The sequence below is a fragment of the Burkholderia sp. Bp9031 genome (genome assembly GCF_003857965.1).
GTDB lineage: Bacteria > Pseudomonadota > Gammaproteobacteria > Burkholderiales > Burkholderiaceae > Burkholderia > Burkholderia ambifaria_A.
The window spans coordinates 285271-329969 of sequence record NZ_QTPW01000004.1 but is presented as its reverse complement, the minus strand read 5'-3'; the positions used below and the strand labels follow the sequence as shown (position 1 = coordinate 329969).

Sequence of the window (44699 nt, the reverse complement as noted above, 5' to 3'; positions counted from 1 at the left end):
ATCACGATGCTGCTGATCCTGATGCTGACGTCGAAGGGAATGGCCGGCGTGCCGCGCGCATCGCTCGTCGTGATCGCCGCCACGCTGCACCAGTTCGACATCCCGGAAGCGGGGCTACTGCTGATTCTCGGCGTCGACACGTTCCTCGACATGGGGCGCTCGGCAACCAACGCGGTCGGCAACTCGATCGCGAGCGCGGTGGTCGCGAAGTGGGAAGGCGAGCTGATGTCGGAGTCCGAAGCGAAGGCGCATGCCGCGCATCTCGACGCGGAACTGGAACGGCAGAACCGCGAGCCGGCGTATGGCGCCGGTCGGGCGACGTCCGTTTAAGCGGCACACGCCTCGTCGATGGATGCCGCCAGCACCATCGCGGCGGCGTTGCCCGGCGTCGAGCCGAGCAGTTGCGGCGCATAGACGCTGTCGCCGGGCGCGATCGGCCGCCCCGACAGCGCGCAGACGCCGCGCTTGCGCGTCGTGAACAGCCGCCACTTCTGGTAGCCGTAGTGGCCCGTGCACGCGTCGCACCACGAAATCATCACGGTGTCGGCCGTGGGCCGCTCGAGCACGCTGATCGTCGGCTGGCTCGTCGCGTCCCACGACGGCAAGCGATCGCGCGTGATGCTGCGCCGTCGCGGTGCGGCCCATGAGACGGACGGCATGTCGAAGCTGCCGATCGCGGCGACGGTCCTGAGCCAGGCTACTGCACTGTTCCTCATTTCTGCTTTCCTCGAAATGTTACGCAATGTTGCGATGCGCGGTATCACGACAGGCGGATGCGCGGCTGCACGCAGCCGTTGATCCGTTCGGCGATCCACAGCAGCGTCGCCTTGGAGAACCCATGCAGCGCCTGCTGGTGCCGCCGGTACAGCATCAGGTGGCTGAACTGCGCGAACCGCCCCTGGATGAAGCCGCCGCGGAAGAATCCGAATTGCCCGAGCGTGCCGAACGCGTCGTAGTCGCTGATCGATACGAGTGCGCCGAAATCGTGGAACGCGAACGGCGGCAACGGCTTGCCGTCGAGCCATGCCGGCAGGTGCTTCGCGAGATACTCGGCCTGCTGGGTCGCCACCTGCGCGGTGGGCGGCAGTGGCCGTTCATGGCCGTCGGGCTGAAGGCTCGCGCAATCGCCGATCGCGAACACGTGCTCGTCGGCCGTGGCCTGCAGCGCGGGCCCGACCAGGATCTGGTTCGCGCGGTTCGTGGCGAGCCCGCCCAGCGCCTGCATGAAATCGGGTGCCTTCACGCCGGCCGCCCACACCATCAGATCCGCTTCGGCGAACGAACTGTCGCCATAGTGGAAACCGTTCGCATCGGCCGCCGTTACGCGCGTCGACGTCAGCACATGAAAGCCGATCTGCTCGAGCCGCCGCTGTGCCGACGCGGAAATCCTCGGCGGAAACGCGGCGAGAATGCGCGGGCCGCTTTCGAGCAGCGTCAGCTGCAGCCGCTCGCGCACCGTCGCGTCGCCATACGCCTGCGCCACTTCCAGCAGCCGGCTCAGTTCCGCCGCCAGTTCCACGCCGGTCGCCCCCGCACCGACGATCGCAACGCGGAACGGCTCGTCGCGCGCGATGCTGCGGAACACGCGCATCCGCAGCGCTTCGTTGAAGGTTTCGGCCTGCTGCTGGCTGTCGATGAAGTAGCAGTGCTCGCGCACGCCCGGCACGCCGAAATCGTTCGCCTGGCTGCCGAGCGCGAGGATCAGCACGTCGTATTCGAGTTCGCGCGCGTCGATCACGAGCTCGCCGTCCTGCGAGCGGATTTCGCTGAGCTGCACGCGGCGCCGTGCACGATCGAGCCCCTTCAGTTCGCCGGGCTGGTACGTGTAGCCGTGATCGCGCGCGTGGGCGAGGAAGATCACCTGCTGTTGCTGCACGTCGCGCGTGCCGGCCGCGATCGTGTGCAGCATCGGCTTCCACACATGGGTCGGGCTGCGGTCGACGACGGTAACCTGCGCGCGCCCGGCGCGGCCGAGTTGCTCGCCGAAGCGGGTCGCGAGCTGCAATCCGGCGATCCCGCCGCCGACGATCACGATGCGAGTAGGGGTTGTCATGAATAAATCATCACGTGATGAATAATGTATGATCCTAGCGCTTCCCGGCTTCGCGTGTCAACGGAGCGGGGCAGGCGGCCCGGTTGCGGCGACGCAAAACCGGGGCCCGAACGCGGGTATTCGATTCATTCAACGGGAGCAGGAAAACGTGGCTGAAGTCACTGAGTGCGCGCCATCGAAGCGGCGTACGCGCGGGCGGCCGCTGGCGGAGGCGTCCGTCGGTCCGGACGTGATATTGCGGGCCGCGCGCCGCACGTTCGCGAAGCGCGGCTACGATGCGACGAGCGTGCGCGAGGTCGCGCGCGAGCTGGGCATCGACGCGGCGCTGATTGCCCATCATTTCGGCACGAAGGAAACGTTGTGGCTGGCCGTCGTCGAGCAGATCGCCGATCTGGCCGAGCCGATGTTCGACGCGTTGCGCGCGCTGCGCACGGCGTCATTGCCGCATCGCGAGCGCGTGCGGCGTGCGATCGAGCTGTGCGTCGATCACGAGTTCGACGAGCCCGACATGGGCATGTTCTTCTCGACGGCGGCGACCGAGGAGGGCATGCGGCTTGACCGGCTGCAGGAGCGGCTCGTGCGCCCGTACCACGAAGTGATGTTCCCGCTGCTGGCGGAAGCGGTGGAGGCCGGCGAGATTCGCGCGGCGGACCCCGACGTGCTGTTCTTCATGGTCGCGAGCGCGATTGGCACGACCGTGTCGTACAGCCACATGATGCGGGAGTTCACGCCGCTGCCCATGCGGCAGCACGAATTCAAGCAGGCCGTGCTCACGGTCGCGCTCAACCTCCTCGGCGACTGAGTGCCGCGCGCGCCATGCGCGCGGTTACGCCGACGGCACCCGTCCGGTTCGCGTACCGTGTGTCGAAGGGTTCACCGTCGCGCTGGCGCGCGAGCCGCGCATCGCCGTCGCGACCTGAGTCGCATCGTCCGCGCCGAAGGCGCGGCGCGGCATCCGGCCGGTTCCTCGCCGCAAAACATTGTTCTCCATCGTCGTAAACGTCTCGAATGCGTGATATTTGCGCCGCCCGATCCGGTTTAGAGTGGCCGCGAATCGATGACGATGTGTCGTATGGCCGCAGTCGCGGGCCATACCGACGCACTAGAGGAGCTGGAGACAAATGGCTGAAGGCAGGATTACGCAAGTCGAATCGTTCGGTTTCGAGCGCATTCCCGACATATCGCGCTATGCGCGTCCGATCGATCTGTTCCGCTTGCTGTTCGGCGGCTGCAATACGTTTTCCACGTCGGTGCTCGGCAGCTTTCCGGTGCTGGTCGGGCTGTCGTTCAAGGCGGGCATGTGCGCGATCGTGCTCGGCGTGCTCGCCGGCACCTGCATCCTCGCGCCGATGAGCCTGTTCGGCCCGCGCAACGGTACGAGCGACCCCGTGTCGTCCGGCGCGCATTTCGGTATTCACGGCCGGATCGTCGGTTCGTTTCTCGCGCTGCTCACGTCGATCGCGTTCTTCTCTCTCGCGGTGTGGAGCTCCGGTGACGCACTCGTCGGCGGTGCGCACAACATGGTCGGCGTGCCGGTGAACGGCTTCACGCTCGGCGCCGCGTACATGGTGTTCGCGGTGCTCGTGCTGATCGTCTGCATCTACGGCTTTCGCTTCATGCTGTGGGTCAACAAGATCGCCGTGTGGGCCGCGAGCCTGCTGTTCGTTGCCGGCCTGTTCGCGTTCGCGGGGATGTTCGACATGAACTACGCGGGCACGCTGAGCCAGGGCAGTGCGGGCTTCTGGGCCGCGTTCGTCGGCGCGGTGCTGGTCGCGTTGAGCAACCCCGTGTCGTTCGCGTCGACGCTCGGCGACTGGGCGCGCTACATTCCGCAGCAGACGCCGAAGCGGCGCGTGATGGGCGCCGTGTTCGCCGCGCAGATCGCAACCTTCGTGCCGTTCTTCTTCGGTCTCGCGACCGCGACGATCATCGCGTCGAAGGCGCCCGCGTTCATCGCGTCGAACGACTACGTCGGCGGGCTCCTCGCCGTTTCGCCGCGCTGGTTCCTGCTGCCGATGTGCCTGATCGCAATCATCGGCGGGATGTCGACCGGCACGACCGCGCTGTACGGCACGGGCCTCGACGTGTCGAGCATGTTTCCGCGCCTCCTGAATCGCGTGCGTGCGACGCTGCTGATCGGCACGATCGCGATCGCATTCATCTTCGTCGGCCGTTTCTGGTTCAACCTCGTCGAAAGCGTCGCGACGTTCTCGACGCTGATCGACACGTTCAGCTGCCCGTGGATGGCGATCATGGTGATCGGCTACGTGACGCGCCGCGGCTTCTATCTCGCGGACGACCTGCAGGTGTTCAACCGCGGGCTGCGCGGCGGCCACTACTGGTTCACGCACGGCTGGAACCTGCGCGCCATGGGGGCGTGGCTGCCGGCTGCGTTCGTCGGGCTGGCGTTCGTGAACCTGCCGGGTCAGTTCGTCGGGCCGCTCGGCAATCTCGCCGGCGGGCTCGATCTCAGCGTGCCGGTGTCGCTCGCGGTCGGTGGGCTGCTGTATTTCGTGCTGCTGGCGGTGTATCCGGAAGCGGAAGGCGTGTACGGCCCGCACGGGCGCTTCCTCGTGCGCGGCGGCAAGCAGGCGGTGCGCGGTGTCGGTGCCCCGGCGATCCAGCCTAAGGGCTACTGAGTGCCGCATCGTGCGTCGCTTCGCTTCGGAAGCCGCAGTGCCGTCGCGCGGGAGAACCGTCGGCGGCATGGTCGTTTACGGAGGCGTGGTTTTTTGTGCGTGTAGCGAGTCGGCCGCGACTGCCACGTTGTCCGGCTGCCAACGAAAGCGACCGCCGGGCAGGCGGGCGCGTGTCGATTGCGGTGCGGATCAGTGGAATGTGCTGCCCGCGAGCATTCCGCCGTCGACGATGAATTCCGAACCCGTGCAATACGCGGATTCGTCGGATGCGAGGAACAGCACGAGGCTCGCAACTTCGTCGGGTTTGCCGATACGTGCGATCGGCAGCCCGCTATAGATCGACGAAGGATCGAAATCAGCATACTCCGGCGGCCGTGCCATCACGGTGTCGATGCCGCCCGGATGGACCGAATTCACGCGAATCCCGTAGCGGCCGAACTCGAGCGCGGCGGCCTTGGTCATCCCGCGCACCGCGAACTTGCTCGACACATACGCGCTGCCGCCGGCCACGCCTTCCATCCCGGCCGTCGACGACACGTTGACGATCGAGCCGCCGCCCGCATCCTTCAGCGCGGCCAGCGCCGATTTCATGCCGAGCCAGCAGCCGACCTGATTCACGTCGATCACCTTGCGATAGTCGTCGAGCGAACACGTCTCGATCGGCACGAGCTTCAGGATCGCCGCGTTGTTCACGAGGATGTCCAGCCGGCCGAAATGCGCGAGCGTCGCATGGACGGCGGTGTGCCAGTCGTCTTCATTCGTCACGTCGAGATGCTGGTAGCGCGCGGCGTCGCCGAGTTCGGCCGCGACGCGCCGGCCGGCGTCGTCGAGCACGTCGGCGATCACCACGCGTGCGCCTTCGGCGACGAACCGGCGCGCCTCCGCTTCGCCCTGGCCGCGGGCGCCGCCCGTGATCAACGCCACTTTGCCTTCGAGTCGTTTCATCGTGTTTGCTCCTGTGAGTGAAGAGGGACGCGTTCGGGCCCGCTCATGCGGTGCCCGACGCATCGATGATGCGAACCGGATCGGTGCCGTCCCATGCGCGTGCTTCGGCGATGCCGTGCGCGATCATGGCGCGCATGCCGGCGCCTTCGATCACTTCGACGCGCACGCCGGGGTCGTCGGCATCGTCGAGGTAGGCGACGCGCGTGGCCGGGTTGCGCGCTTCGAACACGACGCGCAGGCCGCGTTCGGTGAGCCGCATCACGGCGGCATCGAGGTCGTCGACTACCCAGGCGACGTGATGCAGGCCTGCGAGCGGTTGCCCGTGCGCGTCGCGGTACGGCGACGGCGCGTCGTTCGTCACGTGGATCAGTTCGATCTGCAGATCGCCGCGATACGCGAGCGCGACATCCATCGTGACCGTCACTGCTTCACCAAGGTAGCGGCCGTCGAGGCGCACGTTGCGGAACACGGTCCACGGACCCGCATCGTGGCGGGCGCGCCAGCGCGCGATGCTGCGGTCGAGGTCGACGACGACATAGCCGAGCTGGTCGATGGGGCCGAGGACGCGGTCGTTCATGGGGGCTCCGTGGCGGGGCGCGCGAGTGTGCGCGGCGCCGTTCGGTGTGGCATGCGGCGCGCGATGAATGACGGCCATGATGGCAACAAAGTCGGCGCTGCGTGCCATCCAAACAGACGAGCTGCGGGGGCGCGATTGCGCCGGATGCCGCACGCCGTCGCGATGGGCGAGCGCGAGGTGAAGACCGGACAGCGGGAGGGGAAGGGTGGAGCGATCCGCGTGTTATCCCGCGTTCGGCGCCTGCCAGCTCGCCATCGCGATCGACACGATGGGGTTCTGCCACGTCTGCCCGATGACGTTCGCGCTCTTCAGCGATCCTCGCGCGGGCATCCTGCCGGCCGATGCCAGCGAGCACGCGCGCAATTTCTACCTCGGCTTCGGCTACGGATCCATCCGCTCTGCATGTTCTTCGCGGCGTTGCTGATGGGCGAGCTGTCGGACCGCTACGACCACCTCCGGATCGTGCTGCAGTGCGTGCTCGGCCTCGCGGCAGGCTCTGTGCCGATGGCCCCCGGCGTGCGGCATGTGAGCGTTGCGCTGCAGCTGACCGGCCGTGGACTCACCGGCCTGATGGTTGGCTGCCTGGACATCGCGCAGGTGGCCATCACCGCCTTGAGCACGCCGGAGAACGCCGCTGAACAGCCCGAGCCGCGCGCTCGTATGGCCGTGCTGGGCCCGTTGTTCGTTATGCGGCGGCGGCTGATCGGCCGCGCAGGCTTCCTGCTCAGCTTCGTGATGATGGTTGTGCTACGGGCACAGGCAGGCCGAAGCGCACGCGGCCGAGCTGTCGTAGCCGGTTGCGCGCAGGTTGGCCCGATCCTGTCGGACGTTGTCCTGCGGGCCGCTGTCGCGCGCAGCCGCGCGGCCCGACACTGGCGCCTCGCGGTCATGGCAGGCCCGCTACCGGCGGCAACCGCCTCCGTACCGCATGCGGCGGCAACGGCGTTGCCGGGCCGTCGTTCCGTTCGATGTGCCAACCTGGAGTAGAGAGCGACCCATGCAACATCCGACCATCCGTACCCTGGCCGGCGCGAGCGCGCCGACGTCGATCGACGCCGCCCGCACCGCGCTGCTGGTGATCGATTTCCAGAACGAATATTTCAGTGGCCGCCTGCCGATTCCGGAAGGGCCGCGGGCGCTGAGCAATGCGCAACGCGTGATCGCGTTCGCCGATCGCGCGGGCATCTCCGTGTTCCACATTCAGCACGTCGGCGCGGCCGACGGCCCGCTGTTCGCCGACGGCAGCGACGGCTTCCGCTTTCATGCGGACCTGCAGCCGGCGCCGCATCACGCGGTCGTGAAGAAGACGTCGGTGAGCGTGTTTCCGACGACGGACCTCGACGCGCGCCTGAAGGCCGCCGGCATCGACACGCTGATCGTCACCGGACTGATGACGCATGCATGCGTCGCCGGCGCGGCGCGCGATGCGGTGCCGCTCGGCTATGCGGTGATCGTCGTCGACGACGCGTGCGCGACGCGCGACCTCGACGTCGCGGACGGCGGCACGGTGCCGCACCGCGATCTCCACCGCGCGACGCTGGCCGCGCTGACGGACACGTTCGGCGACGTGCTGACGACCGAGCAGGTGCTCGCGCTCGGCGTCGCCTGACGCACGTGCGCCGGCATCCAACGCACGCCCGAAACGCACGCCCGAGTGCTCGAGGTGCTCAATCGGCCCAGCCTGGTGCGGCGTACAGGACTTCGCCGCGGAAGCAGCCGATTGGGTCGGGCGAGTCGGCCGCGATGCCGGCTGCTTCCAGCCCTTTTGTGTTGAGACAGCCGCTGTATACATCGAAGCCGACCACGAGCAGCGGCAGGTCAGGCTCGATCCGGTTGTGCCGCACGCGCGGCGGCGCGCAGGCGGACGACGGCCCTCGGTCGGGGCAGGCGGGCCGGGGGCGCGGGCGCTGCGCGGGCGCTGCGCGGTCGTGTGGTGTCGACTGCGCATCGGCGCGCGGCCCGCCCGATCAGAACATCGTGTGCGCGTTCGCGGCCTTTTCGGGTACCGGCTGGATCACGTCCCAGTGCTCGACGATCTGGCTGTCCTTCACGCGGAAGATGTCGACCACAGCTTCGCCGCGATCGCCCGGACGTTCGGTCGCATGCACGTGCAGATAGACGAGGTCGCCGTCGGTCGCGCTGCGGACGATCTGCGCGCGCGATTCCGGATTCTTCTTGAATGCGTCGACGAAGTACGACACGAACGGCTTCTTGCCGTCGGGCACGTGCGGGTTGTGCTGCTTGTAGTCCTCCGCGACGATGGCTGCAGCCTCGAGTGCTTCGTGCTTGTTGAAGAAGCGGTCGTAGAACGTCAGCACGAGCTGGCGGTTGGCTTCCTCGGCGGCCAGGTCGCGCGCGGCCGTGCCGGCGGCCAGCGCGGCTGTCGATGCGGCAAGCAGGACGAACGCGGCAATGGCGCGGACGGGGGAGCGGAGCGATGACATATGGCGGGTTCCTTGTCAGGAGATTCGTGGACGGCCGCGGTACGTGGCGCGCGAGTGCGGATGAAGCCGATCGTCGTATAGGCTGGCGGCGGTGCATCCACATGCTTCGCAGAACTGGCAAACCCGTGCGGCCGTCGGGCCGCTCGAATGGTACAGTTGCCGCGAACCCGTCACAAGAAGTCGCCGCGGTGTGAGCAGGTCACACCGCGGTGACCGTGCATTGCCCGTGAAAGAGAATCCCGTCATGCCGTTTCCGTCCACCGACGAATCCGTTGAACTCGATCAGCCTTGCCCGATCCGCGATGTGCTCGACCGCATCGGCGACCAGTGGAGCCTGCTCGTGCTCGAGGCGCTGTCCGGCGGCACGATGCGCTTCAACGAGCTCGCCCGTGCGATCGGCGACGTGTCGAAGCAGATGCTGTCGCGCACGCTCAAGCGACTCGAGCAGGACGGGTTCGTGAGCCGCACGCTGTACGCCGAAGTGCCGCCGCGCGTCGAATATGCACTGACGGATCTCGGGCGTTCGTTCCTGACACCGATGCACGCGATGATCCGTTGGGCCGACGAGCATCATCGTGCGATTTGCGCTGCACGTCGGCGCGCGCGGGAGCTGGAGGGGGGCGGGCGTTGAGCGTGGTGCGTCGTGCGGTCGCGTGACGACCGGCGGCTGTATGCGTTTGCCGCGGCGACATCGAGTGATTTCGTAATCCGAACGTTTCGAGGGCGTTGCTTGCGCGCGCGTCGTTGCGAAGGGCGCAACGTATGCGCGGTGATCGGGGGCGGCGGCACGCGATTCACCGTGACCGGGACAGGCGTGATCGGCTGCCGTCCGGGTCCGGTATCGGGCGATGCCGATTGGCCGCCTCGCACGCCGCCTCGTCGTCCTGCTGCCGAACGGCACCGGGGCGTCCTCCGTACGACCTTGCGCCGACCCGGGGGCCGGCGCGGGCAACCGCCTATCGCCAGGTGCCGTCGACGTAGACCCACACCGGCCCCTGGCGCCGCCAGTAGCCGGGCACCCACCGACGCCCCTGGCGCCGCGCGATCCAGCGGCCGGACACCCATATATAGTGGCCGCGCTGCCAGCGCCAGTAACCGTCGGTCCAGACATAACCATGGGGGCGCGGCGGCGGCGGCCGGCGGTCGTGCCGCGGTGCCGGCGGCGCGAAGCCCGGGCGATCGGGATAAGGCGGCCTGCCGGGCCCGTGGTTCGGTCCGGGCGGCCGGTACCCGGGTGGTACGGGCTGGGCCGCGGCGGTACGCAGCCAGCCGCCGGTGCCGACGAGGGCGGCGGTTAGTCCGATGGCGCGCAACAACGAGCGTCGATTCATGGCGGATCCTCTTATAAGTAATCGGGGCTGCCTTACATTAGCCTGCCACTCCCATGGCCGGGTTACGGGGCCCGTTAAGGCTGTTACCGCATGTCACGAGGGTTCTGCCGATTGCCGGCTGGCTGGCCGGCCGAGTCTCGCGTCGTAGCAGGCGCCGACAGCGAATGGTCCGGCTACGACAGCGCGCCGCCATATGTTTACCGTTCCACCGCCGTGTTTTAGGCTGCTGGACCAGTATTTGAGATAAAATTGGGTAAAAATTACCGTTTTATGGTGGTTCCACCGATTCCGCTTGTTGTTTCTATGCAACCGTCAAGACGATGACATGAAAGAATGGTGGGATGAAGGCTTCCAAAAAGCGGCCGTCAAGAAGCCAAAAAAAGGCGTTAAAACAAATACTTATAACTCGTCCCCACTTTCATTATTTCTAGTTCTGGAAAAGCTTATTTCTTTATTTGCAGATCGCGCCCCTAGGGTACACCCCTAAACTCACGGTTCCCAAACGGGCAACTATCCGGGCGCGGCCAGAAGGATCGATGGCGCTCCCGGACGGTTGCAGACCGTTTATGAACAAGGTCGCGAGACCTGCCTCTTTTTAGAAGGGAGCTCCACGAATATGAACAAGACTCTGATCGTTGCAGCAGCTGCAGCATCGTTCGCTACCGTCGCTCACGCGCAAAGCAGCGTCACGCTGTACGGCGTGCTGGACGCAGGCATCACGTACCAAAGCAACGTCCAGAACGCAGCAGGCCAAGGCAAGTCGCTGTGGTCGATGGGTTCGGGCATTGACCAGAGCCGCTTCGGCCTGCGTGGTTCGGAAGACCTCGGTGGCGGCCTGAAGGCGATCTTCACGTTGGAGAGCGGCTTCAACATCGGTAACGGCAAGTTCGCGAACAACAACGGCATGTTCAACCGCCAGGCTTTCGTTGGCCTGTCGAGCCAGTACGGCACGGTTACGCTGGGTAAGCAGTACGACTCCGTCCAGGACTACCTGGCACCGCTGACCGCAACGGGCTCGTGGGGCGGTACGTACTTCGCTCACCCGTTCAACAACGACAACCTGAGCACGAACGGCGGCTACTCGGCTAACAACACGATCAAGTTCGCAAGCGCGAACTACGCTGGCCTGCAATTCGGCGGCACGTACTCGTTCTCGAACAGCACGAACTTCGGCAACAACCGTGCTTACAGCGGCGGTGTGTCGTACCAGTACCAAGGCCTGAAGCTGGGTGCAGCTTACTCGCAAGCGAACAACCCGAACAACAACGGCACGGGCGCAGTTGACTCGTCGTCGGCTCTGTTCAACGGCCAAGGCCGCCTGCGCACGTACGGCGCGGCTGCTGCATACGCATTCGGCCCGGCGCAAGTTGGCGCAGCATGGACGCAATCGCGTGTCGACAACCAAGCTAACGGCGCGGCAACGTTCCACGCTGACAACTACGAAGTCAACGCGAAGTACAACCTGACGCCGGCTCTGGGCCTGGGCGCAGCGTACACGTACACGAACGCGAAGGTTGCTGGCGAAAGCACGCACTGGAACCAGTTCGGCCTGCAAGCTGACTACTCGCTGTCGAAGCGCACCGACGTCTACGCACAAGCTGTGTACCAGCGCGCTGCGAAGAACGGCGTTGGCGCATCGATCTACAACGGCGACGTCAACACGCTGCCGAGCTCGTCGATCAACCAAACCGCAGCAACGGTTGGTCTGCGTCACCGCTTCTAAGCGTGACGGCTGGGTAACCAGCTTCGCAGTATCGAAAAAGGCGCCTTCGGGCGCCTTTTTTTGCGCGCGCGGAATGCAGCAACCAAAGCGGTGGCGACGGTGCATATCGTCCGGCCGCAAAAAACGAGGCTCAGGGCCTCGCTTTTCGTGTTCGTATGGCCGAGGTACGCTGCCGGCTCGCAGTGGCGTCAGCGCGTGTATTCGCCGTTGGCTTCCGGCTGGAACACGATCGCCGCGACCTTCATCAGCTTTTCGGCGCCGCTCGGCTGCAGCACCTTCACCAGTTGACCGCGTTGCGTACCCAGCAGGGCCATCCCGACCGGCGAGAACACGTTCAGGCGTCCGAGCTCGAGATTGGCGGCATCCGGATAAACAATCGTCCACGTGGCCTGTTCCTGGGACGCTTCGTCGAGCAGCGTGATCTGCGAGTTCATCGTAACGACGTTCGCCTTGATGGCGTCGGGCTGCACGATGTCCGCGCGCTCGAGCAGCGTGTCGAGCATTGCCTGGAATCGCGGGTTGTGTTCGGCGTGCTTCTCGAGGCGAGCAACGTCGAGTTCGGTCAGCTGGTAAAGGCGTTGTTTCATGGCAGTTCTCCAAATGATCGGCATGGGGCAGGCGTGGCGTGCCTATGGGATCGCCCGGAGCCTGTCTGACGTGGCTCCGGGGGAGGCCGCGCTGTCAGATCAGGCGCCGGGCAGGGGCGAGCGGCGTCTGAGCCGTGTGTCGAACGCAGGGGCGCGCCGGATGGCCGGCGCGTGCGCGCACGCCGGCGGGGCCGGACGGCGAAACCAGGAAAGGCGTGGGCGCGTACATGATGAATAGGGAATCGACAGGCGAATAAAACCTTACAATTCTACAACACAACCTTCCGGATCGGTGATTCGGCTGTCGGCCTTTCGTCAGGTATTGTTGTCAAAATGATTTAAGTGATAGGGATATCATGCGGCGAAAGCGGTCAATTTTTTCCAAAAATGCAACGCTGTATGTTCAAACCGAGGGTTTCCCCTTGGTGTCGCGCGCACTACACTTGATCCATCGCTTCAGACAGTCCAGCCGGGAGCGACGTCAAAAGAGAACATATTTCGGAGGTCCATCATGAAGTCGATCATCTACGCAGCGATCGCTGCATCCGTTCTTGCCGCCCCGATCGCATCGTTCGCGCAGTCCGAGCAGGGCTTGACCCGCGACCAGGTCCGGGCCGACCTCGTGCAACTGGAACAGAACGGCTACAGGCCGCTCGCGAGCGATTCGCAATATCCGCAGAACATCCAGGCCGCGGAACAACGGATGCAGCCGAGCCAGCCGATGCTCGCCCAAGCCGATACGAGCGGCTACGGTGCGGTGGCGATGGGCGCAGGCCAGTCGGGTCGCCGCATGACGCGTGAAGCCCCGAATCCCGTGAACTCCGTCTACTTCGGCAACTGAACATTCCCGGGTCTGCCCGAGCCCAGCATGTGACCGACGGGACGCGCGCCACTAGCGCGCGTCTGCGTCAGCAGAGCAGAACCTCCGTCGCCGCATTCCGGCGGCTTTTCCGCCCAGACGCTCGCGCGTTTGGGCCTTTTTTGCTGGGATGGGTCAGGCGGATGTGACCGTCGGCGTGCCGTGGATATAGTGTTCGAGCTGACTGATCGTGAATTGCTGGTCGGCAATCACGCTCTTCACGAGGTCGCCGATCGAGATCAGGCCGATCAGCTTGCCGCCGTCGAGGACGGGCAGGTGGCGCATCCGGTGCTCGGTCATCAGTGCCATGCACTCGTCGGTGGATTGAGACGGTTCGACGTAGCGCACCTTGGCCGTCATGATTTCCTCGACGCGGGTGGCTTTCGACGAACGATCCTGCAGCACCACCTTGCGCGCGTAGTCGCGCTCGGTAACGATGCCGGCGATGTCGTCGCCGTCCATGACCAGCAGTGCGCCGATGCCTTTTTCGGCCATCAGCTTGATGGCGTCGTAGACGAAATCGGCTTTCGTGACGGTGTAGATCGTGCGGCCGGATTCCGGCTTGGCTTTGAGAATTTGCGCGACAGTCGTGCTCATTTGCTTTCTCCGTGTGCAGGACGATGCAGGGAAGGCAGGGCGTGATGCGCGGCACCCGACGGGCCCAGTATAGCCGGGCCGGCTGCGGCAGTCGCGTGACGTTTCCAGATTAGCGGTAAACTCCGGTCACGCACTATCCACACAACTCCTACATTCCTGATCGTTTCGACTGAATTCATGATGTCTTCGCGTCCCCAATCGCCCACGCCGGGCAATGGCCAGGTCGACGAGTGCGTGACGCTCGTCGCCACCGCGTCGCTGCCCACGCGCTACGGTACGTTCACGTCTTACGCCTTTCGCGTATCGGGCAGCGATGCCGAACATCTCGCGCTCGTGATGGGTGACGTCACCGGCGAGCAGTCCGTGCTGACGCGGCTGCATTCCGAATGCCTGACCGGCGACGTGTTCGGCTCCTACCGATGCGATTGCGGCGAGCAGCTCGATCTCGCGCTGCGCTACATCGCGGCGGAAGACCGCGGCGTGCTGCTGTATCTGCGCGGCCACGAAGGGCGCGGCATCGGCCTGAGCAACAAGATCCGCGCCTACGCGCTGCAGGAGCAGGGGCGCGATACCGTCGAGGCCAATCTCGACCTCGGCCTGCCCGACGACGCCCGCGAATACGACTCGGCCGCCGCGATCCTGCGGATCCTCGGCGTGACGTCGGTACGCCTGATGAGCAACAACCCGAAGAAGTTCGACACGCTCGTGAAGCACGGCATTCCCGTCTGCGAACGCGTGGCGCTCGCGGTGCCCGTGCGCGAGGAAAACGAGCGTTATATCCGGACCAAGCAGGTGAAGTTCGGGCATTACTTCGAAGAGAACGAATAGTCGAAATTTCGGCTTCGTCCACGGCGGTCTGAGTTGATCCGATGAAGTCTTTAAGTCATTGAATATTCGCGACAATTAGAGACTTCTCCTTGCCTCCGCCGTTGCATCAACGCTTGTCTTCGTTTGGCTAAACTTGCTGGGTCGGCGTAGGTTTCTGGGGCGTTGTGCTGGAAACCTACGCCGCGTATGCTTCTCTCAGGAAAAACCTACGCCGAGGGAAGAATGCGCTTTGACGCACGCGTCGCGGCCGCGCTGCCAAGCGGCGAGCACATGACCTTTGAGGGGTTTCCGGGACTTCGTCTCCAGGCTTCGATGAGTCGCAAGTCCTGGACATATCGCTACAAGTCGCCGGTTGATGGCCGTATGCGGCAAGTGAAGCTCGGCGAGTGGCCCGCGATGGCATTTGCTGCTGCGATCTCCGCTTGGGAAAGGAGCCGCGTTGAGCGTGATTCTGGCGCTGAGCTTTCTTCACTCCGTCGAAACAGAGAAGCGACGACTCCCAGTCCATCACCAACTGCCTACACCGTCAGGGAGCTGTGCCGTGACTACCTGGAAGGGCATGTAGAAGTAAATCGGAAGACGAAGGGCGCGGTCGAGGTCGCCCGAATATTCAAGGCAATGTTGGGGCCTATCGCGGACGCTAGCGCGGCGACTGTCACGCGCGCCCAGGCATTCGATTTCCTCGATTCATATAAGTCGACACCGGTTCTCGCAGCGCGCCTTCGAATGGAGCTTGGTGGTGCTTGGAACTATGCCCTCGATGCCGGGCGCCTTCCCGAAAACACTGCGAATTGGTGGAAGGATGTTCTAAGAGGGCGATTGAAGAGCAAAGGGCGCAAGGTCGAGGGGAAATACACCGGGACGCAGAAACGAGTACTTTCGGTAGATGAACTCGGCACGTTGATCCGGTGGTTGCCGAATTTTAGTTTGACTGTTGCTGATGCGTTGACGCTCTACCTTTGGACCGGCACGAGGGGCGGCGAGATCGTCTCAATGGAATGCACCGAAGTGGCAGAGGAAGCCGACGGCCTCTGGTGGACTATCCCGAAACACAAGACCAAGGGGTTGCGAAACGAGAGGGCAACGGATTTGCGTGTGCCGCTCATAGGTCGTGCTGAGGTTGTTGTGCGACGGCGCCTCGATCAGGCCAAGGGAACCGTTATGTTTCCCTCGTCGAGCGGAATGTCGATGAACCAGACCGTGGTCCAGCACGGCGTCTATTATCATCAACCATATTGCAAGATCGCACCGAAACACGACCGGCCGCGTTTGCCGGTCACGCACTGGTCGGCCCACGATCTTCGACGCACAACCCGGACGTTGCTTGCAATGATGGGATGTCCCAATGATATTGCCGAAGCAGTCCTCGGCCATGTGCAACCAGGAATCATCGGCGTCTACAACAGACACACCTATGATAGGGAGAGGCGCGAGTGGCTCACGCAGCTATCCCTTCGGTTGGAATCAATCGCCGCGACGTATCCCGCGAAGAAGTAGGCGGGCGATGCCGATCGTAGTGGCCGGTGTTTGAGGGTGGTTGGACGCTGACTTCAGAGAGTAATCTCGACGGTCGGCTAGGAACTGTATCCAGAGATATCGGGACAGGTAACGCGCGAAACGGTATTTGCCCCCTGATATGCCGTGCATACAGGGCTTCCATCGTCCTTGAATCGAAAAGAATTAATGCAAAAGACCAGGGCTGCTAGAAGGTTTGGCTCAACGTCTTTTGGTAGCGGACCACAACGGAACTTCGGGGAAACTAATTGTCAATGAAAGGACGGCCAAGCAGAATTTTGTTCCTGTGAGTGCATTTGCCGCGCGCGATATTACCAATTAAATTCGGATGTGCGTGGTCAATCGTAAGTGTGACAGGTTTGCCGTACATCATCGACACCACTGTGGTCCGTGTTGACAACATCTCCGCGCAGACAAGGAATCGAGGACATCAGGCTAAAGGTGACGTCGCGATGAAGATCTGTATCTCGTTGAAAGAGGTGGCACAGGCGCTCTCGCTATCCCCGGCGACGGTGCAGAAGCTCGTACGTGAGAAGACCTTTCCCGAACCGCGGCTGCTTTCGGGCCGCAGGGTAGGATGGTTGGTACATGAAGTTCAGACATGGGCGGAGACTCGCCCGGTTGCGGACCTGCCGCCCCCAGAAAATACAGGGGCTAGAAAGCGGCAAGTCCGCCGAGATGCCTAGACTAATCAAAAACTCTGAACGGCGATATATCTGCGGCAGTGAGTACAACGCCGGCGACATCGTAGAACTCAATCGCGAGAACTGAAGGGGAACATATTAAGGGCTATGTTACCCTTCATTTCGGGACATTCTGGCCTATCGCCGAAACACACGTCGCTCACACAAAAATTGTGTTGGTCGTCGGCCATACCCCGGGGCATACATCGCAACGATCTTGTCGTTGAAGTTCGTGAAGCGTCGTTCGTGTTTGGGAATCAGCAGCGGTTCGAAGCTGCCGTCGCGGTCGCGAGGCACTTCGATACGGATCGGGTCGTCCTCGATCAGGACTGTCGTGGCACCTGTGCCATTGCGCGGGTCACGGCGCTCAGCTTGGCAGCGCCTGGCGGGTAGCTGAGAGGGGGGCTCATCTCGCCGCCCAGCGCCCGCTCGATCAGCGCATTCTTGAAGGCCAGCGTCGCGGCATTGATCGCGTCGGCTGTCATCGGACCGTTGCCGAATTGCTCAAGCAACTCGGCGGATATGGCCGGAATGTCTACCGGCCTGGCTTTCGGTTTGCGAGGCATACATCCTCCTTCGGAGCATCATATGCCTTGAACACGAAATTACTGCCAGCCCCGGTTACGGCAATGCGGTCTGCGTGCACCCCAGCGCCTCCAGCGCCTTTGTGATCGCATATGCGTTTAGTAGGGCTGTATCGAACGAACGATCGCCCGCTAGACGATGGCCGTCAATCGAAATTTGCCAATGTTCGCCGTCGTGTTCGCATGCGGCGCGACGCTGACTTAGCAACTCGGCATACCAGCGCCACGCGTTCCGGTGACACGTTGATGTGCTTCGCCGGAGAGGTCCAGGGTGTGGTCGATTACGCGACTGATCGTTCATGGACAGGCAATTTGTGATGGGGGCTGGGCGAGTCTGCTCACCCTGGTATCGGATAGGTGAAATGCTCGACGCAAGGGAGCCGCTTTATCCGGTCGTCAGCTGTGAACCTGCCGGTTCCGCGCGCGTGAAAGCGGTGCGCGTTGCTTGCGGTGCTGTTGCGGCCGCCGTGAGTATTCCTCGCAACCGCACCGTCAGAAAATCGACAAACGTGGCGATCTTGGCATCGAGAAACTGACGACACGGATAGACTATGAAAATGCTCGTACATTCGATGGTCTGGTCGGGAAATAGCGGCACAAGGCGGCCCTCGTGTATGTCATCCACGACGCAATGAAGTGGTAGTACGCCGACGCCGAAACCTGCAAGCAGCGCGAACCTAACAGCTTCCGGGTCGTCGACGACGAGCGGTGCATCGGATTCTCGGCTAACTCTGGGCTCATTGGTCTGGATCGCCGGTCGTACGGATCGCGCTGTTAGCGGGATCGGCGTCAGTGCATGCTGCGATAAATCGTCGATTGTCTCGATCGCATGCTCACGAACGAACGATGGTGCTGCTACCAGGACACGACGGCATTCCCCGACCCGCTTTGCGACGTTTTCTGAGTTCGGCAGCGACGTCGCCGAGACGATTGAGACATCGACATGCTCTTCAACCAGATTTGCTGTCTTCGGCGTGAATCGGAGATCGACGGAAACGGCGGGAAAATCTCGTCGATAGTCTACGATTGCGCGGGTCAAAGGCACGCGTCCGACTTCAGCCATGCAATGTACTTTTAATCGACCTCGCGCGGACAGGTGCGCCGTGCCGACCTCAGTCTCCGCTTCCTCAAGATCGGCGAGAATTTTCTTGCATTTCCGATAGTAGTGCTCACCCGGTTCGGTCAGTGAAATTGAACGCGTGGTGCGGTTCAGCAACCGGGCTCGCAACTGGAATTCGAGTGTCGATATAGCGCGCGAAACGCTGCCAGCGGTGCATTGCATATGCTCAGCGACCGCGGTGAAACTCTTGACTTCCGCGACTCGCGCGAAGATGCGCATGTTAGTGATTTTGTCCATGGATGCGTTCAGTCCTGGTCAATTGGTCAAGGGGGTACGGTTCGTCGCAGGTGATGCACCGCTGGCGCGGGCCTTCGCTCACGCGGTCTTGTCGCTCAACTGCCGTGCTTCAGAAGAAAGATAGGTTCGTGTTGGCAATCAAACCATCCCTACATGTGGATGTCGGCATAGACATTCGGGCACAGTCGATACTCCCTGCGTATAGGCAGGTGACTCCATGTACACATGTCGATCGAGACTCGCGTCAGCGAGGACGCTCCTCGGTGATCAGGCCGACCGATACATCTCATTTCTGGAAACGACGGAAATTGCCGGGCACCTTGCCGTTGCGGTGCTGGGTTCCACGTGTGCGCCTTAAGAAAACCAATCAGAACGATTCAGGAAGTTTAGGGACGCAGTGTGCGGCGGTCGTTATGCTCGATGCATATGACCAAACACCGGAGGACTTGAATGGAAAGCTTTCGAGAAAGAGGCTGGATGCACGCGCGAAAGTGTCTGACGCTGTGTCTGGCTGGGATCGCGATGGCGTGGGTCGCTGCTACCTTTGCTGCTGCACCGCTCGCCGGCAAACAGGCACCGGGGTTCTACAGAACGATGGTGGGGAAGTTCGAAGTTACAGCGCTGTCGGACGGAACCCATCCGTTCCCGATCGACAAGGTGGTCGAAGGTGTGTCGAACGCAGATATCGAGAACGATCTGCAGCGCGCATTTCTTGCGCCGCCAGTGCAAGGATCAATCAATGCGTTTCTGGTGAATACCGGAGAGAAACTGATTCTGATCGATGCTGGCGCGGGCTCACTGTATGGTGATTGCTGCGGACGATTGGTCGACAATCTTCGTGCGGCCGGCTATCGACCGGAACAGGTCGACGAGGTTTTGCTTACCCACATGCACGAAGACCACATCGGCGGTATCGCTTCGAAAGGTGTAGCCGTATTTCCGAATGCGGTTGTCAGGGTGAACCGCAAAGAGGCGGACTACTGGCTCGATCCGGTCAACAAGACTCAAGCGTCGCCGCTTCTCGCGCCGTTCTTTGATGCAGCAACCGCAGCAATCGAACCATACCGTGCTGTTGGGCGGTTCAAGACATACGATCACGACGGCGTACTCGAGCCGGGCATTCGTGCGATTTCACTTCCGGGCCACACACCCGGCCAGATGGCCTATCTGGTCGAAAGCGGCTCCGCACGCCTGCTGGTCTGGGGAGATGTCGTGCATGTCGCTGCGATCCAGCTTCGGCAACTGCAAGCTACCGTCAAGTACGACAGCGATCCTTCGGAAGCGCGTGAATCTCGAGAAGAGATTCTGCGTGAAGTCGCGGACCGACGTTACCTCGTTGGTGCGGCCCATGTTTCGTTTCCGGGACTCGGGCACGTGCGGAAGGATGGTGACACCTTCGACTGGGTGCCGGTCAACTACGACTGGTCGCCCGTGCCCAGAGCCGGTGTAGCGCCTCGCCCTTGATGCCGGGCAGGCGGCAACAATTCTCCAGGCGTCTACTTTTCTAAGGATCGATCGTGGAAACGTTGGAAAACATTGCAGTAACTCACCATACGCTGGTTGCAAACGGCATCCGGCAACATTACCTCGACGCCGGCAGCGGGCCGGTTGTCGTGTTGCTTCACGGCTTCCCGGAGACCAGCTACGCATGGCGCCACCAGCTTCCGGTGCTCGCCCGTACGTATCGCGTGATTGCGCCGGATTTGCGCGGCTACGGCGAAACCGACAAGCCGGCGTCCGGATACGACAAGCGCAACATGGCACTCGACATCATCCGCCTGCTGGACACGCTGGGGATCGAGAAAGTCGTGCTGGTCGGGCACGATCGCGGCGCGCGAGTTGCTACACGGCTTGCGAAGGATCATCCGGAACGTGTCGATCGTCTGGTGGTCATGGATAACGTGCCGACGCGTATCGTCGCGGAAAACATGAGTCCGAAAACGGCACGTGCGTACTGGTTCTTCCTGTTCCATCTGGTGGTGGACTTGCCCGAGACCCTGATCGCCGGCAACGAGGAAGCCTGGTTGCGCCATTTCTTCTCCGATTGGTGTTACAACCCGCACACGATCGAGGGGGCAGATTTCGATGCGTACGTGAAAGCGTACAAGCGACCAGGCGCCGTGCGCGGCGCAATGTCGGACTACCGTGCGAACGCGCAGGACGTCGAGCAGGATCAGGCGGACGCCGATACCCGGATCGCCTGCCCGACGATGGCGATTTGGGGCGAGGACTTTTACGCGGTCGGCGGGATGTTCGATATGAAGGCGGTGTGGGAGGGGATGGCGACCAATCTGCGCGCCGAGCCGATCGCCCGTTGCGGTCATCTGCCGCAGGAGGAGCAGCCCGAGCGCGTCAATGCGTTGCTGCTCGATTTTCTGAGCGGCTGGACCGGGCGTTGATTGCCCGACTGCTTATCGCGTCAGCGGCCGCTCCGACGTCGCCAGGCGCCGGGCGGTTTGCCGACGACCCGGGTGAAGGTGCGGTTCAAATGACTTTGGTCGGCGAACCCGCAACAAGTGGCAATTTCGGTTAACGTCATCTCCGATGCCTCGACGAGCTTGCGGGCCTTCTGAATGCGTTGGTCCAGTAACCACTGATGCGGCGTGCGACCGGTGGTCTTGGCGAATGCGCGAATGAAATAGCCGCGTGACAGATTGCATTCGCGTGCGACGTCCGCGATTGCCATGCCTTCATTCAGGTTCGCGATAAGCAGTTCCTTTGCCAGCGCTTCCTGCGCGCGCGACAGCATGCCGCCAATACGGCTCGCGGGAAGCAAGGGCGTTCCGTATTGTTTCGAAAGATGGATGCCGATGGCGAGCCCCATCTGTTCGACGAAGAGCGCGTTCAGCGCGCCCGTGGTATCGAAGCACCCGGCGACCGCGCGGGCAAGGTGGCCCAGTACCGGGTCACGCTGATCGATCGAACATGTCAGTCCGGCGAACCGGCCCGCGTCGCGTTCGGCATCGAGGCGATCGAAAAACAATCCCGGCAGTTCGATGAGCACGAAATCGAAATTGCCGTGAAGATCGGCGCGATAGTCGTCGGACATATCGCGGATATAGATCGAGTCGTCGCTGAAGTGTCGCGCAATCTTGCGTTGCCCATGGAAAATATCGCGCCGATGACCACTGTTCATCGACACGCCAATCAAGTACCCGCGATCCGAGGCAGGCATCGCAACGCGATGGACGGTACCGTTGTCCATGCATTTGCGGTAGAACGCCATATCGGTGCCGCGCATTTCCAGATTTGTGCGCAACTGGCTTGAAGTGCACCCAAGCGTATCCTTCTTCATCGGGCCGGCGGCGGGCTGGGTAGTAAGCAGCATGCGGCGTACCTCGGATCAACATACGGAAGGTTGGCGAGGAGGGAAGTTTACACTGTTGCGATGCACAAAAAAACCTCGAATCAATGAAAGCAACGGCGCACACGATCGGTGCATGCAACCTCCGATGAACGTGTCGGCTTCCCCGTTACGTGACTCTCCTTCAATTCACGTAACAAAAGTACAAGAACAGCCTCCTCTTTTGAGATAAAGTCGGGACCGCATCGATCGTTGCGGTGCAGGGTAAGTGAGCTTTGAAAGTAATTTCGAAGGTTCGACCCGGAAGCGCCGCGATTTGAAACGGGCAGTCAATCGGCTTGCGTTTGCCGACACGCGCGGAAAGCGATCGGACCTTGAACTCACATGAACGGATGCCCGGCCGGTGCACGTAGGCAGCGGTTCAAGTACGGCACGCTCGAACCTGAATCAAGGATGCACGGTTTTGCCGACAGGCGCGTGCGATGGCGCCAAAACATCCCGAAAATTGTGACCGCACAAGATACATATAACCAACGGGACGTGTCGTTTGAAGTGTCGTGCCGCTAGCGGCGCTGGGTGGGAGGGGCGGGTCGGGGAAGCGATTCGTCGTATGTGACTTTGTGTTGAATAGTGAAACGAAGCATGGAGAATCACGTCGCTGAAGAGATCGTCTGGGACGAGAGACGATACGCGCAAGCCACGCAGAACTTCATTCGGGCGTCAGACACGTTTGTTGAATCTCAGATCGTCGATCTCATGTCGGACACAGTCTGGCTTGCACTGCAGACGGAATGGTCAAATGAGCTGTCCTGCAGCCAGATGGAACGCGAATTCAATGTCCGAGTCAAGCTGTCACAGGACTGGGCTGTCGTTCCGCATGCGCTGGTCCGGACCGCGGACGGACCAGCGTTGATCTACGAGATGACCGCAGGCACGTCGCTATCGGCGCTAGCGGGAAAATTGTCCGTTGCTCAGTTCCTCTCGATCGCGATTGGAATGGCGCGGTGCATCGCCAAGACGCATGAGCAGCGTCTTGTGCATGGCGATATTCGGCCGGCGAATTTCGTTCATGAGTCGAATGGCGTTGTCCGTATTCGCTCGTTCATGCATGCCTGCGATCTGACTGGCGAGCTACGTTTCAGAAGACAGCCCAGCGAGGCTGCGGCGCCGTACGCCGCGCCTGAGCGGACCATGTGGGAGGATGCGTTCGACGACGAGCGAAGTGATCTATATTCGCTTGGTATCACGCTATTCGAGCTATTGACGGGCGCGTATCCGTTCAAGGCGTCGTCGCTGGCCGAATGGTTGCATGCACATGTCGCGATCGAACCTGCGAAACCGGGCAAGCACCGAGCAGACGTGCCGCCGATACTCGACGAGGTCATCCTCAAGCTGTTGTCGAAGGATCCAAATACCCGCTATCAGACCGCCGAATCCCTTTATCACGATCTCGCGTACATCGAGGCAGCGTGGACGGCGTCGGGTGCGGCCGCACCGTTCGATCTCGCGCGCGCCGACCGCTTCTTGCAGGATGCCGGGTCCGGCGCATTCGTCGGGCGCGAAGGCGAACTGCGCCAGCTCGTCGATGCCTATGACGATGTAGCGCTGACGGGGCGCGCGTCGATGGTGCTGATCGAGGGCGGGGCCGGGCTGGGCAAGACGATGCTCGTCAACCGGCTCAGGGTGCGGTTGAACCCGTCGTCGCAGTTCTGCGGTATCGGGAAGGTCGATCAATATCAGTCGTCGCAACCGTATGCGCCGATCGTCAGCGCGTTGCGCTCGCTATTACCTCATGTCGCCCCGCGGGGAGACGATGCACGCGTAGACCTAACGCAGGGAATCCGTGAGCGTCTGCGCGAACACGCCGGCTTGCTGGCTCAGTTGGCTCCCGAGATCGGGCAGGCGCTGGGCATGCAAGAAGTCGAAGCGGATTGGACCGACACGATGCCGGTGTCGCGCGTTCACCAGATACTGGCCAGCGCATTTTCCGCGTTCGCGTCACCGGGTTCGCCGCTGTTGCTTGCGATCGACGACGTTCAATGGGCCGATGACGCGACGCTCGACTTCTTCGAGGCGTTAGTTGCCGATGCGCCGGCGAACCTGTGCGTTGTCATCACCTGTCGGCCTGCCGACTACGATCAGACAACCCGTTTTCGAACGTTCGTCGAACGCCTGCGCGGTATCTGCACGACCGCGATCGATCTCACGCCGCTGCAAGTATCCGATGTCGTTCGAATGATCGGATCGTTTCTGAATGAACCGCTCGACCGCGTGCGCGATCTCGGTGAACTGATCCATACGAAGGCGGAAGGCAATCCGTTCCATGTGCGGCAACTGCTGCGTGCGCTCTTCGACGCCCGACTGGTTCGCTTCGATGGTGATAGCCATGCGTGGACTTGGGACGGAGAGGCAATCGAACGACACCACGATGCGGAGAATGTCGTCGAATTGCTGGAGCATCGACTGGAGGGATTGTCGCCGGCCGAGCGAGATATGCTCAGTTGGCTTGCATGTATCGGGACGGAGTGTGATTCCGGCCGCATCGCCCGCATACTGGGTACGGCGCACGGGGACGTACTGTTCCGGCTGGAACAAGCGCGGCGGACGGGTTTTGTCTGGCGGCGGGGCGAGCAATGGGGATTCGCCCACGACAGGATTCGCGAGGCTGCTTACGGGCTGCTTGATCCGGCTACGCGCGCGGCGCGGCACGAGCGAATTGCTGCGGCGATGATTTCGCTTTCGTCTGCAGGCAATCCGGACAACGTGCTCGATATCGCAGCCCAGATCGAGCGCGCGATTTACATCCCGGTCGAGCGTGCGCGGGCGGTTTCGTTTGCCAGCATGCTGATTCTCGCAGCGGAGCGTACCGCGGCGGCGGCCGCGCGCGACCGGACGCTTGCGTTTCTCGTATCGGCCGAGGCATTGGTCGGCAAGGCCGCCTGGAGTGATACGTACGACCTCACAAGGGCTCTGACCGTGCTGCGTTGTCGCACATTGCTTGCCACCGGCCACCTTGAGAACGCGGCACGGGAAATCGATGCATTGCTGCCCCGTATGCGTTCGGCGATCGATGCCGCGGAGGCCTATCGACTCAAGGCGGCACTGCTGACCGTCAATTCGGATTATGCGGGGGCTGTCGATGTCGCGCTCGAAGGCTTGAGGTTGCTCGGCATCGATTTTCCCGCCCAACCGTCGACCGATGATCTGGCTGACGCGTACCATGAGATCGAGGCCGAACTCGCGGGGCGTTCGATCGCGGAGCTCGTCGCGCTCGAGAAGATGAATGATGCGCGCATCGAGGCGGCGATGGGTTTGCTGACCGCCCTTGAGGCGGCGATGTTCTATCCGAGTGCGGGGCTGACATTGCTGCAGTTGGCGACCATGGTACGGCTGACATTGCAATACGGCGTCACGGGCGCCTCGGTGCAGGGACTAGCGTGGTACGGTGTCTATATTGCGGATGCCTACGATGCGTACGAAGAGGGGCTGGCATTCGCGAAAGTCGCGCTTGCGCTCGTCGACAAGCATGGGTTCGAGCGCTATCGCACGGCGACGCTGGTCGCACTCGACCAGGTCAGTGTGTGGACCCAACCGCTCGCGTCTGCGCTTGATTATGCGCGTCAGGCAAAGGCGGCCGGAAACGAAAGTGCGGAATTGCGCTGGCAGTGCTACAGCTGTAATCACATCGTGTCGGACTTGATCGCGATGGGCGAGACGTTGCCCCGAATCCGTGACGAGATCGAATCACTGTTGACGATCGCGCGCGGTGCCGGCTACCACGACATCGTCGACCTGGTGGCGACTCAGGCCGAGTTCGTCGAGTCGCTCCAGACAGGCAGTGGTCGGACGATCGGAACGTGGCAATCCCGGGGCAGGGAAATCGGGCACACCGAACGCTGTGACAAGCCCCCCATGGCCGTGTTGTCGTTCTGGACGCTCGTGCTGCGCGGACAATCCGCGTTCTTGCTCGGCGACCTGGGTACGGCCGAGTCCGCGTTCGAAGCGGCTGTGCCGCTGACCTGGTCCACGCCAGCGCATATCATGCTGTCCGATTTTCGTCTGTTCGCGACTTTGACCGTGATCCATGCGAATCGGGGGCGGCTGGAGCCGGAGCAACTGCTTGCGAAAGTCACCGTTCATCGAGAACAGATGGCGACTTGGTCGGCCCTGAACCCGGGTACGTTCCAGAACAAGCTGATGTTGATCGAGGCGGAGTTCGAGCGCGTGCGTGGCAACGATCTTCGCGCGATGCAGTTGTACGAGGCGTCGGCCAACATGGCGGCTGCACAAGGCTTTGTGCACGAACAGGCGCTGGCCCACGAACTGGCGAGCCGCCACGCTGCCGAATCGTCGCTTTCCGGTGTCGCGCGCCATCATTTGCGCATCGCCCATGCGTGCTATCGGCGCTGGGGCGCGCTTGGCAAGGCGGCCCGGATTGAGGCGCAGCATTCGTTTGTCGCGACCGACGCTTTACCGGCGACGACGCCGCTCGAGATTCAAGGCAGCACCGATCTCGATTTCATGGTCGCGATGCGTACCGCGCAGTCGCTATCTGAAGAGCTCGACCTGGAGCGTCTCGTCCAGTCGCTCATGATCAACATGGTCGTACATGCCGGCGCACAATATGGCGTGCTGATTCTCGTGCGCAACGGCGTGCCGATGATCGAGGCATCTGCCCGTGTCGATGGCGACGACGTGGTCGTCGATTTCACGCGGACGCGGCCAGTCGACAAGGACATGCCGACATCGATGCTGAATCGCGTCATGCGAACGCGCAAGCCGCTCGTATTTGACGATGCGTCGACGCAGGGTATGCCCGAACATGCGGCGAGCCTCGCCGTTCGCCCTACCCGATCCGCCTTCTGCTTGCCGTTGCTCAAGCAGGGGGGGCTGATCGGCGTGCTTTATCTTGAGAACGCGTTGGTGCACGGCGTATTCACGCCCAAACGGACCGCGATGCTCGAGGTGCTCGCGCCTCAGGCCGCGAATTCACTTGAAACCGCACGGCTCTATACCGAACTCATCGAGGAGAATGCGCGCCGCCAGGAAATGGAAGAGGCGTTGCGGCGCGCCCGAACGGAGTTGGCTCATGCGGCCCATGTCACGGTGATGGGGGAACTCGCCGCATCGATCGCCCATGAGATCAACCAGCCGCTCACCAGCATCGTATCGAGCGCCGGCGCGAGCCTGCGCTGGCTAGGCAGCGCGCAGCCGAACATTGCCGAGGCGCGGTCCAATCTCGAAGATATCCGTGCGTCAGGTGTTCGTGCGGCGGACATCGTGCGAGCGTTGAGGTCGCTGGCGAAGCAGGCACCCGTCACGCTCGCGCCGGTCGTGATCGACGATCTCGTCGGAGAGATGCTGAAGCTGACGGCGATGGAGATCGACGCGAAGCGCGTCCGGCTGCGGGTCCGGCTGGATAGCGGCGGCGTCGAGGTCCTGGCCGACCGGATTCAGATCCAGCAAGTCGTTCTGAATCTGATTACCAATGCGCTGGATGCGATGGACGGTGCCGAACACCCACGCCTGCTCGACGTGGCGTCGACAATCGAGGCGGGCCATGTCGTTGTCAGCATGCTCGATAGCGGCCCAGGGATCGGCGAGTCGCTGATGGAGCGCATCTTCGACCCCTTCTTTACGACCAAGTCGCACGGAATGGGCATGGGGCTCGCCATCTGCAAATCGATCATGGAGGTGCACGGCGGAATGTTGACCGCCACGGCCGGACCGTCCGGGGGGGCGGCATTCGTGTTCAGGCTACCGCTTGCCGACATCGCCCACTGAACAGATTGCCCTGGCAGCGGGCCCGTTGTTAATTCCGGATGCCGTGCGGTTCGACGTCGAGCGCTTGCGCCATGCGAACGAGATCGGGCAGCGTGCGCGCGCCCATCTTGCGCATCACCTGACCGCGATGGACCTTCACGGTGATTTCGTGCAGGTTCAGGTGCCCCGCGATCTGTTTGTTCATCAGGCCGGTGATGACGAATCCCATGACTTCGCGCTCGCGCGGCGTCAGAGAAGCGTATGCGGCCTGCAGGCCGGTCAGCGAGCGCGCTGCATCGAGCCTCGCGGCATCGACTGAGAGGGCGTGCGTGACGGCCTCGACAATATCCTGCTCGCGAAACGGCTTGGTCAGGAAGTCGACTGCACCGCTTTTCATTGCCTTGACGGACATCGGTACATCGCCGAAGCCTGTCATGAACAGAATCGGAATGCGCAGCCCGTTTCGCATGGCGTCTTCCTGAAAGGCGAGACCGCTTTCTCCGCGCAGACGCACGTCGAGTAGCAGGCAACTCGGAGCGTCCGGTCGATCGAAGGCGAGAAAGTCGCGCGACGACGCAAACGTTTCGACGTGCAGTCCGACCGAGCGCAGCAGAGAGTCGAGCGAGCGACGCAAAGTTTCGTCGTCGTCGACGATATAAACGACAGGCGGATGGTTTGGCACGTCCGGCGATATCGTGCTTGTTTCGCTTGTCATTCTGGATCCCTTCGGGGTGGTTAAACCGGCGTGCATCATGTCGCCACGGCTCCCAACGTTCTATGCAGTCGAAATATCACAGCGATTCGAGGCGGAATCAGTAGGATCCGGCGGTGCCGGAGGATGTCGCTTGGTCGACCAGGTTCAACAGGTCGTCATCCGAAAAGGGTTTGCGCAAGAAATCTAACGCACCTTGATCCAGTGCACGCTTGACAACATCTTCGTCGCGTTGGGCGGACATAATGATGATCGGAGTTCGTGCCCCTTTTTCTTTGAGAGCGCGCTGGACTTCCAGGCCGTTCATTCCTTTCATCTTGAAGTCGAGAAGAATGCAGGCGGCGTGAAGTCGTTCGTCGGAAAGCAGAAAGTCCTCGCCCGACGCAAACGACAAGGCTGTATGTCCAGCCGCTTTGAGAAGGCTTTCGAGGCTTTTCCGTACCGACGCGTCATCATCGATAATGCAAACGAAGGCCATGAGCGCGAACTTTACGAGGCAAGCTGTAATAATAAAGACAGATTCGTTTCGCCGCGATTAGTCGTTCGTATAATTGCACCGAACGGAGAAACCAGGCTAGCCCTGAATCGGCCGGGTTCGCGACTCGCGGCGACGTCAATATGTGACTTGCGGCACCGATGCGGCGGCAGGCGCGTAGGTTGCCGGTTCGCAATAGGGGCGACGATGTTCGAGTTCCCCGCATTCGCCAGTTTCTATCCGTCTTTTCAGAGCGTAGGCCCGCGTAGGCCCCGGCAGTCGGTAGCGCTGCGATTTGGCGGTCGGGCTGGTCAGGATCAGCGACTTCTCCACTAGCCCGACGATACCACTCAGCATCCGCGCCGAGTCAAAGCGCTCACAACCGGCGACTGCGCGAGCGGTTGCGAGCTCGAATGGGCCATCGATGACAGACAAGCGGCCCAGTAGCGTTCGCTCGTCATCGTCCAGCAACCGATAACTCCAGTCAAGCGCTGCCGCCATCGTCTTATGTCGCGGCGGTGCGGCTCGCAACAGGTTGGGCAACTCGAGCAGTCGTGCATCGAGTTCGGCGCTCAACGTCGGAATCCCGAGTGAAGTGACACATGAAGCCGCCAGTTCCAGCGCGAGCGGAATGCCGTCGAGCGCGCGGCACATCGATGCGACGAGCTGCAGCGTACACGAATCGAGCGAAATGTCCGAACCCGTCGCCGTCGCGCGCTTCAGGAACATCTGGACGGAACTGCTGGCTAGCACGTCATCGCCGGAGGCGCCCGCGGCCGGCGAATCCAGCGGAGGGATCCGGTACACCCGTTCGCGTGCGATCCGCAGCGGCTCGCGGCTTGTCACGAGGATGCGGGTGTCAGGGCGATGCGCATGAAGGTCCGTGCAGAGTTCCGCGACTTCGTCGGCGACGTGCTCGCAGCCGTCGAAGTACAGCAAAGTCGGTCGCGCGTCGAGCGTCGCAAGCAATTGGTCGAGATCAGTCGACGGCACCTTCAATGCACGTCCGGTGGCATGCAACACTGACTCGTACGGCTGTCCGTCGGACAGGTCGACCAAACCAACTGCCATGCCTGAGCCGGCCGAGAACTGCCAGGCGCATTCGTGGGCGATGGTGGTTTTTCCGATCCCGCCGGGGCCGCAGAGCGTCACGATCGCCTCGGACGTGATGGAATCGAGCACGCTGGCGATTACGGAGTCACGTCCCACGAGGGCAGAGGGCACGGCCGTGATGCGGCTCGGCATATCGATCGGGCCGCCACCAGACGGTGCTTCTACCGGCCGGGCAAGCCTGTAGCCGCGTCCCGCGCACGTCTTGATGGTGCCATGCTTTCCCCCAAAAATCTTGCGTAGCGCCGAGATATGAACCTGGATATTGTTGTCGACGACGAAGGTGTTCGGCCAGACCTTGTCCATGATCTCGTCCTTCGTGACGAGTCGTCCGTCCGCCTTGATCAGCAACTCGAGGATGTCGAATGCCCGCATGCTGATATGGCGTGCTTCGCCGTCCACGAAAATTTCGCGGCTTTCGAGGGATACCGCTACCCGGTCGAATGTGTGCATGTTTTGCTCATTCAATGAAATAGCGCAGGCGCGCCGTCTGTTGAGCACTCGCCCGGACGCGTGGCACGCGGCCCGGTAACTTGTCGCCATCGTATTTCGGGAGCCGGTATGTCGCTATTATCCATGTGTCTAGGTTGGCTACACCTACCGCACATGGACGTGCATGTGTCGCACTGTCGCCCGGTGGTCGATGGACCGTTCATGATTGTGCCAACCACGCGTCCATGCGAATCGTCCGGCGCAAAATGCCCGACGAGCGGGATCAGGATCTGCACGGCTACCGAACTGAAGCCGATCCGCAGCGAGACGGCGAGGAGAGATCCAGCGTTTGCACGACTGCCGCCGCCCGGCTCACGCTCGCGACGAGCGTAGTCGTTATCATCAGCTTGCGGTTTTAGAGCGGGTCGACGAGCGGTTCGATGAAAGACAGGCGGAACGCATAGTCGATCTGCGTGAGCGACACGATGAGGCTCGCCGTGTCCCCCGACATGTGAAGATGTGGCGCAATCATTCCGGTGATCGGTGCGCGTAGTACAGGTTGGCGATGATCGCGCTGCAACAGAGCGCGAAGCATGCAGTGAGCTCTTAAGTGAGTTTGGCGGCATGTCCTCGGGCCGCAACCGAAGTCGAATCTGCCAACATAAGGGTTCGCTGAACGTAGAGCATCACGCGCACCGCGGCTAGTGGAGCAGTGATCGGGTGGCCGCGGTGAGTGGGTCGGTAACGCGTGCGTTCCGCTCTGCGCATAGTGCGTCCTGCATGCCGACGAGAGTATGGGGGGCGCTCCAATTGGAGCGGAGCCGCCGCGCAAACCAGCATTGCGTGCGGGCAAAAGCGGGATCCGACGCTTATGCAACTGCGCGTGCCGGCTCCAGCGGCCCCCACGCGGCGTCGCGCGATTACGCTTGCAGGAACGCCAGCAGTTCGGCGTTGACGACGCACATCCTGTGCGACGCGCCGGCGATGATCTTGAGCCGGGCATTCTTGACGATCCTGGCCGACAGTTGGCCGAGTCGTCGATCGGCACGATCTGGTCGTCATCGCTATGCAAGATCAGCGTTGGCACGGTGATCTTCTTGAGGTCCTTGGTGTAGTCGACCTCCGAGAATTCCTTGACGCGCAAATACTGGTCGTGTAGGCCGCCCATCATTCCCTGTGTCCAGAATGCGTCGATCGTGCCTTGCGAGACTTTCGCACTCGGCCGGTTGAAGCCGAAGAGCGGCACCGCGAGATCCTGGTAGAACTGGGAGCGATTCTCGGCAACGTTCTTGCGGATGCCGTCGAACACATCCATCGGCAGGCCTCGAGGATTGCTCGCCGACTTCACCATCTTCGAAGGTGCCGTGCCGATACGGACCGCCTTGGCGATCCGCTCCGTACCGTGGCGACCGATGTAGCGCGCGACCTCGCCGCCGCCCGTGGAGTGGCCGGTGAGCGTCGCTTCGCGCAAATCGAGGGCGTTTATCAGCGCCGCGAGATCATCGGCGTAGGGGTTCATGTCGTTGCCATGGGCCGGCTGGCCCGACCGCCCGTGACCGCGCCGGTCATGGGCAATGACGCGAAAGCCGTGCTGGACGAGGAACAGCATCTGCGCATCCCAGGCATCCCAGGCATCCCAGGCATCCCAGGCATCCGCGGAAAGCGGCCAGCCATGGGAGAAGACAACCGGACGCCCGGTTCCCCAGTCCTTGTAGTAAATCAGGGTGCCGTCTTTCGTGGTGATCGTGTTCATTGCATTGACTCTGTGATGGGCCGAAGTGGCAGAGGAATGTTTCGTCGGGCTGACGGCCGACGCGGCTGCGGGCAGTGCTGCCGACGTCAGGGCGGTGGCGCCGGCAAGCATCATGTCGCGTCGCCGCGGCGAGGGCGGGACATCAGTTTGCGGAATGCGCATCGAGGCTCCAGGTGCGTGCGGCGGATGATGCCGCGTTGAACGAGCGGGTAATGCTGCCGGTGCGGGACGATGGCACCGGGCCGGCAAGTTATGCGCCGTCGGAATCGGACATCGTCCGGATGCTGACAAGCGCGGTAGGCAGGCTAAATCCTGTTCGGGCGGCACGTACTGAAAGCCGTCTCAATTTTCATGAAAGCGCCACGGTCGCGCCGAGCGAGCGTACCGGCAAGAAAGTTTCAGAAACGGTAAAGGACGCTTCAGCGGAGTCTCGCTATCGTTGGTCCCGAATCGTCTCCATACCCTACCCGTATCGCTTCATGCCAAAAGGCGTCACGAGTGATGCAGCGGTCAGACACGGGGACGCGTCACCCACGTCATTTGCGAGGATGCCTTGCCATGAATGAGATCAGTCGTTGGGAGCGGATGATTACGCAGTTCGCCCCGTTGTTCGGCGCGGACAGCCATGTGCCGGTTTGCCAAAGCGTCGACGTCGCCGGACGATGCCGGCGCGATGTCGCCTCTATGCAATCGCTCGGTAATGTGCGAGCGCGGAGCTCGATCGTCTCCGTCGAGCGCCAGACTGAGTCGTCGGTTCTCGTATCTTGGAGCGATCCGACGTGCTGTCGCTACGACGAGCAACGCTGGATCAGCGCGAAGTCCCGGATGCGAGCTCGCTGCGCGTTGAGTGGACACGTCATTCGCTTGGGCGATCCTGTTTACAAGCCGCAGTGGCGCGGCGCAAGGAGACCGGCGAACGGTGCGGAGATGATTCTGACGACCGAACTGGATCGGCTGATCGTCGAACTGAGTCGCCATTGATACCCATTCAGGTCGCGGGCTAATCCGACGACCGTCAACCTGTCAGGAAATGACTATGAGTCTGTTCACGACCCCCGATGGCGTTTCGCTCTACTACAAGGACTGGGGTTCCGGTAAGCCGGTTGTCTTCATTCACGGCTGGCCCTTGAATGCCGATATGTGGGATATACAGATGCACCACCTCGCATCGCAGGGGTTTCGATGCATCGCATACGACCGGCGCGGGTTCGGGCGGTCCAGCCAGCCGTGGCAAGGTTACGACTACGACACGCTGGCGGATGACCTCGCAGCCTTGCTCGATAAGCTCGATCTGCGTGAGGTTACGCTCGTCGGCTTTTCGATGGGGAGCGGTGAGGTTGCGCGCTACATCGCTCGACACGGGGCCGCCCGCGTGGCGAGGGCCGTGCTGATCGGTGCGGTCACGCCGTTGATTGCGCAACGCGACGATTATCAGGAGGGCATCGCGGTCGAAGTGTTCGATGGAATTCGGACGGCAATACTCGCCGATCGCGCTACCTTTCTCGAAAACTTCTGGCCGTTGTTCACCGGGTCCAACCGAGCCGGTTCGACAGTCTCACGCGCGGCGCTCGAGGCAACCACGTACATGGCGCTTCAGGCAGGCCTGAACGCCACGCTCGATTGTGTGCATGCGTTCTCGGAAACGGACTTCCGTGCAGATCTCGACAAGCTCGATGTACCGACATTGATCGTGCACGGCGATGACGATCAGACCGCACCGATCGAGCTTACGGCGAGAGCGACAGCGAATCGTGTGCTTCACGCAACTCTACTCGAATACGAAGGTGGTCCACACGCACTGTACCTGACGCATGCTGAGCAACTGAATGAAGATCTGCTTGATTTCGTGCGAGCGCACGACTAACCGCGTTCGGTTGGGACGTAAAAAATCAGTGCGATGTGTGTCGAATTCGAACGGAAGATCCAGCAGCATTCAAGTCACTTTGAGGACGGCGATCGTTCAGCGGAATACGATTTTTGCGTCGCGGAGCAGGTTCTGTAACGTTCATCATAGCCCTGGGGAAACCACATGAAATCTAGCCTTCTTTCACTTTTCATTGCTGCAGTCGTTGCGGCTCCTTCGATAGCGTCCGCATCGGTTGCGTATGCACCCGACGAACCGGGATCTTCCGTCGTTGCCCGGAAACATAAGGATCCTGCTGTTGTTGCTTCACGCAAGAAAGCGAAAGCCACCGATCGGGCTCTAGCAAAGCGCGTGCGGAAAAGTTTCGAGCAGGATCATGCGCTAGATTCTGCGCGCATCGTGGTGTTTGCCAAAGGCGGCGCGGTGACGTTGACCGGTGAGACCGCAGACGACGCGCAGATCCAGCTCGCAGAAAAGCGCGCGATTGCGGTACCTGGCGTGACATCGGTGAGCAATCGACTGGCGCTTACCGAAGGCGGCAGCTGAGCGTTGTGCCAACCTGATGCCGACGAGAACTCGGGGTATTGACGGCTAGGATGGCCGTTGCGCTCGACCGCAACGGCCTGGATGAGCAATGTCAGGCACACGGTGCGCTTTTCGAATTGGCTGCACGGATCGACAACTGAACACGGCAAGAGCGACCATCAGATAGCTAGCGGTCGGGTCGACATCTCGGGAGTTTCCTTGATGCGAAGCGCCAGGCGACGCTCCCACGGTTGTCTCAGGTTCTGATGCTCGATCCGTGGAAAACGACTATCCACGGGGTACGTGACCGATCGCATACGGCTGTACTTGGGAACGTCATTTCGGCAGTTGGAACTTCTTGGAGAGGCAGACGAATGAAGCGCGTTCGCGTCCTTGAGAGAAGCAACGATGTAAACTCCTTGCGCCTGGAAGTTGAGACGCAATCGCTTCCCGAGACGAATGATTCGGAATGCATTGTCGAAATTGTAAGTGCCGGTGTTGATCCAAGCGACGTGAACGCGTTGCTCGGCCTCATGCAAGACGCGGTGTGGCCGCGCACACCAGGTCGCGACTATGCCGGTCGAGTAATCGATGGGCCGCCGGCGCTTGTCGGAAGATCGGTGTGGGGCAGCGGTGGCGATCTTGGAATCCGGCGTGACGGCACGCACGCGCGCTATCTTGCAGTTCCGCTCCATAGCGTACGCGAAAAGCCGGCTAACTTGACGTTGGACGAAGCCGGGACAGTTGGTGTGCCGTTTGTTACGGCATTCGAGGGTTTCCGGCGAGCTGGTGGGGTCAATAAGGGGGATGTGGTGCTGGTCCTCGGTGCCAACGGAATTGTCGGACAAGCGGCGATTCAACTCGCGACGATGGCGGGTGCCATCACGGTAGGTGCCGAGCGTGCGGCGCTGGCCTACCTTGGCCATGCGAACAACAAGATACGTATGATCGATGCGTCTTCGAGCAATTTCGATGCGATGGTGCGTGATGTCACACATGGACATGGTGCGGACATCGTATTCAATGCGATCGGAAGTCCGTACTTCGAGCAAGCCAATATGGCGATGGCGGCCGGTGGCGCACAGATCTTCATTGCGACGACCGAGGGGACGGTGCCGTTCGATATATCCACGTTCTATCGTGACCAGCACAGCTATGTTGGAGCCAACACGCTCGGTCTCGATGCACGAAAAAGTGCGGTCATCCTGGACAAGCTGCTTCCCGCATTTGAGCGTGGCGCGTTGAGACCTTTTCCGATTCACGACGATTACATGTTTGACCTCGATGACGCGGTGCGCGCGTATCGGACTGCATGTGCCGGCGCAGCTTATCGGACGCTGCTAAAACCCTGAGCGTTGTCCTCGAATCGCGCGTTATCGCGGTACATCCCCAATCCGCATTTCAGATGAGCCGCATGCGGTTGCCACTTGCAGGGCTGTTGTGTCGAGGCGCTACAGGTCTGTCTGTCGGCGAACCGATCGGTTTGCAATTGGCTTACGGTCGACGATGGCGTGTCCGACGGTACTCGAAGATCAATGCCCAATTGCCGGACCATCTTCCTCGTCCAGTCGATTCGTTTCATTCTCCAAGAACGATTCAGGCAGATTCAGGAGTCTCGTTATGGAATCCCCTAATCTGTGAGTGTCAATTTCTATGACTCGCGGGACATGGTGACAAAGGCGTGCGATTAATCGCCACCGCTGATCAAGGACGACTGCCAATGGGAAAGCAAGTGCCAATACTGGAGCAACAGACGAATTCACCGTGGCCGGTTACATCACTGGTCATCAACGGGCAGCGCACTGAACTTCGCGCTCCCCCTGACATGCCGCTCCTGTGGGCGTTGCGCGAGATCGTCGGTTTGTGCGGTACGAAATTCGGCTGCGGCATCGGACAATGCGGTGCCTGCACGGTGCATCTGGACGGAAATCCGGTGCGCTCGTGCGTTCTGCCGGTGTCTGACGTCAACGGGCCAGTGACGACAATCGAAGCAATCGGTAAAACCGATATCGGCAAGCGGGTCCAGGCAGCCTGGCTCAAGCTTGAAGTAGTCCAGTGCGGTTACTGCCAGTCCGGGCAGGTCATGTCGGCTGCTGCCCTGCTGATGCGCGACCCCCATCCCGACGATGCGGCCATCGACGCAGCGATGTCAGGAAATCTGTGCCGATGCTGTACGTACCCGCGCATTCGCGCAGCAATCAAGGTGGCAACATGAAAACGTATGGGCCCGTTGACGAAGCTACCTTACCTGACATCGCACGCCGTCGGTTCTTGACTGCAGGCGCGTTGCTGGTCGGTTTTTCCCTTGCAGCGCCGGCGCGTGCGTTTATGAGAGAACCGGATCTTGCTGCGGTCGGTGCCCTCGACGCGTCGGGTACGGGTTTCGATGGTTTTGTCCCAAATGGTTTCATTCGCATCGGTGTCGACGGGCGAATCGTGCTTGTGGTACCGAGCGTCGAAATGGGGCAGGGTATCGCTACCGGCGAGGCGATGATGCTGGCCGAGGAACTCGAGGTGGAACTCGACCAGGTCGAGGTCGTGATGGCGCCCGCCGATGCTCATGCCTATACTCAGTCGCTCCTGAAAGCACAGGCCACAGGGGGCTCAACATCGGTTCGGGCTTATTTCGGTCCGCTAAGAAGTGCCGGTGCGGCCGCGCGCACAATGTTGGTAGGGGCCGCGGCCGAGCGGTGGCATGTTCCTGCAACGGAATGTTCCGTATCGCGCGCGATCATCACCCACGATCCGACCGGGCGAACGCTGTCTTTTGGAGCAGTCGCGTCGGCCGCACGCCGGCAGCCAATGCCGACGCGTGTCGCGTTGAAGCCACCTTCACGTTTCCGACTCATCGGCAAATCAACCAAGCGGGTCGATACGCCGGCCAAGGTTAACGGGACCGCTACGTTCGGGATCGACGTACACGTCGCAGGAATGCGCGTTGCAGCACTGGTGATGAGTCCGACCATCGGCGGTAAGGTCCACCGCGTCGACGACCGGGCCGCTCGGGCAATGCCAGGCGTGATTGACGTGTTGCGAATTGACGATGCCGTAGCTGTGGTCGGTGAAAACTATTGGATAGCGCGTCGTGCGCTGGCGCAATTGCAGGTCGAATGGGAAGCCGGGCGCAATGCGGCGCTGACCTCGAGCGCGCTCGCGAACCAGCTACGAGATGCGCGGGGTACACCTGTACTCGGCAAGCAGGTCGGCGAGCCGGAACGTAAGTTGAATGAGGCCAGCATTCACCGGATCGATTCCGTTTATACGCTGCCATACTTGGCGCATGCAGCACTCGAACCGATCAACACGACGGTTCACGTGCGGCCAGACGGGTGCGATATCTGGGTTGGCACGCAGGTGCCGCAGACAGCACGTATTGTTGCTGCACAGATCACCGGTCTATCGATGGAGCAGGTCGTTGTTCGCAATCACCTGATTGGTGGCGGATTTGGCCGCCGACTGGCTGTCGATACGATTGAGCAAGCGGTGCGTTTTGCGCGCCAAGTCACCTATCCGCTCAAGGTGATCTGGACGCGTGAACAGGATATCCAGCACGATCGCTTTCGTCCTGCGTATCACGACACCATCTCCGCGACGCTCGGAGCGGACGGTATGCCGGCAGCTTGGATACACCGCACGAGATGCTCGACCGTCCGTCCATACTACGATCGCAAGCCTTGGCCACAGGGTCAACTCGATCATGATGCCGTGGCCGGTGCGGCAGACCTGCCTTATGAAATTGCCGCGATGCGCTCCGATTGGGTGAGGCAGGATGGGCCTGTCGCACTGAATTGGTGGCGCGGGGTCGGGGAGACTCATAACGTATTTGTTGTCGAATCCTTTTTGGACGAGCTCGCGCATGCCGCGAAACGCGATCCGATCGAATACCGCTGCGCGCTCCTGCGCCAAAACCCCCGTTCGCTAGCCGTGCTCGATCGAGCGGCAAAGGCTGCCGGTTGGGGAGACCCGCTACCACCACGCTGCGGCCGAGGTGTCTCACTGCATGACAGTTTCGGCACGCACGCTGCATTCGTGGTGGAGATCGAGGTGGATCCACAAGGAGATATTCGGTTGCGGCGAGCTACGGCGGTCGTTGACTGTGGCATCGCGGTCAATCCTGACAGCGTTGTGGCGCAGGTCCAGGGTGGCGTGTTGTTCGGGCTCTCGGCTGCACTCTATAACGCGATCACGATAGAAAATGGTGTGGTTCAGCAGAGCAACTTCCATGACTATCGACAGATCCGCATGAACGAAGTGCCTCCATTCGAGGTAATCGTCATGCCGAGCGAGGAGTCGCCGGGCGGACTCGGTGAAGTCGGAACGGTCTCGGCTGCCCCGGCGTTAGCGAATGCCATATTCGCAGCGACCGGGGTGCGCCAGCGCAGTCTGCCCATCAACAGGCTGGCGTTGGCGATCAAAGGGGAAAATCGACGTCCACCATCGATTTCTGCATTCGACGGGAGACGCGCATGATGCTCCGTCGAAAAGAATGGGTGGTCGCGATCGCCCTGGGGAGTGCGGCGTTTGCCGGCATGGCGTCGGTGTTTTTCTGGCCGCATCGCCTTGAGCCAGTCTCGACTAGTACGGCGCTGCCACGAGGCGATGCGTTAATAGCTCGAGGCCGTTATCTTGCTACCGCTGCAGACTGTGCTGCATGTCACACGGTACCGAACGGTCGGCCGTTCGCGGGCGGTACGAGCTTCAAGCTCCCATTCGGCAAAATATACGCACCCAATATAACGCCGGACAGAACCTACGGAATCGGAGCGTGGAGCGACGCGGAGTTCGTACGAGCCTTGCGCGAAGGCGTGGGGCGGCATGGCGAAGATCTCTATCCTGCGTTCCCCTATACGTCGTATGCAAAGCTCTCCAATGATGACGCATTGGCGATCCGAGCGTTTCTCGCAACGATGGAGCCGGTCCATACGCAGGCACCTTCGAATGACCTCGCCTTCCCTTTTGATCAGCGTCGATTGATGCGGGCCTGGAAGTTACTTTTCTTCGATAACAAGGTATTCACTCCCGATCCGACGCGTAGCATCTCCTGGAACCGTGGAAACTATCTCGTCAATGGCCTTGCCCATTGCGGGGAATGTCACACACCGCGAAATATGTTGTTCGCCACGAAGACCGCGGAAATGTTGTCGGGTGGTGTCGTGGATGGTTGGAAAGCGTGGAACATTACTTCTGATCCCGACACCGGAATCGGTGGATGGAGCGATTCGGATCTCGTCGAGTATTTGTCAAGTGGATATGCGGTCGGCCATGGCGCGGCGTCGGGCAGTATGCGAGAGGCGGTCGAGATGAGCCTTGGTCGACTACCACGGCGCGACATTGAGGATATGGTGACATACCTGCGGACCGTCCCGTCACGGCGTAGCGATCCGGAGGCGGCCATTGCCGTGGCATCGTCAACACTCGCGCGATCGGGGCGATGGATAACCGCATCTGGCGGTGACGGTGTCGGCAAGCGCATATTCGAATCTGCCTGCGTGAGTTGCCATGGTTACGATGGAAATGGGCAGCAAATGAAGCGTGCCAGTCTAGCCGGGGCCCATGCCCTGAGTGACCCGGCCGGCGACAACCTCATAGGCTTGCTGCTCGATGGGTCGCACAGCCGCGACGACGCCCCTTCCACGTCAATGCCTGCGTTCGGTGCCGCTTACAGTGATGTCGAGATTGCTGCAGTCGCAAACTACACGATCGCTCAATTCAGCGGAAAGAGAGGGCAAGTTACGCCAGATCGAGTGGCGGAATTCCGAAAATAAAGCAGATTGATAGGTATTCGGTTGCGATCCAAAAATATCAACCTGTTATGCAGTCGAATATTCTTCGTTTTTTAGAAGATGGTCGCTGGTTGATGGGTTATCGATCTGTGCAAAAATTATTTTTCGCTAAAGAAAGCATGTCAACTGAAAGGTTGGTCGCGATTTTTCATCAATTCGAACCAGTTTGTATTCGACAAGTTCGTCAGTGAATTAATAAAGATTAAGTTGTTTTTGATTGGGTTGAGTTATCTAATTGGCAGGTAAGTTATCGAATGGATGGTGCGCCCGAAGTTGGTCGTGCCCGCATGTCTGGACAACCAGTCGCCGAAGGAGCTTCCAACGTGAAAATGCCTGTTGTCGATTCGTCTGTTATCGATCGTCGCGCCACGATTGCGGAAGACTTGCGAGAGATCGTTGGAGAAGAATGGGTGCTAGACAGCGAGGCGGAGCGACGCCCGTATGAGTGCGATGGTCTGACCGCTTACACTGCATTGCCCTTACTTGTAGTTCTCCCCGTTACGACGGAGCAGATTAGCCGAATCCTCGCGTACTGCCACGCCGCGCGCATCAAGGTCGTGCCTCGAGGATCGGGTACGTCGCTGTCTGGCGGCGCGTTGCCGCTTGAGGACGGCATCTTGCTCGGCACGGCACGCATGAACCGTATCGTCGATATCGATGCCGCAAATCGTGTCGCGCGTGTTCAGCCTGGTGTGCAGAACATCCGGGTGACCGAGGCAGTTCGTTCGCTTGGCCTCTGCTACATGCCGGACCCATCCAGCCAGGCGATTTCGACGATCGGGGGAAACGTCGCCGAGAACTCGGGAGGGGTGCATTGCCTGAAATATGGTGTCACGTCGAATCACGTTACCGGCATGGAAATCGTGTTGATGACGGGCGAAGTGCTCAGGCTGGGCGGTGCGTTTGTTGGTGGCGCGGACGGCGAGTTCGACCTGTGCGGCGCATTGATCGGCTCCGAAGGTCTGCTGGCCGTCGTTACTGAAATTGCGGTGCGGTTGACTCCCGAACCGCCGCTAGCGCGCGTCATGTCACTGGGTTTCGCCGATGTCGCCCACGCGAGCCGTTGTGTCGGCGACATCATTGGGAGCGGCATCGTGCCGGCCGGACTCGAATTCGTCGACCGCAGGGTAATTGGAGCGGTGGCGTCGTTGCTCGGTGAAATGCCGTCCTCCGGTGTCGAGGCGTTGTTGCTGTGCGAACTGGATGGTACCGAAAGCGAGGTGGATGCGCTGGTCGAGGAGGTCGAGCGCATCGCCCGCAACGCCGGTGCTGTTGACCTGAAGGTCAGCCGGACAGAAGCTGAACGCGAACGTCTGTGGCGTGCCCGCAAGCTTGCATTCGGTGCGATGGGAAAGGTCGCGCGGGATGTCTACGTGACGGACGGGACGATTCCCCGCCGCCGACTCGCGGAGATATTGAATCGGATTGAGGAGTTGTCGAAACGGCATGGGCTCGAGTACGCGAACTGCTTTCATGCGGGCGATGGCAACTTGCATCCGATGGTGTTGTTCGATGCTGCCATTCCAGGTGATCTCGAGAAGGCAGAAGCATTCGGCGCGGATATTCTTCGAGCCTGCGTCGATCTCGGTGGTGTGCTGAGCGGTGAACATGGCATTGGTGTCGAAAAGCGTGATTTGCTGCATTACCAGTTCGACCCGAACGACATTGCACAGCAGCAGCGGCTCAAGTGTGCATTCGATCCGAATGAGTTGCTCAACCCCGGCAAGGTGTTCCCGACAGCCTGCCGTTGCGTCGAATTAGGCCGCACCCGTATGCGCGACGGCAACGTGCGCTTTGCCGATGTTCCCCGCTTTTAGGATATGCAAATGGTACCGACCGACAATCGCCTAATACTAGATAGAATCTGCCCGCGTGATGCGGAAGATCTAGTCGACATCGTCGCCGACGCGGATAGTCATGGCCGCTCCTTTGAGATCGTCGGAGGCGGGACAAAACGCGGATTCGGCGAACCGATGAGCGCCGACGCGCTGTTGGATTTGTCTGCAGTTTCCGGGATCGATTTCTACGAACCCGAGGAACTTGTGATCAAAGTGCGCGCTGGCACGCCGATCGAGGTGGTGCATGAGGCTCTGGCCGCGCACCGGCAACAGCTTGCGTTCGAGCCCCCGGATTACGGCGCGTTGTTTGGTGAACAGGCGGGACGCAGCACGATCGGCGGTATTGTCGCCAGCAATCTTTCCGGACCGCGCCGCGTATCTTCGGGTGGGGTGCGCGACGCGGTGCTTGGCGTGGAGGGTGTGAACGGTCGAGGAGAGGCTTTCAAGGCAGGCGGGCGTACCGTCAAGAATGTGGCCGGCTACGATTTGCCTCGGCTGATGGCAGGTTCGTTCGGAACGCTGGCTGTGCTGACGACTGTCACCTTGAAACTGCAACCGGCATGGTCGGACGAGATCACTTTGCTGATCGACGGGATCGACGACGAGACGGCGATCGAACTGTTGACCGATGCGCTGCAGTTGCCTTTCGACGTTAGTGCCGCAGCTCATATCGGCGGCGCGCGTCGTGAGGCGCAGACCACAGCTTTAAGGCTTGAAGGTTTCGGTGTGTCGTTGGCGGCACGTGCGAAGGAGCTCACGAAGCATCTGGGGCGATCCTTCACTGTTCAATCGATAGGCACCAACGCGAGTCGTGGATTTTGGCGCGCGTTGCGCAATCTGCAGGTGTTCGCTGACGACCCTAACGCATGCATATGGCGCCTCATGCTACCTGGCACGCAAGCGGCGGGAATCGTCGAATCAATGGGGGGCGACGCGATCTACGATTGGGGCGGCAGCCTTGTGTTCCTGCGAACCGACGGGGCAGATGTTGAAGTCCAAGCGGAGCCGCTCAGGCGCGCTGTTGATGCAGTAGGCGGGCGTGCTTGTTTGTTGCGAGCGCCTGCGATGCTGCGGCGCACGGTCGGCGCGTTTCATCGTCGTCCGGCAGCGCTGCGCGCACTCGGTGAACGTGTGCGCGGGATCTTCGATCCGAATCGAGTGCTTAATCCTGGCCGGCTCGTACCTTTCGATACGGGAGTGGCGTGACATGAGAACCCGCATTCGCGACACCGTACTAATCGACCCTGATATCGCGCTGTCGAACGACATCATCCGCAGTTGCGTACATTGCGGCACTTGCCTTTCGCACTGCCCAACCTATCAAGTTCGCCACGACGAGAACGACAGCCCGCGTGGGCGCATCGTCTTGATGAGGAACATGTATGAGTCGGGCGGCGCCCCGGACCCGAAGACGGTCGAGCACCTCGATCGCTGCCTGACTTGTCTCGCGTGCGAGGCGATCTGTCCGTCCGACGTACAGTATTCGAAGTTGATCACACATGGCCGCGAGTACGTTGAGAACCATTATCGCCGGCCGCTCGTGCAGCGGGCGACCCGCCGCGCACTGGCCGGACTGATTCCGAGGCGCGGAATGTTTCGTGCCGCACTGGCTGTCGGTCGGCTGTTCTGGCCGCTGCGGTCGGTGTTCGGCGGCACGCCGCGCGCGATGCTGGAGATGACTCCTCGCAAGCAACTCCCGAAGGCAAGCCCAGTCGACCGACCGCAGGTGTTTCCCGCGCAAGGGCCGCGGCGTGCGCGCGTGAGTTTGCTGAATGGTTGTGTGCAAACTGTACTGGATCCTGCCATCAACGAAGCGACGATCAGGCTGTTGCAGCGGCACGGTGTCGAAGTCGTTATCGCGCGAGGTGCTGGGTGCTGTGGGGCACCGGCCGAGCACATGGGGCATGAAGCGCAGGCACTGCAGTTGGCAAAGTCGAATATCGATGCGTGGTTGCGTGAGGCCGACGGGCCGGAGGGGCTCGACGCCATCATCGTCAACACGTCTGGATGCGGTACGTCGCTCAAGGCTTACGGTCATGCATTGCGGCTTGATCCTGCGTGGAAGGATAAGGCGGCGCGCATCAGCGCACTTGCCAGGGACATTTCGGAGTTCATGACGCAGATCGGACTTCGGACGCCAGTTATTGTGCCTGGGTTTCGAGTTGTCTATCACGCGGCGTGTTCGATGCAACACGGCCAGCGGATAGTGCATCAGCCGATCGATTTGCTGAATGCCGCGGGGTTCGACGTCGTCCAACCGTCGGACAACTTCATGTGCTGCGGGTCGGCCGGTGTTTACAACCTGCTGCAACCCGAGATCGCGGACGAGTTGAAGCGGCGCAAGGTCGCGGCGATCAGTGCAACAGGCGCCACAATTGCAGCGAGCGGCAACATCGGTTGCATGACCCAGCTTGCTGA

39 protein-coding genes and 3 pseudogenes (1 of these 42 running past the window's edge) are annotated in these 44699 nt (G+C 61.5%); 25 read left to right on the top strand and 17 right to left on the bottom strand.

The window, feature by feature from the left end:
- Positions 1–330: dicarboxylate/amino acid:cation symporter (locus DIE15_RS08175; protein WP_124832883.1), on the top strand; the 330-nt coding region annotated here is incomplete at its 5' end.
- Here DIE15_RS08175 and DIE15_RS08170 read toward each other — a convergent pair.
- The gene (locus DIE15_RS08170) at positions 327–716 is read right to left on the bottom strand and encodes a DUF3331 domain-containing protein (protein ID WP_057929393.1); all 390 of its coding nucleotides are present in this window, start codon (positions 714–716) and stop codon (positions 327–329) included. The genes DIE15_RS08175 and DIE15_RS08170 overlap by 4 nt on opposite strands.
- Positions 717–760: 44 nt before the next feature.
- On the bottom strand, positions 761–2053 hold the full coding sequence (locus tag DIE15_RS08165; protein WP_124832882.1) for an NAD(P)/FAD-dependent oxidoreductase: 1293 nt from the start codon (positions 2051–2053) through the stop codon (positions 761–763).
- A 148-nt stretch (positions 2054–2201) separates the two neighbouring features.
- Here DIE15_RS08165 and DIE15_RS08160 point away from each other — a divergent pair, with 148 nt between their 5' ends.
- Complete coding sequence (locus DIE15_RS08160) at positions 2202–2855, top strand: TetR/AcrR family transcriptional regulator (RefSeq protein ID WP_057929391.1); 654 nt, start codon at positions 2202–2204, stop codon at positions 2853–2855.
- Positions 2856–3174: 319 nt separating this feature from the next.
- Positions 3175–4692, top strand: coding sequence for a cytosine permease (locus DIE15_RS08150; protein ID WP_057929390.1), 1518 nt, complete (start codon positions 3175–3177; stop codon positions 4690–4692).
- A 189-nt stretch (positions 4693–4881) separates the two neighbouring features.
- Here DIE15_RS08150 and DIE15_RS08145 read toward each other — a convergent pair whose 3' ends face one another.
- Positions 4882–5637: a glucose 1-dehydrogenase gene (locus tag DIE15_RS08145; RefSeq protein ID WP_057929389.1), complete on the bottom strand. Its 756-nt coding sequence runs from the start codon at positions 5635–5637 to the stop codon at positions 4882–4884.
- Positions 5638–5680: 43 nt separating this feature from the next.
- The gene (locus DIE15_RS08140) at positions 5681–6214 is read right to left on the bottom strand and encodes a VOC family protein (RefSeq protein ID WP_124832881.1); all 534 of its coding nucleotides are present in this window, start codon (positions 6212–6214) and stop codon (positions 5681–5683) included.
- A 205-nt stretch (positions 6215–6419) separates the two neighbouring features.
- Here DIE15_RS08140 and DIE15_RS37565 point away from each other — a divergent pair, with 205 nt between their 5' ends.
- The 3 genes from DIE15_RS37565 to DIE15_RS08130 are packed head-to-tail and all read left to right on the top strand — an operon-like array spanning position 6420 to position 7823.
- Positions 6420–6638, top strand: a complete 219-nt coding sequence (locus tag DIE15_RS37565) for a hypothetical protein (protein ID WP_242431917.1) — start codon at positions 6420–6422, stop codon at positions 6636–6638.
- Positions 6617–7201 carry a hypothetical protein gene (locus DIE15_RS37560; protein WP_260428202.1) on the top strand — a complete coding sequence of 195 codons (585 nt, stop codon included), beginning with the start codon at positions 6617–6619 and terminating at the stop codon, positions 7199–7201. The genes DIE15_RS37565 and DIE15_RS37560 overlap by 22 nt, the downstream gene beginning before the upstream one ends.
- Positions 7202–7211: 10 nt before the next feature.
- The gene (locus DIE15_RS08130; protein ID WP_057929388.1) at positions 7212–7823 is read left to right on the top strand and encodes a cysteine hydrolase family protein; all 612 of its coding nucleotides are present in this window, start codon (positions 7212–7214) and stop codon (positions 7821–7823) included.
- A gap of 58 nt (positions 7824–7881) precedes the next feature.
- On the opposite strand, the gene DIE15_RS36905 is transcribed toward DIE15_RS08130, so the two are convergent.
- Both DIE15_RS36905 and DIE15_RS08125 read right to left on the bottom strand, forming a co-directional pair.
- The gene (locus tag DIE15_RS36905; protein ID WP_185734390.1) at positions 7882–8058 is read right to left on the bottom strand and encodes a hypothetical protein; all 177 of its coding nucleotides are present in this window, start codon (positions 8056–8058) and stop codon (positions 7882–7884) included.
- Positions 8059–8181: 123 nt separating this feature from the next.
- Positions 8182–8658, bottom strand: a complete 477-nt coding sequence (locus DIE15_RS08125; RefSeq protein WP_124832880.1) for an ester cyclase — start codon at positions 8656–8658, stop codon at positions 8182–8184.
- Between the two features lie 244 nt (positions 8659–8902).
- Between DIE15_RS08125 and DIE15_RS08120 the strand changes: the two genes are divergently transcribed.
- On the top strand, positions 8903–9289 hold the full coding sequence (locus tag DIE15_RS08120; RefSeq protein WP_057929386.1) for a helix-turn-helix domain-containing protein: 387 nt from the start codon (positions 8903–8905) through the stop codon (positions 9287–9289).
- 325 nt (positions 9290–9614) lie between these two features.
- Here DIE15_RS08120 and DIE15_RS08115 read toward each other — a convergent pair whose 3' ends face one another.
- Positions 9615–9989: a YXWGXW repeat-containing protein gene (locus tag DIE15_RS08115; RefSeq protein ID WP_124832879.1), complete on the bottom strand. Its 375-nt coding sequence runs from the start codon at positions 9987–9989 to the stop codon at positions 9615–9617.
- A 616-nt stretch (positions 9990–10605) separates the two neighbouring features.
- Between DIE15_RS08115 and DIE15_RS08110 the strand changes: the two genes are divergently transcribed.
- Complete coding sequence (locus DIE15_RS08110; protein WP_044846708.1) at positions 10606–11712, top strand: porin; 1107 nt, start codon at positions 10606–10608, stop codon at positions 11710–11712.
- A gap of 188 nt (positions 11713–11900) precedes the next feature.
- Here DIE15_RS08110 and DIE15_RS08105 read toward each other — a convergent pair whose 3' ends face one another.
- Positions 11901–12299 (bottom strand): GreA/GreB family elongation factor, encoded by a 399-nt coding sequence (locus DIE15_RS08105; RefSeq protein WP_057929385.1) that lies wholly within the window; start codon positions 12297–12299, stop codon positions 11901–11903.
- 511 nt (positions 12300–12810) lie between these two features.
- Between DIE15_RS08105 and DIE15_RS08100 the strand changes: the two genes are divergently transcribed.
- The gene (locus tag DIE15_RS08100) at positions 12811–13140 is read left to right on the top strand and encodes a DUF4148 domain-containing protein (protein ID WP_057929384.1); all 330 of its coding nucleotides are present in this window, start codon (positions 12811–12813) and stop codon (positions 13138–13140) included.
- Between the two features lie 153 nt (positions 13141–13293).
- Here DIE15_RS08100 and DIE15_RS08095 read toward each other — a convergent pair whose 3' ends face one another.
- Positions 13294–13755 (bottom strand): CBS domain-containing protein, encoded by a 462-nt coding sequence (locus DIE15_RS08095; protein WP_057929383.1) that lies wholly within the window; start codon positions 13753–13755, stop codon positions 13294–13296.
- Positions 13756–13932: 177 nt separating this feature from the next.
- Between DIE15_RS08095 and ribA the strand changes: the two genes are divergently transcribed.
- The 3 genes from ribA (at position 13933) to DIE15_RS08080 (ending at position 16784) form a co-directional block, all read left to right on the top strand.
- Positions 13933–14583, top strand: a complete 651-nt coding sequence (ribA, locus tag DIE15_RS08090) for a GTP cyclohydrolase II (RefSeq protein WP_057929382.1) — start codon at positions 13933–13935, stop codon at positions 14581–14583.
- Between the two features lie 222 nt (positions 14584–14805).
- On the top strand, positions 14806–16080 hold the full coding sequence (locus tag DIE15_RS08085; protein WP_124832878.1) for a tyrosine-type recombinase/integrase: 1275 nt from the start codon (positions 14806–14808) through the stop codon (positions 16078–16080).
- 470 nt (positions 16081–16550) lie between these two features.
- On the top strand, positions 16551–16784 hold the full coding sequence (locus DIE15_RS08080) for an AlpA family transcriptional regulator (RefSeq protein WP_124832877.1): 234 nt from the start codon (positions 16551–16553) through the stop codon (positions 16782–16784).
- A gap of 153 nt (positions 16785–16937) precedes the next feature.
- Here the strand turns inward: DIE15_RS08080 and DIE15_RS08075 are convergent.
- A pseudogene (locus DIE15_RS08075) lies at positions 16938–17347 on the bottom strand (transposase); the annotation flags it as partial.
- Positions 17348–17750: 403 nt separating this feature from the next.
- Positions 17751–18722: a LysR family transcriptional regulator gene (locus DIE15_RS08070; protein WP_124832876.1), complete on the bottom strand. Its 972-nt coding sequence runs from the start codon at positions 18720–18722 to the stop codon at positions 17751–17753.
- A gap of 450 nt (positions 18723–19172) precedes the next feature.
- On the opposite strand from DIE15_RS08070, the gene DIE15_RS08065 reads away from it, so the two are divergent.
- Positions 19173–20186 carry an MBL fold metallo-hydrolase gene (locus DIE15_RS08065; protein ID WP_124832875.1) on the top strand — a complete coding sequence of 338 codons (1014 nt, stop codon included), beginning with the start codon at positions 19173–19175 and terminating at the stop codon, positions 20184–20186.
- A 62-nt stretch (positions 20187–20248) separates the two neighbouring features.
- Positions 20249–21121 (top strand): alpha/beta fold hydrolase, encoded by an 873-nt coding sequence (locus DIE15_RS08060; RefSeq protein WP_409364294.1) that lies wholly within the window; start codon positions 20249–20251, stop codon positions 21119–21121.
- 20 nt (positions 21122–21141) lie between these two features.
- On the opposite strand, the gene DIE15_RS08055 is transcribed toward DIE15_RS08060, so the two are convergent.
- Positions 21142–22050, bottom strand: coding sequence for an AraC family transcriptional regulator (locus DIE15_RS08055; RefSeq protein ID WP_124832873.1), 909 nt, complete (start codon positions 22048–22050; stop codon positions 21142–21144).
- A 618-nt stretch (positions 22051–22668) separates the two neighbouring features.
- On the opposite strand from DIE15_RS08055, the gene DIE15_RS08050 reads away from it, so the two are divergent.
- Entirely contained in the window at positions 22669–27810 is a 5142-nt protein-coding gene (locus tag DIE15_RS08050) for an ATP-binding sensor histidine kinase (RefSeq protein ID WP_124832872.1), read from the top strand.
- Positions 27811–27838: 28 nt separating this feature from the next.
- Here the strand turns inward: DIE15_RS08050 and DIE15_RS08045 are convergent, their stop codons facing one another.
- The 5 genes and pseudogenes from DIE15_RS08045 to DIE15_RS08030 form a co-directional block, all read right to left on the bottom strand.
- The gene (locus DIE15_RS08045; RefSeq protein ID WP_124832903.1) at positions 27839–28504 is read right to left on the bottom strand and encodes a response regulator transcription factor; all 666 of its coding nucleotides are present in this window, start codon (positions 28502–28504) and stop codon (positions 27839–27841) included.
- 97 nt (positions 28505–28601) lie between these two features.
- A complete protein-coding gene (locus tag DIE15_RS08040; protein WP_124832871.1) occupies positions 28602–28979 on the bottom strand; it encodes a response regulator transcription factor in 378 nt (125 codons plus the stop codon).
- Between the two features lie 135 nt (positions 28980–29114).
- Complete coding sequence (locus DIE15_RS08035; RefSeq protein WP_185734388.1) at positions 29115–30539, bottom strand: winged helix-turn-helix domain-containing protein; 1425 nt, start codon at positions 30537–30539, stop codon at positions 29115–29117.
- 194 nt (positions 30540–30733) lie between these two features.
- Positions 30734–31181 (bottom strand): annotated as a pseudogene (locus DIE15_RS37555) (MFS transporter); the annotation flags it as partial.
- Positions 31182–31438: 257 nt separating this feature from the next.
- Positions 31439–32271, bottom strand: a pseudogene (locus tag DIE15_RS08030) (alpha/beta fold hydrolase).
- A 558-nt stretch (positions 32272–32829) separates the two neighbouring features.
- On the opposite strand from DIE15_RS08030, the gene DIE15_RS08025 reads away from it, so the two are divergent.
- The 10 genes from DIE15_RS08025 to glcF form a co-directional block, all read left to right on the top strand.
- On the top strand, positions 32830–33252 hold the full coding sequence (locus DIE15_RS08025; RefSeq protein WP_124832869.1) for a DUF3331 domain-containing protein: 423 nt from the start codon (positions 32830–32832) through the stop codon (positions 33250–33252).
- A gap of 55 nt (positions 33253–33307) precedes the next feature.
- Positions 33308–34135 (top strand): alpha/beta fold hydrolase, encoded by an 828-nt coding sequence (locus tag DIE15_RS08020; RefSeq protein WP_124832868.1) that lies wholly within the window; start codon positions 33308–33310, stop codon positions 34133–34135.
- 165 nt (positions 34136–34300) lie between these two features.
- Entirely contained in the window at positions 34301–34681 is a 381-nt protein-coding gene (locus DIE15_RS08015) for a BON domain-containing protein (RefSeq protein ID WP_124832867.1), read from the top strand.
- A 353-nt stretch (positions 34682–35034) separates the two neighbouring features.
- Positions 35035–36012: a zinc-binding alcohol dehydrogenase family protein gene (locus tag DIE15_RS08010; protein WP_124832866.1), complete on the top strand. Its 978-nt coding sequence runs from the start codon at positions 35035–35037 to the stop codon at positions 36010–36012.
- Between the two features lie 368 nt (positions 36013–36380).
- Positions 36381–36875, top strand: a complete 495-nt coding sequence (locus DIE15_RS08005; RefSeq protein ID WP_124832865.1) for a (2Fe-2S)-binding protein — start codon at positions 36381–36383, stop codon at positions 36873–36875.
- The gene (locus DIE15_RS08000) at positions 36827–39130 is read left to right on the top strand and encodes a molybdopterin cofactor-binding domain-containing protein (RefSeq protein ID WP_260428201.1); all 2304 of its coding nucleotides are present in this window, start codon (positions 36827–36829) and stop codon (positions 39128–39130) included. The genes DIE15_RS08005 and DIE15_RS08000 overlap by 49 nt, the downstream gene beginning before the upstream one ends.
- Positions 39127–40425, top strand: a complete 1299-nt coding sequence (locus DIE15_RS07995; RefSeq protein ID WP_260428200.1) for a c-type cytochrome — start codon at positions 39127–39129, stop codon at positions 40423–40425. The genes DIE15_RS08000 and DIE15_RS07995 overlap by 4 nt, the downstream gene beginning before the upstream one ends.
- Before the next feature lie 347 nt (positions 40426–40772).
- Complete coding sequence (locus DIE15_RS07990) at positions 40773–42260, top strand: FAD-linked oxidase C-terminal domain-containing protein (protein ID WP_185734392.1); 1488 nt, start codon at positions 40773–40775, stop codon at positions 42258–42260.
- 9 nt (positions 42261–42269) lie between these two features.
- The gene (locus DIE15_RS07985; protein WP_185734386.1) at positions 42270–43487 is read left to right on the top strand and encodes an FAD-binding protein; all 1218 of its coding nucleotides are present in this window, start codon (positions 42270–42272) and stop codon (positions 43485–43487) included.
- A gap of 1 nt (position 43488) precedes the next feature.
- Positions 43489–44699 carry the 5' portion of a glycolate oxidase subunit GlcF gene (gene glcF / locus DIE15_RS07980; RefSeq protein ID WP_124832862.1) on the top strand. The gene runs 118 nt beyond the window's last position, so 1211 of the gene's 1329 nt are visible here — the first part of the coding sequence; it begins with the start codon at positions 43489–43491; its stop codon lies beyond the right edge, outside the window.

Coding starts and splice junctions, on each gene's coding strand:
- DIE15_RS08170 (WP_057929393.1), bottom strand. CDS start 716: ATGAGGAACAGTGCAGTAGCCTGGCTCAGGACCGTCGCCGCGATCGGC.
- DIE15_RS08165 (WP_124832882.1), bottom strand. CDS start 2,053: ATGACAACCCCTACTCGCATCGTGATCGTCGGCGGCGGGATCGCCGGA.
- DIE15_RS08150 (WP_057929390.1), top strand. CDS start 3,175: ATGGCTGAAGGCAGGATTACGCAAGTCGAATCGTTCGGTTTCGAGCGC.
- DIE15_RS08145 (WP_057929389.1), bottom strand. CDS start 5,637: ATGAAACGACTCGAAGGCAAAGTGGCGTTGATCACGGGCGGCGCCCGC.
- DIE15_RS08140 (WP_124832881.1), bottom strand. CDS start 6,214: ATGAACGACCGCGTCCTCGGCCCCATCGACCAGCTCGGCTATGTCGTC.
- DIE15_RS37560 (WP_260428202.1), top strand. CDS start 6,617: ATGTTCTTCGCGGCGTTGCTGATGGGCGAGCTGTCGGACCGCTACGAC.
- DIE15_RS08130 (WP_057929388.1), top strand. CDS start 7,212: ATGCAACATCCGACCATCCGTACCCTGGCCGGCGCGAGCGCGCCGACG.
- DIE15_RS08125 (WP_124832880.1), bottom strand. CDS start 8,658: ATGTCATCGCTCCGCTCCCCCGTCCGCGCCATTGCCGCGTTCGTCCTG.
- DIE15_RS08120 (WP_057929386.1), top strand. CDS start 8,903: ATGCCGTTTCCGTCCACCGACGAATCCGTTGAACTCGATCAGCCTTGC.
- DIE15_RS08115 (WP_124832879.1), bottom strand. CDS start 9,989: ATGAATCGACGCTCGTTGTTGCGCGCCATCGGACTAACCGCCGCCCTC.
- DIE15_RS08110 (WP_044846708.1), top strand. CDS start 10,606: ATGAACAAGACTCTGATCGTTGCAGCAGCTGCAGCATCGTTCGCTACC.
- DIE15_RS08105 (WP_057929385.1), bottom strand. CDS start 12,299: ATGAAACAACGCCTTTACCAGCTGACCGAACTCGACGTTGCTCGCCTC.
- DIE15_RS08100 (WP_057929384.1), top strand. CDS start 12,811: ATGAAGTCGATCATCTACGCAGCGATCGCTGCATCCGTTCTTGCCGCC.
- DIE15_RS08095 (WP_057929383.1), bottom strand. CDS start 13,755: ATGAGCACGACTGTCGCGCAAATTCTCAAAGCCAAGCCGGAATCCGGC.
- ribA (WP_057929382.1), top strand. CDS start 13,933: ATGATGTCTTCGCGTCCCCAATCGCCCACGCCGGGCAATGGCCAGGTC.
- DIE15_RS08085 (WP_124832878.1), top strand. CDS start 14,806: ATGCGCTTTGACGCACGCGTCGCGGCCGCGCTGCCAAGCGGCGAGCAC.
- DIE15_RS08080 (WP_124832877.1), top strand. CDS start 16,551: ATGAAGATCTGTATCTCGTTGAAAGAGGTGGCACAGGCGCTCTCGCTA.
- DIE15_RS08070 (WP_124832876.1), bottom strand. CDS start 18,722: ATGGACAAAATCACTAACATGCGCATCTTCGCGCGAGTCGCGGAAGTC.
- DIE15_RS08065 (WP_124832875.1), top strand. CDS start 19,173: ATGGAAAGCTTTCGAGAAAGAGGCTGGATGCACGCGCGAAAGTGTCTG.
- DIE15_RS08055 (WP_124832873.1), bottom strand. CDS start 22,050: ATGCTGCTTACTACCCAGCCCGCCGCCGGCCCGATGAAGAAGGATACG.
- DIE15_RS08050 (WP_124832872.1), top strand. CDS start 22,669: ATGGAGAATCACGTCGCTGAAGAGATCGTCTGGGACGAGAGACGATAC.
- DIE15_RS08045 (WP_124832903.1), bottom strand. CDS start 28,504: ATGACAAGCGAAACAAGCACGATATCGCCGGACGTGCCAAACCATCCG.
- DIE15_RS08040 (WP_124832871.1), bottom strand. CDS start 28,979: ATGGCCTTCGTTTGCATTATCGATGATGACGCGTCGGTACGGAAAAGC.
- DIE15_RS08035 (WP_185734388.1), bottom strand. CDS start 30,539: ATGCACACATTCGACCGGGTAGCGGTATCCCTCGAAAGCCGCGAAATT.
- DIE15_RS08025 (WP_124832869.1), top strand. CDS start 32,830: ATGAATGAGATCAGTCGTTGGGAGCGGATGATTACGCAGTTCGCCCCG.
- DIE15_RS08020 (WP_124832868.1), top strand. CDS start 33,308: ATGAGTCTGTTCACGACCCCCGATGGCGTTTCGCTCTACTACAAGGAC.
- DIE15_RS08015 (WP_124832867.1), top strand. CDS start 34,301: ATGAAATCTAGCCTTCTTTCACTTTTCATTGCTGCAGTCGTTGCGGCT.
- DIE15_RS08010 (WP_124832866.1), top strand. CDS start 35,035: ATGAAGCGCGTTCGCGTCCTTGAGAGAAGCAACGATGTAAACTCCTTG.
- DIE15_RS08005 (WP_124832865.1), top strand. CDS start 36,381: ATGGGAAAGCAAGTGCCAATACTGGAGCAACAGACGAATTCACCGTGG.
- DIE15_RS08000 (WP_260428201.1), top strand. CDS start 36,827: ATGCTGTACGTACCCGCGCATTCGCGCAGCAATCAAGGTGGCAACATG.
- DIE15_RS07995 (WP_260428200.1), top strand. CDS start 39,127: ATGATGCTCCGTCGAAAAGAATGGGTGGTCGCGATCGCCCTGGGGAGT.
- DIE15_RS07990 (WP_185734392.1), top strand. CDS start 40,773: ATGCCTGTTGTCGATTCGTCTGTTATCGATCGTCGCGCCACGATTGCG.
- DIE15_RS07985 (WP_185734386.1), top strand. CDS start 42,270: ATGGTACCGACCGACAATCGCCTAATACTAGATAGAATCTGCCCGCGT.